The organism is Anabaenopsis sp. FSS-46, assembly GCF_029891665.1.
In the GTDB taxonomy this organism is placed as follows: Bacteria; Cyanobacteriota; Cyanobacteriia; order Cyanobacteriales; family Nostocaceae; genus Anabaenopsis; species Anabaenopsis arnoldii.
Map to the genome: position 1 here is coordinate 1 of NZ_JANQDG010000056.1, position 52,051 is coordinate 52,051.

At 42.4% G+C, this 52,051-nt stretch carries 47 protein-coding genes, 1 tRNA gene and 1 pseudogene; 18 read left to right on the forward strand and 31 right to left on the reverse strand.

The window, feature by feature from the left end:
* The 3 genes and pseudogenes from NWP21_RS05480 to NWP21_RS05490 all read right to left on the reverse strand — a co-directional run.
* Positions 1–385 (reverse strand): annotated as a pseudogene (locus tag NWP21_RS05480) (photosystem II q(b) protein); the annotation flags it as partial.
* Positions 386–556: 171 nt separating this feature from the next.
* Entirely contained in the window at positions 557–907 is a 351-nt protein-coding gene (locus tag NWP21_RS05485; protein WP_280791912.1) for a histidine triad nucleotide-binding protein, read from the reverse strand.
* A gap of 223 nt (positions 908–1,130) precedes the next feature.
* The gene (locus NWP21_RS05490; RefSeq protein WP_280791913.1) at positions 1,131–1,742 is read right to left on the reverse strand and encodes a Uma2 family endonuclease; all 612 of its coding nucleotides are present in this window, start codon (positions 1,740–1,742) and stop codon (positions 1,131–1,133) included.
* 466 nt (positions 1,743–2,208) lie between these two features.
* Between NWP21_RS05490 and NWP21_RS05495 the strand changes: the two genes are divergently transcribed.
* Both NWP21_RS05495 and NWP21_RS05500 read left to right on the forward strand, forming a co-directional pair.
* Positions 2,209–2,727, forward strand: coding sequence for a spore coat U domain-containing protein (locus tag NWP21_RS05495; RefSeq protein WP_280791914.1), 519 nt, complete (start codon positions 2,209–2,211; stop codon positions 2,725–2,727).
* 107 nt (positions 2,728–2,834) lie between these two features.
* Entirely contained in the window at positions 2,835–3,617 is a 783-nt protein-coding gene (locus NWP21_RS05500; protein WP_280791915.1) for a fimbria/pilus periplasmic chaperone, read from the forward strand.
* 86 nt (positions 3,618–3,703) lie between these two features.
* Here the strand turns inward: NWP21_RS05500 and NWP21_RS05505 are convergent, their stop codons facing one another.
* The gene (locus NWP21_RS05505; RefSeq protein ID WP_280791916.1) at positions 3,704–4,216 is read right to left on the reverse strand and encodes a spore coat U domain-containing protein; all 513 of its coding nucleotides are present in this window, start codon (positions 4,214–4,216) and stop codon (positions 3,704–3,706) included.
* Positions 4,217–4,222: 6 nt separating this feature from the next.
* Here NWP21_RS05505 and NWP21_RS05510 point away from each other — a divergent pair, with 6 nt between their 5' ends.
* The 3 genes from NWP21_RS05510 to purB all read left to right on the forward strand — a co-directional run bounded on the left by NWP21_RS05510 (position 4,223) and on the right by purB (position 9,555).
* Positions 4,223–6,565 carry a fimbria/pilus outer membrane usher protein gene (locus NWP21_RS05510; protein WP_280791917.1) on the forward strand — a complete coding sequence of 781 codons (2,343 nt, stop codon included), beginning with the start codon at positions 4,223–4,225 and terminating at the stop codon, positions 6,563–6,565.
* A gap of 108 nt (positions 6,566–6,673) precedes the next feature.
* Positions 6,674–8,206: a YifB family Mg chelatase-like AAA ATPase gene (locus tag NWP21_RS05515; RefSeq protein ID WP_280791918.1), complete on the forward strand. Its 1,533-nt coding sequence runs from the start codon at positions 6,674–6,676 to the stop codon at positions 8,204–8,206.
* A 53-nt stretch (positions 8,207–8,259) separates the two neighbouring features.
* Positions 8,260–9,555, forward strand: a complete 1,296-nt coding sequence (gene purB, locus NWP21_RS05520) for an adenylosuccinate lyase (protein WP_280791919.1) — start codon at positions 8,260–8,262, stop codon at positions 9,553–9,555.
* A 109-nt stretch (positions 9,556–9,664) separates the two neighbouring features.
* Here purB and NWP21_RS05525 read toward each other — a convergent pair whose 3' ends face one another.
* The 4 genes from NWP21_RS05525 to NWP21_RS05540 form a co-directional block, all read right to left on the reverse strand.
* Positions 9,665–10,126 carry a hypothetical protein gene (locus tag NWP21_RS05525; protein WP_271733186.1) on the reverse strand — a complete coding sequence of 154 codons (462 nt, stop codon included), beginning with the start codon at positions 10,124–10,126 and terminating at the stop codon, positions 9,665–9,667.
* A gap of 267 nt (positions 10,127–10,393) precedes the next feature.
* Positions 10,394–11,560 carry a ferrochelatase gene (hemH, locus tag NWP21_RS05530; protein ID WP_280791920.1) on the reverse strand — a complete coding sequence of 389 codons (1,167 nt, stop codon included), beginning with the start codon at positions 11,558–11,560 and terminating at the stop codon, positions 10,394–10,396.
* A gap of 257 nt (positions 11,561–11,817) precedes the next feature.
* On the reverse strand, positions 11,818–12,702 hold the full coding sequence (locus tag NWP21_RS05535) for an alpha/beta hydrolase (RefSeq protein WP_280791921.1): 885 nt from the start codon (positions 12,700–12,702) through the stop codon (positions 11,818–11,820).
* Positions 12,703–12,704: 2 nt separating this feature from the next.
* Positions 12,705–13,199, reverse strand: coding sequence for a pyridoxamine 5'-phosphate oxidase family protein (locus tag NWP21_RS05540; protein ID WP_271733189.1), 495 nt, complete (start codon positions 13,197–13,199; stop codon positions 12,705–12,707).
* A gap of 177 nt (positions 13,200–13,376) precedes the next feature.
* Between NWP21_RS05540 and NWP21_RS05545 the strand changes: the two genes are divergently transcribed.
* Entirely contained in the window at positions 13,377–14,858 is a 1,482-nt protein-coding gene (locus NWP21_RS05545; protein WP_280791922.1) for a CIA30 family protein, read from the forward strand.
* A gap of 172 nt (positions 14,859–15,030) precedes the next feature.
* On the opposite strand, the gene petE is transcribed toward NWP21_RS05545, so the two are convergent.
* From petE to NWP21_RS05570, 5 genes are all read right to left on the reverse strand, one after another.
* Positions 15,031–15,450 (reverse strand): plastocyanin, encoded by a 420-nt coding sequence (gene petE, locus NWP21_RS05550; RefSeq protein WP_271733192.1) that lies wholly within the window; start codon positions 15,448–15,450, stop codon positions 15,031–15,033.
* 339 nt (positions 15,451–15,789) lie between these two features.
* The gene (psbV, locus tag NWP21_RS05555) at positions 15,790–16,278 is read right to left on the reverse strand and encodes a photosystem II cytochrome c-550 (protein WP_271733193.1); all 489 of its coding nucleotides are present in this window, start codon (positions 16,276–16,278) and stop codon (positions 15,790–15,792) included.
* Between the two features lie 71 nt (positions 16,279–16,349).
* Complete coding sequence (locus tag NWP21_RS05560; RefSeq protein WP_271733194.1) at positions 16,350–16,580, reverse strand: hypothetical protein; 231 nt, start codon at positions 16,578–16,580, stop codon at positions 16,350–16,352.
* An 84-nt stretch (positions 16,581–16,664) separates the two neighbouring features.
* Positions 16,665–17,501, reverse strand: a complete 837-nt coding sequence (locus NWP21_RS05565) for a carbohydrate ABC transporter permease (protein ID WP_271733196.1) — start codon at positions 17,499–17,501, stop codon at positions 16,665–16,667.
* Positions 17,498–18,397 carry a sugar ABC transporter permease gene (locus tag NWP21_RS05570; protein ID WP_280791940.1) on the reverse strand — a complete coding sequence of 300 codons (900 nt, stop codon included), beginning with the start codon at positions 18,395–18,397 and terminating at the stop codon, positions 17,498–17,500. The genes NWP21_RS05565 and NWP21_RS05570 overlap by 4 nt, the downstream gene beginning before the upstream one ends.
* Before the next feature lie 215 nt (positions 18,398–18,612).
* Here NWP21_RS05570 and NWP21_RS05575 point away from each other — a divergent pair, with 215 nt between their 5' ends.
* On the forward strand, positions 18,613–20,781 hold the full coding sequence (locus NWP21_RS05575; protein ID WP_280791923.1) for a S8 family serine peptidase: 2,169 nt from the start codon (positions 18,613–18,615) through the stop codon (positions 20,779–20,781).
* A gap of 581 nt (positions 20,782–21,362) precedes the next feature.
* On the opposite strand, the gene NWP21_RS05580 is transcribed toward NWP21_RS05575, so the two are convergent.
* The 4 genes from NWP21_RS05580 to NWP21_RS05595 all read right to left on the reverse strand — a co-directional run bounded on the left by NWP21_RS05580 (position 21,363) and on the right by NWP21_RS05595 (position 26,577).
* A complete protein-coding gene (locus tag NWP21_RS05580; RefSeq protein ID WP_280791924.1) occupies positions 21,363–22,739 on the reverse strand; it encodes a hypothetical protein in 1,377 nt (458 codons plus the stop codon).
* Positions 22,733–23,227, reverse strand: a complete 495-nt coding sequence (locus tag NWP21_RS05585; protein ID WP_280791925.1) for a DUF427 domain-containing protein — start codon at positions 23,225–23,227, stop codon at positions 22,733–22,735. Before NWP21_RS05585 ends, NWP21_RS05580 begins: the two co-directional genes overlap by 7 nt.
* Before the next feature lie 54 nt (positions 23,228–23,281).
* Positions 23,282–24,808 (reverse strand): radical SAM protein, encoded by a 1,527-nt coding sequence (locus NWP21_RS05590; RefSeq protein ID WP_280791926.1) that lies wholly within the window; start codon positions 24,806–24,808, stop codon positions 23,282–23,284.
* Between the two features lie 515 nt (positions 24,809–25,323).
* The gene (locus NWP21_RS05595; protein WP_280791927.1) at positions 25,324–26,577 is read right to left on the reverse strand and encodes an ABC transporter substrate-binding protein; all 1,254 of its coding nucleotides are present in this window, start codon (positions 26,575–26,577) and stop codon (positions 25,324–25,326) included.
* 188 nt (positions 26,578–26,765) lie between these two features.
* On the opposite strand from NWP21_RS05595, the gene NWP21_RS05600 reads away from it, so the two are divergent.
* Positions 26,766–28,142 (forward strand): MFS transporter, encoded by a 1,377-nt coding sequence (locus NWP21_RS05600; protein WP_271734271.1) that lies wholly within the window; start codon positions 26,766–26,768, stop codon positions 28,140–28,142.
* A 62-nt stretch (positions 28,143–28,204) separates the two neighbouring features.
* Here NWP21_RS05600 and accD read toward each other — a convergent pair whose 3' ends face one another.
* The 4 genes from accD to NWP21_RS05620 form a co-directional block, all read right to left on the reverse strand.
* Positions 28,205–29,143 carry an acetyl-CoA carboxylase, carboxyltransferase subunit beta gene (accD, locus tag NWP21_RS05605; protein WP_271734270.1) on the reverse strand — a complete coding sequence of 313 codons (939 nt, stop codon included), beginning with the start codon at positions 29,141–29,143 and terminating at the stop codon, positions 28,205–28,207.
* A gap of 893 nt (positions 29,144–30,036) precedes the next feature.
* Complete coding sequence (locus NWP21_RS05610; RefSeq protein ID WP_271734269.1) at positions 30,037–30,297, reverse strand: hypothetical protein; 261 nt, start codon at positions 30,295–30,297, stop codon at positions 30,037–30,039.
* 89 nt (positions 30,298–30,386) lie between these two features.
* Positions 30,387–31,475, reverse strand: a complete 1,089-nt coding sequence (gene leuB, locus NWP21_RS05615; RefSeq protein ID WP_280791928.1) for a 3-isopropylmalate dehydrogenase — start codon at positions 31,473–31,475, stop codon at positions 30,387–30,389.
* A 114-nt stretch (positions 31,476–31,589) separates the two neighbouring features.
* The gene (locus NWP21_RS05620) at positions 31,590–32,549 is read right to left on the reverse strand and encodes an aldo/keto reductase (protein WP_280791929.1); all 960 of its coding nucleotides are present in this window, start codon (positions 32,547–32,549) and stop codon (positions 31,590–31,592) included.
* Between the two features lie 467 nt (positions 32,550–33,016).
* On the opposite strand from NWP21_RS05620, the gene NWP21_RS05625 reads away from it, so the two are divergent.
* Complete coding sequence (locus NWP21_RS05625; RefSeq protein WP_280791930.1) at positions 33,017–33,280, forward strand: hypothetical protein; 264 nt, start codon at positions 33,017–33,019, stop codon at positions 33,278–33,280.
* On the opposite strand, the gene ggt is transcribed toward NWP21_RS05625, so the two are convergent.
* The 4 genes from ggt to NWP21_RS05645 form a co-directional block, all read right to left on the reverse strand.
* Positions 33,277–35,022, reverse strand: a complete 1,746-nt coding sequence (gene ggt, locus NWP21_RS05630; RefSeq protein ID WP_280791931.1) for a gamma-glutamyltransferase — start codon at positions 35,020–35,022, stop codon at positions 33,277–33,279. The genes NWP21_RS05625 and ggt overlap by 4 nt on opposite strands.
* A 300-nt stretch (positions 35,023–35,322) precedes the next feature.
* A complete protein-coding gene (locus NWP21_RS05635; protein WP_280791932.1) occupies positions 35,323–36,222 on the reverse strand; it encodes a glycine betaine ABC transporter substrate-binding protein in 900 nt (299 codons plus the stop codon).
* Positions 36,223–36,261: 39 nt separating this feature from the next.
* Positions 36,262–36,894: an ABC transporter permease gene (locus NWP21_RS05640; RefSeq protein ID WP_280791933.1), complete on the reverse strand. Its 633-nt coding sequence runs from the start codon at positions 36,892–36,894 to the stop codon at positions 36,262–36,264.
* Entirely contained in the window at positions 36,891–37,646 is a 756-nt protein-coding gene (locus NWP21_RS05645) for an ATP-binding cassette domain-containing protein (protein WP_271734746.1), read from the reverse strand. Before NWP21_RS05645 ends, NWP21_RS05640 begins: the two co-directional genes overlap by 4 nt.
* 178 nt (positions 37,647–37,824) lie before the next feature.
* On the opposite strand from NWP21_RS05645, the gene NWP21_RS05650 reads away from it, so the two are divergent.
* The 3 genes from NWP21_RS05650 to moeB are packed head-to-tail and all read left to right on the forward strand — an operon-like array spanning position 37,825 to position 39,877.
* Complete coding sequence (locus NWP21_RS05650) at positions 37,825–38,184, forward strand: four helix bundle protein (RefSeq protein ID WP_271734744.1); 360 nt, start codon at positions 37,825–37,827, stop codon at positions 38,182–38,184.
* The gene (locus tag NWP21_RS05655) at positions 38,184–38,651 is read left to right on the forward strand and encodes a M67 family metallopeptidase (protein ID WP_280791934.1); all 468 of its coding nucleotides are present in this window, start codon (positions 38,184–38,186) and stop codon (positions 38,649–38,651) included. Before NWP21_RS05650 ends, NWP21_RS05655 begins: the two co-directional genes overlap by 1 nt.
* 53 nt (positions 38,652–38,704) lie before the next feature.
* On the forward strand, positions 38,705–39,877 hold the full coding sequence (gene moeB, locus NWP21_RS05660) for a molybdopterin-synthase adenylyltransferase MoeB (RefSeq protein ID WP_280791935.1): 1,173 nt from the start codon (positions 38,705–38,707) through the stop codon (positions 39,875–39,877).
* Between the two features lie 199 nt (positions 39,878–40,076).
* On the opposite strand, the gene NWP21_RS05665 is transcribed toward moeB, so the two are convergent.
* The 6 genes from NWP21_RS05665 to NWP21_RS05690 all read right to left on the reverse strand — a co-directional run bounded on the left by NWP21_RS05665 (position 40,077) and on the right by NWP21_RS05690 (position 44,406).
* Positions 40,077–40,805, reverse strand: a complete 729-nt coding sequence (locus tag NWP21_RS05665; protein ID WP_280791936.1) for an ABC transporter ATP-binding protein — start codon at positions 40,803–40,805, stop codon at positions 40,077–40,079.
* Positions 40,806–40,861: 56 nt separating this feature from the next.
* The gene (locus NWP21_RS05670; RefSeq protein ID WP_271734739.1) at positions 40,862–41,086 is read right to left on the reverse strand and encodes a ferredoxin family protein; all 225 of its coding nucleotides are present in this window, start codon (positions 41,084–41,086) and stop codon (positions 40,862–40,864) included.
* 138 nt (positions 41,087–41,224) lie between these two features.
* Positions 41,225–42,436, reverse strand: a complete 1,212-nt coding sequence (locus tag NWP21_RS05675) for an ATP phosphoribosyltransferase regulatory subunit (protein ID WP_271734750.1) — start codon at positions 42,434–42,436, stop codon at positions 41,225–41,227.
* Between the two features lie 187 nt (positions 42,437–42,623).
* The gene (locus NWP21_RS05680; RefSeq protein WP_280791937.1) at positions 42,624–43,436 is read right to left on the reverse strand and encodes an inositol monophosphatase family protein; all 813 of its coding nucleotides are present in this window, start codon (positions 43,434–43,436) and stop codon (positions 42,624–42,626) included.
* 42 nt (positions 43,437–43,478) lie between these two features.
* On the reverse strand, positions 43,479–44,048 hold the full coding sequence (locus NWP21_RS05685; protein WP_271734735.1) for a thermonuclease family protein: 570 nt from the start codon (positions 44,046–44,048) through the stop codon (positions 43,479–43,481).
* The gene (locus NWP21_RS05690; protein ID WP_271734733.1) at positions 44,038–44,406 is read right to left on the reverse strand and encodes a 2Fe-2S iron-sulfur cluster-binding protein; all 369 of its coding nucleotides are present in this window, start codon (positions 44,404–44,406) and stop codon (positions 44,038–44,040) included. Before NWP21_RS05690 ends, NWP21_RS05685 begins: the two co-directional genes overlap by 11 nt.
* A 105-nt stretch (positions 44,407–44,511) precedes the next feature.
* On the opposite strand from NWP21_RS05690, the gene NWP21_RS05695 reads away from it, so the two are divergent.
* From NWP21_RS05695 to NWP21_RS05720, 6 genes are all read left to right on the forward strand, one after another.
* Positions 44,512–44,598, forward strand: a tRNA-Ser gene (locus tag NWP21_RS05695).
* A gap of 78 nt (positions 44,599–44,676) precedes the next feature.
* Complete coding sequence (locus tag NWP21_RS05700) at positions 44,677–45,453, forward strand: ABC transporter ATP-binding protein (protein WP_271734749.1); 777 nt, start codon at positions 44,677–44,679, stop codon at positions 45,451–45,453.
* A gap of 85 nt (positions 45,454–45,538) precedes the next feature.
* Entirely contained in the window at positions 45,539–46,462 is a 924-nt protein-coding gene (locus tag NWP21_RS05705; protein WP_280791938.1) for a sugar ABC transporter permease, read from the forward strand.
* Positions 46,463–47,885: 1,423 nt separating this feature from the next.
* On the forward strand, positions 47,886–48,410 hold the full coding sequence (locus NWP21_RS05710) for an NYN domain-containing protein (RefSeq protein ID WP_200989987.1): 525 nt from the start codon (positions 47,886–47,888) through the stop codon (positions 48,408–48,410).
* Between the two features lie 90 nt (positions 48,411–48,500).
* The gene (locus tag NWP21_RS05715) at positions 48,501–50,105 is read left to right on the forward strand and encodes a 2-isopropylmalate synthase (protein ID WP_271734729.1); all 1,605 of its coding nucleotides are present in this window, start codon (positions 48,501–48,503) and stop codon (positions 50,103–50,105) included.
* 92 nt (positions 50,106–50,197) lie between these two features.
* Positions 50,198–51,655 (forward strand): ATP-dependent DNA helicase RecQ, encoded by a 1,458-nt coding sequence (locus NWP21_RS05720; protein ID WP_280791939.1) that lies wholly within the window; start codon positions 50,198–50,200, stop codon positions 51,653–51,655.
* The last annotated feature ends 396 nt before the right edge of the window (positions 51,656–52,051 follow it).

Sequence of the window (52,051 nt, forward strand, 5' to 3'; positions counted from 1 at the left end):
CGACCTAGGTAGCAAGCGCAACCAATCAGGAAGTGGAAAATTACCAACTGGTAAGGACCACCGTTGTACAACCACTCATCTAAGGAAGCTGCTTCCCAGATTGGGTAGAAGTGCAAGCCGATGGCGTTGGAGGAAGGAACACAGCACCAGAGATGATGTTGTTTCCGTAGATTAAGGAGCCAGCTACTGGTTCGCGGATCCCATCGATGTCTACTGGAGGAGCAGCGATGAACGCGATAATAAAGCAGGTGGTAGCAGCTAGGAGGGTGGGGATCATGAGTACGCCGAACCAACCGATGTAAATCCGGTTATCGGTGCTGGTGATCCACTCGCAGAAGCGATCCCATACGTTGGCGCTTTGGCGCTGTTGTAAGGTTGTGGTCATTTGTTTATGATTGCTTTTGTTTTTATGAGTTGAGTAGGTAAGCTTGCCTACTTGAATACTACCTTAGAGCAAAAGTTTTGATTTGTAAAGGGATTTTAATTAAAGTTTTCTGATGAACAAGATTTGTATTTCTAATGAATCGCATCCCAGACACGATTCAATCAGGTTTCATCAACCAGGGGGCCACTCCATGGGTCTTCCTCCCAGGATATGTAAATGTAAATGGTAGACAGTTTGACCACCATCAGCGCCGTTATTGATGACCACACGATAACCGTTGGTTAATCCAGCAGCTGCGGCCACTTGTTGGACGGTTAATAGAAGATGTCCTAATAGAGCTTGGTCTTGAGATTCGGCATCTGCTAATTTAACTATGGGTTTTTTGGGAATGACAAGGATGTGAACTGGTGCTTGAGGGTTAACATCTGTAAAAGCTAAAGCCAAATCATCCTCATAAACGATGTTTGCGGGGATTTCCCGACGGATGATTTTACCGAAAATGGTATCTTTGGTTTCACTCATGTGGTTTTACCTAATATATCTGTTAGAGGATGTTTGATAAGTCATGATTAGTGTATCAACTATTGTTTGACCCCACCCTCACCTTTCCCTTTATAAGGGAAAGGTGACTGGATTTTATTGTTTTTTGTGTGTTCCCCAATCCTTCCTGTGTTCCGGTGTTCCCTCAAACTAAAAAAAATGTACCTCACGAGCATGGGAAATGCTATAAATAGATAAATATTGCTCACATATTACCAGCTTGAAAAATCTGTTTAGCAGTCAAATTCAAATCTGGAAAAGTTGGTGATATTATCTTTTCATCATTTCTAAACTGCGTTACTTGATACTCACCATCAATCAATAAATGAATAGATATAGTAGGTTGTTTAGGACTACCTATATAACGAATACCTCCTAAACCTAAATAATCAATAATCCAATATTCAGGAATGCCAATCTCTTCATAATCTCGTAATTTAGTTAAGTAGTCATCACGCCAAGTACTGACAACCTCAACAATTAAGGGAATAGAAGCAGCTTGAGTTACAGTTGATTGTTTTTGCCATAGAGGTTCATTGACTAAATTAGTTTTGTTTAATAATAAAATATCTGGTAAATAACCTGATTCGCTTTCAGGTGGTTTGACTAATGCTTGTTTAGGAATGGAATAAGGAAGATTTAATCTATCAAATTCTACAGTTATTTTTCTAGCTGTAAAACCTATGATATCTTCATGTGGTCCTGTTGGTTGTGACATTTCCACAATTACTCCATTATGCAGTTCATAGCGTTCTCCATCTGGTTTCCAATCTGCAAATTCTGCAAAGGTTACTGGTTTTTGTAAAACTTGAACCATGATTTATATACCTTAACTTCATTGTTATTGATAACTTAATTATACTTGATAGAAAATGAATTGTCCCAACTATCAATTACTAGGGCATCACATCATCTAACCGCAGTTGCGGGGAGAGTAAAAGAGGCTTAACGGGTGACAAGGCGGTTAAACAGCTTGTTTCATAAAAGACAGAGCCTGAAAACCCCGTTGAAAAAAGAGGCATTTATGTATTAAGTAACTTTATTTACTTATTCTGGAATATGTGTAAATGTTTATTTGTAATCAATGCAGCTAAATAAAGTATTTTCAGCATCTTAATAGATATTAATAGCTTGTGTAAGAAAATTTATCAACTCCAAATTGAAGCAGTATTTATACTATTTTGCGGGGGGGGGTAGATGATAATATACACTGACAGAGAATCATCTACCAAAAGACATATTTTCTCAACCCAATATTTTTTGTAAACAGGGGAACTTACACCATGATTCGTCGTTTTGCCTTAGCTTCCGCCATTTTCATCGCTGCCGGTTCTGCCGCTCCAGCAATGGCAGGTACAGCAACAAGTAATGTAGAAGTCACAGCTACTGTGTCTCTTACCTGTACTATTTCTGCGAATACAATTGCATTTGGCAATTATGACCCAATTGGTACTAATGCTACTGCTCCCTTAGAAGGAACCGGAACTCTGACAACAACTTGCACTGATGGTTCTGCAACAATTGTTACTTTAAGTCAGGGTAATAATCCTGAGGCTTCGTCTACTGATGCTGAACCACGGCGTAGGCTTGAGAACAGTAACGGTAATAATGATTTTCTTTCTTATCAAATTTTCACAGGAGAGACCAGGGTGGCGAATTGGGGAAATACTCCCAATAGTAGTGTAATGGTTAGTGGAACTGGTCAGCAAGTAAATACTACTATTTACGCTAGAATCCCAGCAGCACAAAACGTTTCAAGTGGTAATTACACTGATACTGTAACAGCTACAATCGATTTCTAATACCTTAGATGGCGGACTTATTCAATAAGTCTGCCATCTGTTTCTTGAGAGGTTGTTTGAAAAGCTATCCATTACCCACATCTTTCTTAACAATCTTCAAACCCATAATGTTTTACCGCACCTACCAACCAAAACTGCTTTTTTTCCTCAGCCTGGTATTTGGCCTATCCCTAAAACCCTCAACAGCTTGGGGAAGTAATTATAGCGTTAATCCCATTAATGTTGTTCTTTCTCCCAGAGTTGCCACTGCTCTGCTGAAATTACGTAATCAGGATACCAGTGCTGCCAGTTTTCAATTCAAAGTATTCAAATGGGAACAAAATGCCCAAGGAGAAGACAAACTCACCCCTACTGAAGATATTATTCTGTTTCCATCTCTACTTACCGTAGAATCCCAGGGAGAGCGACAAATTAGACTCGGTTCTAAAGTTCCCATTAATACTGTCGAAAAAACTTACCGATTGATTGTGGAAGAACTACCGACAAAAACCAGTCAACCCACCCAGAATGCAGTCCAAATCTTAACTAATTTAAGTATTCCTATTTTTCTACAACCGAACCAAATCAACCAGTCAGGAAAAATGGGACAACTAGCAATCAAAAAAGGTAATTTATCTTTTGAGATTAATAATACTGGTAATGTGAATCTTCGGCCACAGCAGATAACAGTGCAAGGAGTAAGTGCCACAGGGGAAAAAATTATTGAAACTGCTGTTAATAGTTGGTATATTTTAGCGGGTAGTACTAAATCCTACAGTATAGAATTACCACCCAAGGAAAAATGTAATGGGGTCAAGAAACTGGTAGTGGAAGTCAAAACTGCAAAAACCACCCTGAAAGAAACCCTAGATACTCCCCAGGGCGCTTGTGCTGCTGCTTACCCCCCTTAGTCCCCCTTACCAAGGGGGGAAACTGGAGAATCTTGTCCCCTCCCTTTGGTAAGGGGAGGGTTAGGGTGGGGTTAATTTCAAAATGCTTACAAAGTCGCCCTTAGTTGCACTGTGTCCTGGTAATTTCCCGCCGGCACATTTTGCCCCGCCGGAATCTTAATATAAACATTGACATTACTGGCTGAACCCGTACCAGTCAATGACAAACCAGTGTCATCAGTATTGCCCCAAATTATTGTCTTAGATTCATCTTGATATAATTCATACAATAAGTAATTTCCCGCACCATCAGTCATGCGGCGCACGGGGTTATTGTCTGTGGAGACAGGAGAGGGATTTTGTCCTTGTCCCAGGGTAATTTTCCCAGTAGTATTACTCGATAAAGTCATAGCGATTGGTAATGTTACTGTTGCCGGAGTAGACGGATTAGTTATGTTCTCAACTGGTATTGGCACAGGAGCCGCAGGTGGGGTAATTATAATACTAGGAACTACTGAAGCAGAAACATTCAAATTAGCATTTGCGCTACCTGCCATTGCGGGAGCAGTGGAACTAGCCATGAGTAACAAAACAGTCAATAAGGAAGGGCGCAATTTCATGGTTTTATGTCTGGTTTGATGTCTGGTTTGATGTCTGTAAATAATGCCTGGTGGTTGCTGTTAGTTTCGGGTTGGAGTTTTGCAGTCTGTTCTGAGGTTGCTGCACAAGAACAAAATGCTATTTTGGAACTTACCGTTAATCAGGTGGCTAAAGAAGCAATTTTTGTGATTTTACGCCCCCAGGATATTCTTGTTAGTCTTCCTGATTTAGAAAAAGCCGGGTTAGAAAATTTCGCTGGTAGTCGAGAAACTATTAATAATGAAATTTATGTTTCTCTGGTTTCCTTAGCTCCCCAGTTAAGCTATTTTTTTGATGAAAAAGCCTTAACTCTAAGTATAACAGCCCAACCAGAATTATTAAAGAGTAATTCATTTAATTTAGGTCAGGAGTCACAAAAAAATATTACTTATAGTCAAAACACTAGTGTTTTCTTTAATTATGCTTTTAATTTACCTGTTGACGTTGAAAAATTGAACCTCAACAATTATACATTTTTTGGAGAATCAGGATTAAGCATTAATAAAAGTTTACTTTATAGCAGTTTTTCTCGTAAAACTGATGGTTCTTGGCTGCGAGGTTTAACAAATTTAACCTTAGACAATGCCCAAAAAATGACTAAATGGGTAGTTGGTGATTCCTTTGTCAGTGCCGGCGATTTAGGGGGAGGAATGTTTATGGCTGGTGTGAGTAAGTCACGGGATTTTGGACTAAATCCTAATGTCATTCAACAACCAACTTTTAGTTTATCTGGTGTAGCCTTAACACCTTCCAAAGTAGAGGTTTTTGTTAATGGACAAAGAGTAAATCAAACAGAAGTACCCCCCGGTCGCTTTCAATTTGATAATTTACTCCTACCTAGCGGTAGTGGTTATAAAAAAGTTATAATTCGTGATGCTTTGAATCGAGAACAGGTAATTACTTCACCTTTTTATTTTGCTCCAGGGTTACTAAAACCCGGTTTATCTGACTACAGTTTTAATTTCGGTTTACAGCGATTTAAACTAGACTCTGATAATTTTAATTATGGTTCTCCGGCTTTTCTCGGTCGCTATCGTCAGGGTATCACCAACTCCCTGACCCTGGGCGGGCGCTTGGAAGTTGCTAGTAACCTAATTAGTGGTGGTTCTACTCTAAGCACTACCCTACCCTTTGGGGCTTTAGGACTATCCCTAGCCGCCAGTAGTGAATCAGGAATTCCGGGGGCTGCGGCTGCCCTCACTTATAGCTATTCTGGTCGTAATATCGGTTTTGGTGGTTCGGTGCGGCTGTTGAGTGACCGATATGCTAATTTAAGTTTGACAGCATTAGATGACAGAGCCAAGTTAGAAAATAATGCTTTTATTTCTGTCTCTCCTACCCGTAATTTAAGCTTAGGTTTGCAGTATGCATCCTCAGATTTCCGTGATAAAGGACACAGTAACCGCCTAGCTCTCACCAGTAGTTTGCGTCTCAATTCCCGTGCAGATTTATCTATCAATCTCACCCAGTCTAACCAACCTACACAACCAACTACAAATGAACTATTTATCGGTTTCAATTATACTTTAGGTGATGCGAGGGCTAGTATTAATCGGCAAAATACCAATGGTAAAACTGCAATTAGCTCTACTGTATCCCTGCAAAAATCTCCACCGGCGGGTAATGGCTTGGGCTACCGTCTTCAGGTTAACCCCAACGGGGAAAAAATTCCCGCCAATGGTAGTATTAAGTATCGCGCTCCCTTTGGTGTTTATGAGTTAAACCTCAACCGCAATAATGGTAAAAATAGTGGCTCTGTTAATGTTTCTGGTAGTATTATCGGCATAGGAAATAGTGTTTTTCTTGCTCCTCCTGTCACCCAAAGCTTTGCACTTATACAAGTTCCAGGGGTGAGGGGTGTGCGTGGTTACAGTAATAATCAGGAAGTTGGACGCACTGATTCTCGCGGTAATTTAATAATTACTAATCTGCGCCCTTATAATGGGAATAATTTAAAAATCCAAGATGAGGATATTCCTTTAAACTACAAAATTGATGCTAATGAAAAAGTAATTACTCCACCTTTTCGAGGTGGGGCAGTTGTGCGTTTTCCTGTGCAACTAATTCAAAGTATTGTTGGTACTTTGTCGGTAGAAACATCAGGAAAAACTGTAATTCCGTCCTATGGTCAGTTAAATATCACTGTGAATAATCAAATTATTAACTCACCTATTGGTAAGGAAGGAGATTTTTATTTAGACAGTGTTGCTCCGGGAAAATATGCAGCTAATGTGGACTATGAAGGCGGTATTTGTAATTTTGAGCTAACTATTCCCCAGTCTCAGGAACAAATGGTTAATTTAGGTAATTTAAAGTGTATCCTTCCTTAAAGGGTGTTTTAAAAGTTTTTAATAACATTTGTATTCGGTGATTTCACTCATTGTTAATTTACCTGAAAATCTGGTTTGATATAATTAGGGTTTATTCATATATGAACAATGCTGGCTAGAGTCTGGAGTGCATCTATTGTTGGTATTGACGCTGTAAAAGTGGGTGTGGAAGTTGATGTTTCTGGTGGTTTACCGGGAATTGTAATTTTAGGTTTACCAGATTCGGCGATTCAAGAATCAAAAGAACGGGTAAAAGCAACTTTGAAAAATGCGGGTTTTGCTTTTCCCATGAGAAAGATTGTAATTAACCTCACTCCCGCAGATTTAAGGAAAGAAGGACCTGCTTTTGATTTACCTATTAGTGTGGGAATTTTAGCTGCTTCTGAACAAGTCAACCCTGATTTATTAGGGGATTTTTTATTTTTAGGTGAAGTTTCTTTAGATGGTAGTTTGCGTCCGGTTGCTGGTGTTTTACCTATTGCTGCAACTGCTGAGAAAATGGGAATTTCTGGTTTAGTTGTTCCTGCTGACAATGCTCAAGAAGCTGCCGTTGTTCAAGGATTAAATGTTTATGGTTGTCATCATATTTCTGATGTAGTTGATTTACTAAATAATCCGGGGAAATTCAAACCTGTTAAATTAAATGAAAACCCAAAGACATTAGCAGCAACATCTTTAAATTTAGCAGATTTACAAGATGTCAAAGGACAGGCTCATGCTCGTCGGGCTTTGGAAATTGCGGCGGCTGGAGGACATAATTTAATCTTTGTCGGACCGCCGGGGAGTGGTAAAACTATGTTAGCCAGACGGTTACCAGGAATTTTACCACCTTTGCAGTTTGCCGAGTCCCTAGAAGTGACTCGGATTCACTCTGTAGCGGGGTTATTAAAAAACCGCGGCTCCTTAGTGCGCGATCGCCCCTTCCGCAGTCCTCACCATTCAGCATCGGGACCTTCTCTAGTTGGAGGTGGGAGCTTTCCCCGTCCAGGAGAAATTTCTTTATCTCACCTAGGGATTCTGTTTCTGGATGAGTTAACGGAATTTAAACGGGATGTTTTAGAATTTCTGCGCCAACCCCTAGAGGATGGTTATGTGACAATTTCCCGCACCAGACAATCTGTAATGTTTCCGGCGCAGTTTACCTTAGTAGCTAGCACTAATCCCTGTCCTTGCGGTTTTTATGGCGATACCATTCAACCATGTACCTGTTCACCTAGACAACGGGAAAATTATTGGGCGAAGCTTTCGGGTCCGTTAATGGATCGCATTGACTTACAAGTGGCAGTGAATCGCTTAAAACCGGAAGAAATTACCCAAGAACCCACAGGAGAGGCTTCGGCTGCAGTTTTAGAAAGAGTCAAACAAGCGCGAGAAATCGCTAATACCCGTTTCCAAGCCGAAGCAAATCTGCGTTGTAATGCTCAAATGCAAAGTAAGCATCTGCAAAAATGGTGTAAGTTAGATGATTCTAGTCGCAGTTTATTAGAAGCAGCAATTAGAAAACTGGGGTTATCCGCCAGAGCCAGCGATCGCATCCTCAAAGTAGCGCGGACAATTGCAGATTTAGCCGCCGAAGATGAAATTAAAGCCAATCATATCGCCGAAGCAATTCAGTATCGGACTATCGACAGAATGCAGTGAAATTTTTTGCCTATTAAAGTGTAGAATATGACAGTTGTATTCTGCCGCGAACGTTGATTGAGCGTTATACTTTGCCCGAAATGGGCAACCTGTGGACTGAATCTTACAAATTAAAAACCTGGCTACAGGTAGAGATTGCAGTTTGTGAAGCCCAAGCTGAACTGGGTTATATCCCTGCTCAGGCAGTGGAGGAAATTAAAGCTAAGGCGAATTTTGACCCGAAGCGAGTGTTAGAAATTGAAGCTGAAGTCCGTCATGATGTCATTGCCTTTTTAACTAATGTCAATGAATATGTAGGTGATGCGGGACGCTATATTCATCTAGGGTTAACTAGCTCCGATGTCTTAGACACAGCTTTAGGACTGCAATTAGTTGCTAGCCTGGATGTAATATCCCAACATCTGGAAAATTTGATTCAGGCAATTCGCCAAAAGGCGCGAGAACACCGTAATACAGTCATGATTGGCCGTTCCCACGGGATTCACGCCGAACCCATGACCTTTGGTTTTAAGTTAGCTGGATGGTTAGCAGAAGTGCTGCGCCATCAAGAAAGGCTCAAAGTCCTACGGGAAACCATCGCCGTGGGTAAAATTTCCGGTGCGGTGGGAACCTATGCTAATATTGAACCACGGGTGGAAGCTATCGCTTGTCAAAAACTGGGACTCAAAGCTGATACAGCCTCGACACAAGTTATTTCTCGCGATCGCCATGCCGACTACGTGCAACAATTGGCCTTAGTTGCTGCATCCATTGAACGCTTTGCCGTAGAAATTCGCAACCTCCAAAAAACAGACGTTTTAGAAGTTGAAGAATTTTTCGCCAAAGGTCAAAAAGGCTCCTCAGCAATGCCTCACAAACGCAACCCCATCCGTTCCGAAAGGCTAACAGGAATGGCGCGCCTAGTCAGAAGTCATGCGGGAGCAGCCCTAGAAAACGTCGCCTTGTGGCATGAACGGGACATTTCCCATAGTTCGGTAGAACGGGTGATTTTACCAGATGCTTGCATTTTAACACACTTTATGCTAGTTGAAATCACAGAACTGGTAAAAAACCTGCTAGTCTATCCAGAAAACATGGCGCGGAACCTCAACTGTTACGGCGGTGTGGTGTTTAGCCAAAAAGTCCTACTAGCCTTGATAGACAAAGGACTAAAACGAGAAGAAGCCTATGGGATTGTCCAAGAAAGCGCCCATGCTGCTTGGAACAAACCAGAAGGAAACTTCCACGACCTCATCACTCAAGACCCCCGTGTAACTCAAAAGTTATCACCCGCAGAAATTGCTACCTGTTTTGACCCACAACAACACCTGCGGCATTTAGATCAAGTTTACCAAAGACTAGACATTTAGAAACAAGTAGGCACAGACCACCACCAGAGCAAAGAGAAAGGGACAATCAAAAGTTTTCCTTCTCTTTGTTCCCTGGTGCGGTTCCCAAAAAAAAAGATAAAATCCAGAATCAATACACCTCAACTCTAGCCAAACCATAGGGAACCTCGCGAGCAAAGCCCACATGGTCACCAGAAACTTGATAGTGGAACACTCCCTGGGGTGTCGGTACAAATCCTAAATCCCTGATAGCAATTTCTATGTTAGTTCCCGAAGCCACAGGTTGAGCAAAATTGATTTTCAAGCTGTCCTCTTCCCTAGAAACCTCTGCATCAATAGTTGCACCCGACTCATCAGTGACCTGAATATTATCACCAATATCCATAAGTTCCGACGGACGAATAGTAACGCTAGATAAAGGTTGTTCACCAGTATACAGACTAATGTAATGCCTATCAGTTAAACCAGTAGTACCGCTAATCCGAGGAGCATTCTGATCATACTCGATTTCTTGACCCTGAGCTATAGCCGGAACACCCATAGATGCGATCGCTAAACTTAAAGTCCATAAGCAAATCAATTTTTTCATCATCCAACTCCAATAAATAGAATTGTTCAGAATCAATCAACCTCACAGAAGACAGATCCCAAAAACATTCATCTGTGGTTAATTAATTCCGACAATTTGTGGAGACAAAAGAACTCAGTCATCTGAGAACCTGTTAAATTTCAAGTTACAAAACTTAAAAATAGATTACGTCTTACCAACGGGATATTTAGTGCGCAGTTATCATCTGAAAGTATGATTTTAATAGAAGCGGGGGCGTAAAGTGCTACGTCCCCATAGAGAGAATTACTATCACTGCAAAAGGCCAATCAGATGTAGCAAACCATGGCCAGTAACTAGCTCAATCATTAAAGCAATAAAACCAAGCATAGCAATACGACCATTCCAGACCTCGGCGCTGGTAGTCATACCCCATTCCCAGTTCTCCTGGGGATACATTTTCACCTTTTTCTTCATTTGTGCAGCTTGGGAAAGCTTGAAACTGGGCTTTTCCACGGACTCAATTACCAGTTCCGCCAGTGCTTGAATAAATACCGGATGAGTATTAGGAGCTGCAGCACGACGGAAGTTATGGATTCCTACATCTTCGGCTATTTCCCGATATTCAATATCAATTTCTTGGAGAGTCTCAATGTGTTCTGAGACAAAACTGATCGGTACAACAACCAAATCTTTTACACCTTGTGCGCCAAGTTGTTGCAGCGCATCTTCAGTATAAGGCTGGAGCCATTCTACCGGACCGACACGACTTTGGTAAGCTAATGTATAAAGATTGGGTCGATTGAGAGTCTGCATAATTAGAGCAGTACATTCCTCGATTTCTTGCTCATAGGGGTCTCCTGCTTCTTCAACATAGCTTTTCGGCACACCATGAGCGCTGAAAAAGATATGAGCCTCATCGGGGTTGGGACATTGGTCTAGTTCTTGGGCGATGAGTTCGGCCATCACCCGGAGATAGCTGGGTTGTTTGTACCAAGAGGGAATGACAGTATAGTCCCTGGGCTGAAGTTCTGGCTGTTCTCGCCAAAGTTTTTCTAACAGCCGAAAACTAGAACCACTCGTACTAATAGAAAATTGTGGGTAAAGTGGTAGAATTACTAGCTGTTCAATTTTATCTTGAGCAATTTGGGCGATCGCCTCCTCTGTGTAAGGATGCCAATAACGCATTCCTACATAGATATTCACTTCTTGTCCCAAATCACCCAACTTTTGTTTGAGAGCTTCTCCTTGAGCCTCCGTGATTCGCCGCAGTGGGGAACCGCCACCAATTTGCTTATAATTAGCTTGAGATGTTTTGGTGCGCCGTGAGGCAATAAACCAAGCTAGGGGTTTTTGCAGCCAGCGAAACGGTAGGCGAATAATTTCTGGGTCGGAAAACAGGTTATACAAAAACGGCCCGACATCCTCTAACTTATCAGGTCCACCGAGATTGAGTAATAAAACGCCTACACGACTCATAGCAGTTATTTTCCCCCAATCCTTTCAGATTTTGTACTAATGTTAACAATTATATCTTTATTAAATATAAAGCTTTCTAGTCAACAAAGATAGAATATCAACAATCTTAAAACATTGGTGTCAACTATATCAACGGTTTGACAATGCCATGCCTCAAACAGCTTGCAGTGCGCCGTCATTAGTGGAGACTACCCTAATGGTTAAAAAGTGCAGTTTTTGATAATTAGTTTACATAACTTCACATATTGCCATGTAGGTTAAAAATAACGCTGTAATAGACCAATTAACACTTCTGGGGTTTCTAGATGGGGTAATACTCCTGTGTCGGCGATCGCATAAAAATCACCAATTGCGGCTGTATTGAGACTAGCTAAACGTCGCCCTAACTTAATGCTAGTAAATTGTGCCGCCTCTCCCCAAAACATCACCGTGGGAATTTGCAGTTGCTGGATGTACAAACTCAAATCAAAATAGAGGTCTCCCCGTAAAAACGCCAAAGCCGAAAACTGAGCATTAGGCTGTTGTGCTGAAGTTAAATAAGCGGCCACAATTTCTCGAGAAACCCGCTGTGGTTTAGCAAACAGAAAATTTTGCAAAAAATTTCTCACAGCAATTTCATTTTCAGCCCCCAGAGTATAAATGAAATTATCCAATAAGGGGGCATTAATAATTGCTAATGGTAACCTACGTCCACTCCCCTGGCCAAAGTCATCAAACCCAGATGGACACACCAAAAACAAGCTTTGAAATAAATCAGGATGGCTAATAGCCAGACGAATAGTCAAAGCCGCCGTCAAAGAAGAAGCCACCACCGTTACTGGTTGGCGACAAGTTTGGCGGATAAACTCGTTAATAGTAGTCAAATAATCCCTAATTTGATAATTCCGCACTGGATGAGCAGAAGCACCCCAACCAATTAAATCAGGTGCCAAGACTCGGTGGGTAGCTGCAAAAGCCGGGTAAACCTTAGACCACTCATAAGCAGAAGCGCCACCGCCAAAATTATGCAGAAACAGTAAAGGTGGTAAATCTTCACTATCAGCATTTAACCAGGGTGCATTGGTCTGAGTATAGTAAACCATAGCCCCGAGGGATGTATTAATCACTTTCTCCCCAAAGCCGGGAGGTTGAAACTGTAGCATGATCAATTTTTTCCAGTCAAATGAACCAGTGTATCGAGTTGCTCACCACGAATTTGATAAGCTGTACCAAAACCAATCACAAAACGACCAGCACTAGGAGTTAAGCGAAAAATCCGAAAATCAGGTAAACTGCGGAAAACTGCAATTAATTCTCCAAAACGTGCTTGAAATTCAGCCACAACCTGGTTCCAAGCCTCAGTTTCACGCTCCATCAAAGTAGCAGTACAATCAAAACTCAAACGGCGACGGGCAAAAATTTGGTCACATTTAGATTCATCTTCAATAAATAACACACTCACATGAGGATTCACATGGAGATTTTGGGTGTGGGTGGATAGACCACTCACATAGATATAAATATTTTTAGCTTCATCCATCACAAAAGGCGCATAACTGGCGTTAGGTATTCCTTCGGCGCTAACAGTACCAATGATTATACTTTCGACTGTTTGGGGAAAAGTTTCATACTCAGCTTGAGCTTTTTCAATTTGGCTCATAAATTAACGTTTAACCTAAGTTCCAGAGCGATCGCATTTATTGTACTGGCTATCTAGCCATGTGAGCTGAATACACGGTGATAACTGTTTTCACCTCACCCGCAGCTAAGGGTGGGGGCTGGTGATGGTTCGGTTATTATATATGTATGTAACAGTAAAAATTATGAGGACGCGATTGTGGCTGACAAAAATCGTTCTCAATGGGACTTAGGGAGGTTTATTGACACCCTAACCTATTTCGAGGTGTTTCCTTTGCTTAACTGGGTACAGCAGTTAATTAAGGGTCGTCCTAGTGATCATGGAAATCTACCCAATGGAGGAACAAATGTGGGTGTAATACTGGTAGCAGGTGCCACAGGTGGAGTGGGTAAACGAGTGGTGTCGCGACTCTTAGCAGCAGGTCATCAAGTCCGCGCCCTTGTACGGGATATTGACAGAGCCAGGTCAATACTTGGTAATGATGTTGACTTAGTAGCTGCGGACATCACTAAACCGGAAACTTTAAACCCTATGGTGATGGCTAACGTCAAAGCCCTAATTTGTTGTACTGCAGTCCGTGTGCAACCAGTGGAAGGGGACACACCCGATAGAGCCAAATATAATCAGGGTATAAAATTTTATATGCCTGAGATTGTGGGTGATACTCCCGAAAATGTGGAATATCAAGGCGTGAAAAACCTGGTAACAGCTGCGGCTCAATATCTCCCCCCAGGTAATGAAAGACTCATCTTTGATTTTACTCACCCCTCGGCTGAATTAAAGACTATTTGGGGGGCAGTGGATGATGTGGTTATGGGTGGTGTGAGTGCCAGTAATATGCAACTGTTGGAAAATACAGCGGTGTTTGCTGGGAATGTTTCCACGGCTAACTCTGGGGGGTTTGCTTCGGTGAGAACCAAGAATTTTCAACCTCCCTTTGATTTATCTGGTTACGAAGGTGTAGAATTACGTGTCAAGGGTGACGGTCAACGTTATAAACTCTTTTTAAGAACAGATACTAAATGGGATGGTGTTGGTTACAGTTATTCCTTTGATACTGTAGATAATACTTGGATAAATATTCGTGTTGCTTTTAAAGATTTAGTTCCCGTCTTTCGCGCTAAGGTGCTGCAAGACTGTCCGCCTATTGATACTGGTAGAGTCGCCTCATTTCAACTGATGTTGAGTAAGTTTGAATATGATGGCGCTTTAAATCCCAAGTTCTCCGCTGGTGGTTTTGCTTTACACATTGAATATATCAAAGCATACGGCGCGGAGACTTTACCCCAGTTTGTCCTGGTTAGTTCCGCTGGTGTGACTCGTCCAGGAAGACCGGGAATTAATTTAGATGAAGAACCCCCAGCAGTCAGATTAAATGACCAGTTGGGAGGAATTTTAACATGGAAGCTGAAGGGGGAAGATAGTTTAAGAGCTAGTGGTATTCCCTATACGATTATTAGACCTTGCGCTTTAACTGAGGAAGTGGGGGGTAAGGAGTTAATCTTGGAGCAGGGTGATAATATTAGAGGTAAAATTAGCCGCGATGATGTGGCGGAGCTTTGTGTGCGATCGCTAGAGCAATCAAAGGCGCGTAATATCACCTTAGAGGTGAAATCAGGAGAAAATACTGCTAATGATATGAATTGGCAACAGCTATTTTCTCATTTACAGCCGGATTGATCAATGCACCGAGGAGACACAGACAAAGGAGGTTAGTTATAACAATTAGCGGTAACAAGTCCATTTATCTATCGCCCAGAACTCTCAATATTCTCGGCACAAATAAGACTCATTACCGCGCTGCTTTGGTTAGCTATCCTAGCAAACTTGAGAAAGCAAGACCAATTAGGCTTTAACCTTCAACAGTCAACTTGCCAACCATACCAGCACCACGGTGAGGTTCGCAATAGAAGGTGTACACCCCAGCAGGTGCGTCTGCGGGAATTGTGGTGGTTTGGCGTTGACCAGGACTCATCAGTAATTGCTTGTGAGACAACCCTTTAGCCAAGTCAGCACTCTTAGCAGGGTTTTGGGCTGGGTCGAAGACAACGTTATGGGGAGGAACTTTGTTGTTTACCCACTCAATAGTGTCGCCTGCTTTAACTTTCAGTTCTTTAGGTTCAAAGGCGAGCATTCCTTTGTCGCTACCTAGTTTGACCTGGAAGGTTTCAGCTGAAGCGCTGGGTGTGAAAATGACGAAGCTGCTAACAACTAAAAGAACTGTCAACACCGATAAAGTCAAACGTCGCCAGCTTGCAGCAAATAATTTCATGGCTTTCTCCTAACTATAGTTTTTATTTCCCTTTCCCATTTTAAATAAAATTAACGCCAAAATATGACAATCTGTCGTAGATAAAATTTTTTTTTTACAATTGGCGCTAAATCATGAGCATATCTTGTGTAATTACAGAGAATTACCCGGAGTCTTTACACTCAATAGTTTATGCCTAGATTGACGATTTTCACAGCAGGTTTTGCCAATTTTGATGTAGGGACAAAATAAATTAATTGTCCCTACATAAACTCCATCCGAAAGGTTTGACCAAGAAATTAGACAGGCTTTTGACTTGATGTGTACTCAGTACCCGGCTAAAAGTTATCTCTTGGGAATTTAGTAATAAATCTTACCGCCTCCCCACTTATCACCAACTATCTTTGGTTGTAGCAGAATATGACCAGCGATCGCCACTAAGTCATCTTCGGTGAGATTTCTCATTTCTGTGAAAATATCCGCACTCTTGAGGCTGGGGTGTAACTCAGAAATTTCCTCTTCTCCATCATAGGTAGTGGGATTTTTCATATAGTCCACCAATCCCTCAATATTATCCCGCTTTGGTGTTGCCAGTGCCAGAGCTTCAGGTTCTAGTCCCACATTTTGGTTAGTCTTGGTAACACCCCCAGCATGACATTGGGCGCAAGCGTATTGAAATAAGCGTTTACCTTCTTTTACTTGTTTAAGGCTCAGTACAACCTGGTCACCCTGGTCATTTAATTTCACTGTTCTAATAGCTTCGTCCAGTTCCAATGCTGTGGCGCCACCGACCGCCAACTGAAACGTCAGCAAAATGGTAACAACAACACCAATTAGTCTTTTAAACATGTTTCCCCTCAAAGATGATAACGCTCAACACAGCTAATAAAGCGATGCTCAATCTCCATCTTGCCATTAGCTCAAGCCCGAAATAGCCCTTGACGTGACCACCCTTCGTGATGTGGGAAGTAATTCCCCTTTTGGCTTTTCTCGGCAATTTCCAGGTTATACAGAGAAAACACTCTTGCTACAGGACGACTGTAGTCTGTTGCTATCTCTGCGGTCAGTAGGTTTGCAAAACCCATAATAGTGATTAGCACAACAGATAGAGATTGAGTCGCTCTAATACCAATATCATGTTCAGAGTCCAATTTGTTGCCTAAAATCTGGTTATAGTTGACTTGGGATCAAAGGCTCATAAGTCAATATCAACTTCATATTATTTAATATTCCCATCAACCTTTTCCCCCGGTAAATGTCGCACCTTGAATAAAGTAGCGGTTAAAAAAACCATAAATCCCCAAAGCCGGTAAAGTGAAGACCATAGAAGCAGCCATAATGTAATTCCAATAGCTGATATATTGACCTTTGAAGCTGTTGAGTCCCAACGGGAGAGTAAACATTTCTGGGTCAAACAAGATGACAATGGGGAGTAAAAAATTATTCCAACTACTCATAAACACAAAAACCGCCTGTGCTGCTAATGCAGGCTTTGCGAGGGGTAAGACAATGTGGCGAAAAATTCCCCAGGTATTTAAACCATCTAATTGACCTGCTTCTTCTAATTCTTGAGGAAAATTTCCAAAAAACTGCCGCATCATAAAAATGAATGTAGCGTTGACCATGGCGGGAACAATCATACCCTGGTACGAATTTAACCAGCCAATAGCTTTCAAAATTAAGAATGTGGGAATCAAGGTAATTTGTGTCGGTACTGCTAACAGTGCCAAAATTAAGAAGAACCAGAAGCGGTTACCCGCAAAACTTAGCCTGGCTAAAGCATACCCCGCCATGGAGTTGAAGAGCAAATTTAAGCCCGTGACACTCACAGCAATAAACACACTATTAAAAAACCAACGCCAAAACAGCGGTTCTTGCACAAATATCTGTCGGTAATTATCGAAAGTAAAATTTCTGGGCAAAAAATTTAACTCACCACTGATAATCTCTGATAGCGGTTTAAATGATGCTGACAGCGCCCACAGGAAAGGAACCAAGGTAATTACTGCATAGAGGGTCAGCACCAGGTATAACAGTACTTTCAGCCCAGGTAAGCGCCTAATATTACTCATGTCCTTTCCCCTCCAAAAATCCGTTGCTGCATCAAAGTCACAGCAATAATGATCACTGCCAGCAGAAAAGCCATGGCCGCAGCATAACCCATCTGTAGATTGCGGAAGACAGCCTGGTAAATTAGTAGTACCATAGTCAAAGTGGCATTATTAGGGCCACCACTACCAGCAGAAAAAATATAAGACTGGTCAAAAAGCTGAAAAGTCCCAATGATGCCAATAGCCACCACAAAAAAAGTTACAGGTTTGAGCAAAGGAATGGTAATATAAATAAACTGTTGCCATAAATTGGCTCCATCGAGTTCTGCCGCTTCATAGAGTTTTTGGGGTATATCCTGCAAAGCAGCCAAATAAATCACCATATAAAATGGTGCAGTTGACCAAATATTCATGATCATAATCCCTTTGAGGGCTACATCTGGGTCACCCAACCAGTTATAAGTAGGTAACCCCGCGAAAGCCAGAACATGATTTAATAGCCCATCGGTGTTATAAATCCACATGAATATCAGAGTTAGCACCGCAGAGGATGTGACAGTGGGTAAAAAGAATAAGATACGCCAAGAGTTTTGACCCCGAATACCAGAATTGAGGGTTACCGCCAGCAATAAAGCTAAAATGGTTTGAGATGGTACCACAATGGCCACATATTCTGCGGTATTTCTCAAAGCAATTCCTACCCGGTCATCTGCAACTAAGCGGGTGAAATTGCGAAAGCCAATGAAATCGTACTCAATACCCCCTAGCAGTTGCACTTTGTGCAGGGAAAGAAACACCGCGTAAAAGATGGGGAGGATGACAAAACACCCTAAAACCAATATAGTGGGCATCATAAAGATGTAGCCAGTTAGGGTTTCGGTAAGATTCCATCTGCGATTGATTCGCCGCCAATTCATTTCAAACACAATTAAACCTCCGCCTCTAGTAGTCACCCGGTTGTAGGGATGGGGCGCATGCTGTTGATCCTAGCGCTGGGAAGTTAAACAAAGGATATACAGCTACAACAGAAATTGAGAGCGTAGGGGAATGTGATCAATAGTCTCTTAATCAGTTCAACATATAACCATGGTATGATTTATTTCAAAAGAGCTTGAAAGGATGAGTACTTGCCATGAGTGACGATTATGCAAATAATACCAGTACCACAGGCTACTTAGCAGTTGGGGGGTCTACTACGGGAAGACTGGAAGTTAGAGGCGATCGCGACTGGTTTGCCATTGATCTGGAGGCCGGGGCAGAGTACCGATTTAATCTCAATGGTAACACCCTGAGTGATACCTATTTACGTCTGTTGGACAGCAACGGTAACCTCATCGCCGAAAATGACGATGCCAACTCTACCCTGAATTCTGCCATTGTTTTCACTGCCGATAGCTCAGGCAGATTCTATCTCTCGGCTGGTGCTTATGGAGACTCCGGTAGAGGCACTTATACCCTCTTTTCTACGCTCCTATCTGCTGCTCCCGTTGACGATTATGCAGATAATACCGGTACCACTGGCTACTTAGCAGTGGGGGGGTCTACTACGGGTAACCTGGAAGTCAGAGGCGATCGCGACTGGTTTGCCATTGATCTGGAGGCCGGGGCAGAGTACCGATTTAATCTCAATGGTAACACCCTGAGTGATACCTATTTACGTCTGTTGGACAGCAACGGTAACCTCATCGCCCAAAATGACGATGCCAACAACTCTACCCTGAATTCTGCCATTGTTTTGACGGCGAATAGCTCAGGAAGATTCTATCTCTCGGCTGGTGCTTACAATGATAGCTACTCAGGCACCTACATCCTCTCTTCCACCCTCCTATCTCTGGTTCCACAACCCGAGCCTCAACCCGAGCCTCAACCCGAACCACAACCAGAGCCAGAACCCGAACCTCAACCCGAACCTCAACCCGAACCTCAAGATCCCGGTGAAACCATCGATTCTGCGTTAGATTTAGGCAATCTTAACGCAGATGGTATCTTGCAAACTAGTGATAGTGTTGGCAATGGTGACCCTCGTGACTTCTATCGCTTTCAGGTTGACACATCACTGTATGTAGTAATTCGCCTGACAGACCTCAGCAGTGACATTGATATTGTTCTCCGTAATAGCAGTGGTACTGCAATGATCCGTTCCGAAAACGGACGGACGAGTGATGAGGTGATTTCGTCTACCCTCAATCCTGGTACTTACTACTTAGAGGTATATCCTTATAGTGGTAGCAGCAGCTACAACCTGGAACTTACAGCCAGCATTCCTCCCCAATTACCAGATAATTACAGTGCTATCACTGGTTACGGTGAAACCAGAGTTGATTTGGCTTTAGGGGAATTACTGGGTATCAATTTACCAAGCGTCCCTTCATTGGGAGGTAACAGTTGGGGTCTTGATCGGATTGGTGCGCCTGAAGCATGGGCTATGGGCTACACAGGAGAAGGTAGAGTTGTAGCTGTCTTAGATACTGGTGTGGACTGGAGTCACCCATCCCTGAGAAATAACATCTGGAGTAATACAAGAGAAATTTCCGGGAATGGTATTGATGATGACGGTAACGGCTATATCGATGATGTCCGGGGTTGGGACTTTGCTTATAACGACAACAACCCCAATGATGTAGATGGTCACGGCACTCATGTAGCTGGTATCGTTGCTAGTGTAGCCCCGGATGTCTTAATTATGCCTGTGAAGGTACTTGGTGACGATGGATCGGGTTCTACTACAAATATTGCGGCTGGCATTCGCTATGCCGCAGATAACGGTGCTAATGTGATTAATATGTCCCTCGGTGGTGGTGGGGTGAGTACAGAAATCAATAATGCCATTGATTATGCCACTGCTAGAGGTACATTAGTTGTTATGGCTGCTGGCAATGCAGGCGGGGCTAGCCCGGAGCAGCCCGGGGCTTACGCAGCAGAACATGGATTAGTAGTAGGTGCAATAGATAGCAACGGTAACATCGCCAGTTTCTCTAACCGTGCTGGCAGTGCGCCCCAGGATTATAACGGTGATGGACTGGCATTTCCCAGCTATGTTACAGCAGCAGGGGTGAATGTTTATTCTACAATTCCTGGTGGTCGCTTCGCCAGGTACAGCGGGACTTCTATGGCAGCGCCCCATGTTGCTGGTGCTGCAGCAATTGTCATGGGAGCCGCACCTAGTCTATCTCCTAGAGGGGTAGCCGATATCATTACCGGAACTGCGGTGCCTGGAGGTAGTAATTTCGCATCCCTCCAACAAGAACCTACAAGTCTCCAGACTGCGGGGAAAGAAGAGACCTTTTACGCCTGGGTTTGACCAGAAAACGAGACCTGAGCCAATGGCTTTTAGACATGGGGATCAGTCGATAGCGACTTTAGTCGCATTAGAACGATTGACTGGCTTTAGCCACAGTGGTATAATGGTCTAAGCGAGTAAGAATAACCATCTACGTGATGATTCATCCTAGTGCGGAGAAATCCCGGCAACAGACATATCCAACTTGATTTGGAATAGTTAAAGGGCAAATAATGGCAGGATGTTGAGCGTACCTAACTGGCATTGCGATGGACTCACCAAAGCAAAAAAAATAAAACTAAGCGCAATTGCATTACCTTTTGTACTGGTAGTTGTTTTGAGCGTGTAGGGTGTTTTTGCCAGCACCATTGAAGGTCAGTTTGGTGAATCTTCAAGAATCCCCCGGCTTTAGACCTGGGGAGTGTCAAGCGTTTTCAGACATCCTCTAAGAAGGGGATCATTAATTCAACTACTAGGGGCGGGTGTACTAATATGCTGGTTAATAATCAATGATACCTGTCATATAGGTGGCGTAGCCATACCCGCTTCTACCTAGCAGAACTGGAGGTTATTTATAATTGTCAGAAAATGATATAATCAAATTATAATTGTTCTTTAATTGCCTCAAATATCCAATTAGGAATATAGTGTTCTGTTGTGTAAATGTAATTATATTTCTGCTCTATTTCTTCCCAGTTAATTGTGGTATTAGATAATATTTCCTCAGTGAAAATATCTAAAGCTCTACCAGATAAACCTCTTTCTAAGCATTTTTTCATCAATAACCAACTTTCCTCAATTTCTCCAATACATTCAAAGGGTGTATGTTCTGTTAAGCCTAGCATTGCTCGGAAAGTAGGAGTTAACTCTACATCATCAAATAAATTTCCTTGAAAAACCTGGTTAACAACATCTAGGCGAGAAAATGCCATCAAACCCAACCAGACATAAGCACATTTAGGACATTTCTTACACCAAGGCTTTTTGACGTTACAGGAATGAATTTTGGAGACAAATTCTGGGTATTTACTAAAGTTACGAAAAATGCGAAAGTCATAAATGGGTTGTAGAATACTGAAATATTTAAAGTTGCTTAATAAGTTATCCCTGATATATTTATCTAATATGTATTCGGCTTCTACACCTTTGCCCCACTGATGATTAACTTCCCTGTTTATTTCATGCCAAAATAAGTTACCATGATTGGCGCTTTTTTCATGGGCTAAACATAGATAATTATATCCTTGATCTAACATGAGAATCAAAGATAAAAAAATAGAGATGGGTGTTTCTGGAGCAATAATACCGGAGTTTCCCGGTAAATATAATTTTAAAAAGGGAAATTCAGTAAAATCATCGTAAATAGATATTTGATGCTTTTGGGTTGGATGAACACATTCTAATACTTGGGAAATCAGTTCATGCTGAACATCTGCTTTGCCATAAGTGCTATGGGAATATTGCATAGAAGCAAAAGGAATACCTCCCACTTCTAACATTTTCATAGCTAAAATACTGTCTTTACCACCTCCGCAACCAGTGAGGACAGTTTGATCATTACCTAAAATTCGAGCAGGTTGATGTACTCCTAAGTCTTGGGAATAAATAATATCTGGTTGTTGATAATCGGTGACCTTATTCTCATACCAATGTTGTGCAAATACACCTTGATATATCTTCACAAACAAATCTAAGGCATTAGGTTCTAGATATTCAGCAACGACAGAAATATCATAGTATTGAGGAAATAATGAGCATAACTTCATTCCCTCAAACAGAGCAATATGAGCAACTACCCGCTTTATAAAAAATTGAGAGTATGTTTCTATCAGTTTAGAGAAATATACTTCATGATAGAAAATTTTAGTAGAAAATTGAAACTGATCTACAGTATAGGTAAGGTTTAAATGGTGTTCATGTATAGTAAAGTCAGCAATTTTAACTGTGTTAATGATGTGATCTGATTGATGAACTACCATCCCCATGTACCTGCACCACCTTTAAATGGTCCAACAATATCTGCAGTGATCCATCCTCCGTAGAAATCACCAGATTGGGGCACTACTAGCTCGTCATTCACATAACAAGCATCCATTAAAGCTGCTATAAAGCCATAGTATTCCCGGATAGGAATAAAATTAGGAGTGGGGTCAAAGTACCTCCAAGCTGCATAGTGAATATATTGATTACCAATGCTGATATCGTAGTATTGATATGCCCCTTTCCATTCGCACAAATTCTTTTTGGGTGTTTCAATTAAATGTTCTAGCTTAATGTCTTCAGGGGGAAAGTAATAAGTGGGAGGATGACTAGTTTCTAATACTCTTTTCCCTCTGCGGGTATCTGCTAAGATAATACCACCACAAATGACTTTGAGGTGTTTATCAGTATCTTGTAAAACTGCGGGACGTGGATAGTCCCAAACTGATTCTTGTCCAGGTTTTGGGGGAGTGGGCTGTGGTCTCATTGGGATTGTTCTCCTAGGTTGGTTGAGTTTGTGGCAATTGTGCTAATGACTTCACTATTTAGCAGTGGCCATTTTTGTCAGTCCTCCATGATAGTTGATCAATTTAGATTCTGCCTTACCAATTTGAGCTAATCGGAATTGCCAGTCCGATATATCTTCATAGCCAATTTGGTGTGTATCACAACTGGGAGTCCAAAAACCACCAATTATAGATGGATCATCAAAGCGCAACAGTCCTGATGTCCGGATATTTTCTCCTTGGGGTGTTCCTGGTATGGGAGAGATGGCGTAGGAAGCAACTTGAAATTCTAGCTCTGGGTTAATCTCCCTGAGTTGTTGATGGAGTTCTAAAACAGCCTCTTCTAAGCGCAGTAAACTATCATGGGTATCATCGGGAAAGCCAATAATCAAACCATAAACAATTACCGGAAGTCCGCATCTGACGATCGCTCGCATCATCTCACAATGTTGTTGCCAGGGTAGCAGTTTGCTGTAAGATTCTCTGCCAAATACTGGGCGTTCTGCAGGAATATAACCGAGAAAACCGCCAACTTTCCCATCCCATCCCCACAGTGCTTCTATCAGTTCTTCATCGGGTGTCAGGTCTGTGTGATCATAGTTGCGTCCTTTTCCCAATGTGGCTTTTCTTAGTTCTAAACCATTAGGCCACAGAAGTGGCATACCCATTTCTCTGGCTCCTGTGGTAATTTCCAGAATCTCCTCTCGTCCCCCCGGAAACAAAATGCGACCCAAAAATTGATCAGAACCCATAACTGTACATTTTGCTCCTGCTTCTTTTTGTCGAGCAATCCATTTCAGGGTAGTTTGGGGTGACATTCGCCGATATCCTGTCCCATAGGTAGGGGTTTGGCAAAAGTCACATTTGCGATCGCAGCCAATATCAGGAAAGACTGAACCTATAGGTACCAGTTCTTCCACAAAGGGTTCTTCTGAGTATTCTTGTCCTAAGCATTGCCTAGCTACTTCTACCGATGGTAAAGCCCAGTCGTCAGGACTCATGGCTTGGGGTCGGGGGGGACAATAACTACCATCAGCTAAAATTACACCGGTCAGTTTTTCCCGGGGGGTTTTACCCAGTACATAGTCAAAAATCGGCCAGTTAGCAGCACCCGACTTATCGATTACTATGGCACTTGCACCCGCTTTGAGATAGTAATGGGGTTCAGCAATAGCATCCGAACCGCCTACTACCACTGGTTTTCCTTGACTGGCAAAATGAGCGATCGCCATACAGGTGACTTGACGCTCTTGAGTATAATTAACAGTTACCCCCCAAGCATCATAAGCTGAGGGATCTATATCATAAATCCTCTGACCTACGTAGGCTTTTGTTAAGTTCATATCCTTCCAAGTCACTTCTCCAAAGGGTTCTCTGCGATCGCCATCTTTGAGGTTGACAAGTTGAGCATCAAAACCACCGGCTTGTAGGTCTGCCATTAATACCTGTTTACTCAGCAAGGTATTACGTCTATATAATGCTGTCCAATTATTGCCATCCGGATCATATAATCCTAATGCGGGTACTTCTACTAACCCGATAGTGGGAATTCTTAATGCCATATAAATCTCCTTAAATAGACACAATACTAAGGTTTTGATTTAGATTTAAGAGATCGTAGCTGCCAAGAGATTCTCAAATGTATCTGATCGATTTAAATGCCTTTGCAGATTATCATGATCTCTGACATGGGCAGGAATTTCCAAAACAAATCTTAATTTAAAGCAGTTTAAAGGAGTATTTCCTACAACCTATCCGACTCATGAAAAATCTGGTATTCTCTCCTTGATGTTGAGTTATTGCAACAGCCAAGGATGTGAGGATCAAAACAGATAATACAACCAATATAAATGGATAGTTTCAACCCTTTTCCCTGTTTCCTGCTTCCTCCCATAATTCATCAATCAAAAAACACGAAAGTTCCCCAGCCTCAAGGGTGGATTACATAAGTTTGAGTTATATAGCAATCCTAAATGATTCATGAACAATTTCTGTTCCCTGTTCCCTGTTCGGTGTGTTCCCTTTCCTCACTCATAATTTCTCAAGTCAAATAGGATGACTATATTTGAGTTATCAATTATTGGCTGGTACGAATTTGTGCATTAGCGGCATTTTGTGCGCGGAGCATAGCTGAACTTAAAGGTTGTTGACCAAGTAAAGCACTAATAAACTGATTATCAAAATTATTAGATATAGCAGCCGGATATTGACCTAACTGCCAAGTCGTTGCATAATCTATACCAGCCACCAAAGGCGATCGCAAAGGGTCTTGATCATAACCCAACCTTGCTGCTACTGATGTGCGCGTAGGCAATGCAAACCCCGTCCCCGTCCATTGTGCCATTCCTTCCTTCCCGGTGAGAAAAGAAATCAACTCCCAAGCGGCGGCTTTATGCTGTGACTGCTTATTCATCACATAGGCCACAGTAAACACCATCGTACCCTTTTTATCATTAATAGTAGGTATTTCCGCAGTGGCAAACTCCAACTGAGGAAAAGTCGTTTCTAAATAAGGAATAGCCCAATTACCTTCAATGACCATTGCGACCCGGTTTTGACCAAACATTTCCGTACCTGAGTTAGTACCCACATCAGTAGCTTGGGCTGAAGTACCATCTTTTTGATACTGGTCTACCACCAACTGCAATCCCCGCACAGCTTCAGGACTAGCAAAAGCAGCATAACCATTCTCATCAACAACCCTTCCCCCAAAAGCAGCAATTTTGTAAGCTTGATAACTCAACTGTGGGGTAACACCAAAACCGTATCTGTTCAACTTACCCGTCAACTGCTCGGAGTAGGTGCGTAATTCATCCCAAGTAGTGGGGGGACTGCTCAAACCTGCGGCTGCAAAGGCTTTTTTATTATAAAAAAGTGCCAGGGTAGAATAATCCTTGGGAAGACCATAAATATCATCTTTATACTTAAAATTATCCAGCAAGCTCTCTTCAAAGTCCTCTAGGTCAAATTCGGGGGTAATGTAAGAATTTAACGGTTCTAGGACATTTTGGCTCATAAAGAAAGGAGCTTCTAGGGATTCCAGATAGAAGACATCCGGCGCTGCTTCCCCAATTAAGCGAGTAGTGATGACATCCATGTATTGGTCAGAAATCACTTCATATCTCACCTTAATGTCTGGATGTTGTCGCTCAAATTCTTTTAGTAACTGTTTTAATAATTGTTGTTCGAGGGGATTACCCGCCCAACCGCTCAGTTTGATAGTGACAGCGGTAGTTGGTGGCTTTAGTAGTGGTAAATTTGGGTAAGTAATCACAACCAAAGCGATCGCCAGCACTAGCGCCAAAAATTTCACCCAGCTTTTTCTACTCACAAACAAATACCAGCTCTTTCATCTAACTTATCTCTTCTAGCTGAGTTAATCTATCTTTAAGGAATCTGTATTTTTGTGAAAAAATAGAATATAAAGTAACAAATAATTATTCAGAAAAGTTAACTAGGGGATGTAATTTCCTCAATACATGAACTCATGCTAGGGTGTCCTACGGGTAAAAGTAAGCTATGACTTCTGCTAATTTTGAAACAGTTGCATCAGTAACTCTAGAAATCCCCCAGATTAGCTCACCGCCAACAGTAGTTTCTCCGTGTCCTCGAATTGGTAAAAATCAGATTCGCACTAGTTTAAAAGCCTCAACCCTGGATGGAGTGTTTGCAGCGATTTTTTCCCTCAGTACCGGGGGCATTTTACTGAGTAATTTTCTGGTAGAATTGGATGCCAGTCCAGTAGTGTTTGGGATGTTATCCTCAATCCCCATGCTGGTGAATCTCATACAACCCTTGGGCGCTTACTTATCGGAACGTACTACTAGCCGCTTTCAATATTCCCTACGCACCCATGGAATTGGGCGGATAATGTGGCTGATTTTATTCATAGGTATTGCGTGTTTCCACTTTGGAGGTTTAAACTCCCATCAGCTGGTAGTTTTGACCTTATCAATTGTCCTGATCAGCCATCTTTTTGGGGGACTAGGAAGCGCATCGTGGCTGAGTTGGTTAGGGATGATAGTACCGCGACAACTACGAGGTAGGTATTTTAGTATACGCAACAGCGCTGCCAGTTTGACCAATTTGCTTTGTTTACCTTTGGCCGGTTTAGCTGTATCACATTGGCGAGGGGGGACTTTACAAGGTTATGGAATAGTGCTGCTCATTGGTATTGTATTTGGGATGATTAGTTTGGGATGCCAGTACTTTAAAGTTGATGTCAATCCCAAATTACAAAATACCATCTGTAATTACCGTCAAGAAAAATTAATTAATTCAACTGTAATCACTCCCGCAGCAAACCAGCCGAACATCTGGCAAAACTCTCGCTTTTTCATATTTGTGCTTTATTTCAGCTTTTGGATGTTTGCAGTTAATCTCAGCGCTCCTTTTTTTAGCCTCTATATGCTAGACACGCTGAATTTAGATATCAGTTTAGTATCACTCTACACCAGTTTACAGGCAGGAGCGAACTTATTGATGCTGATTATATGGGGGAAATTGGCAGACAAAATTGGGAGTCGGCGGATTTTGATATTTGTGGGAATTTCGGTGGCGGTAACACCAATTTTGTGGGTAGGAATTAATACTAACTACGTTGACTTTTGGCTATGGCTGCCACTGTTACATATTTTAACCGGAGGTACTTGGGCAGGGGTTGACTTATGTAATAACAATATACAGCTAGAGATTGCACCAGTTAAAAACCAGTCTATCTATTTTGCGATCGCGGCTGCTATGGCTGGAGCCGGGGGGGCTTTAGGTACAACCATTGGCAGCTTGATCGTACAATTTACTAATTGTGGCGGCTTACTGGGATTATTTACCCTTTCTGGTGTGTTGCGCTTAATAGCACTTGTACCACTGATATTTTTGGAAGATGGAGGGAAATAGGGATTGGAGATGGATCTGGTGCATCCCCAATTCCCAATGTTCTCTTATTTAGCAGCTTAGGACTAGCTCAAGGTCATGGTTTCCCATCGCATCATCGAGTGTGTAGTAGTTGGTATGGGTTGGTGCAAAGCAATTAACTGGGCTAGGGTGTTCTTTAATTGCGTACGGGGTACGATATCATCAACAAAACCATGCTTTAACAAATCTTCTGCGGTTTGAAAATCTTCTGGTAGTTTTTCCCGCAGGGTTTGCTCAATCACTCGCCGACCTGCAAAACCAATGGTTGCTTTCGGTTCTGCAATAATAATATCTCCCAACATGGCAAAACTAGCAGTAACCCCTCCCGTGGTAGGATTCGCCAAGACGGGAATATACAGTAATTTACATTGACGGTGACGTTCCAAAGCGCCGGAGATTTTAGCCATTTGCATTAAGGAAAGCATTCCTTCTTGCATTCTGGCTCCGCCGGAGGTACAGACAATGACTACAGGGTAACGTCGCTGGGTGGCTTGCTCAATCAAGCGGGTCAGTTTTTCTCCCACCACTGAACCCATACTACCGCCCATAAAGCGGAAGTCCATCACGCCCAGGGCTATGGGTAAACCGTTGATTTGACCTAAACCGGTTTTAACTGCGTCTACTAAACCTAGTTTATCTTCCATTTCCCGCAGGCGATCACTATAGGGTTTGCGATCGCGAAATTGCAGGGGGTCTGTGGGGCGCAGATGCTCATTAATTGCTTCCCAGGTGTTGTTATCTATCAACTGGCGGATACGCTCATCGCTATCCACCCGATTATGATGTCCACATTCAACGCAGACCATCTGGTTAGCCTTCAGGTCTTTTGTATAGGTCAATACGCCACATTTGGGACACTTGTGCCACAGCCCATCAGCAATTTCCCGTTCTTGGGGTTCTAAATGGGTAGATCCTGATTTCCGTCGATTTGCAAACCAATCTAACAGAGACTTTAAACCACGTGATTCTTCGTTGTTTGCCATTTTTATCTTTTTTTTAAGTGGGTATGAGGTTGAAAACATATCAAGCCACTATGGGATATCTAGATCAAGAAGTTTCAAGTCTAGAGCGACACAATGGTGGCTCTTGTGACCTACGCTTTCAAAGTCTCCAGATTTGCTCTTGTACAAACGCAAATAACACCCCATTTTAGCTTTTGACTTTTGACTACATCTCAAATTACGCTTATAAGCAGTTCAGGCCTGATCAAAACATCTTTGGTTGTCAGCTTAACGAAAATGCTGATGCTAACACAAGCCTTATGCTCACGGGAATTTTGTAAATTGATTGCCGTAGTCACAGTCATATAAAAATCAACCCCTCAATTAGATGCCGTTTCCTCAACCCAATACTGAACCACTCGCCTTAAATAAATCATTTCCATTGCTAAGTTAACGGTGAGCATCCATAGGGTCTGGTCATCTGCTCAGTACTGAGTCTTATCCGCAGGGGAGAGACTATGGCCTAACTACTTAGACTAGAAATGCTATATAGACAAACTTATCCTAGCTAATGGTTCTGCTTGATCATAGAGAGTGATACAATTCACAATCTGATCTTAACAAAAGGTAAAAGCTGCATGGGGTAATCACCGTTACAAACAGGAGACAGAAGGGGACTGTTGACAATCCCCCTTTAGTGAAGCGGATTCGGGGGATTCTTGGTTCATACAGCCACCTCTGTCTAAACTTGTTTCCAAGTTTAGACAAGTCGGCTTTGCGCAGCTTCAGACGCACCCAGCGCCGAGACAATGATACTGGTGGCGAAGAGCATCAAAACGTCTATATATTCCTTGTCACTTTGCACACAGTACAGAAATGTTAAGACATTTTGATCGGTTATATTGGCGGGTAAAGAGTTAATCAATGAGCAATGACTAATACATATGTGATTCAATTTGACTTAATGGGACAAAACATTCTTGCGGTAAAAGTACTGGCTGCTGAGTAAAAATTACTTTACCCCGATGAGTAACGTAATTAATTGCTACTCCTGAAGGTTGTCCAGCTATTTCAGGATGTACCTCACAGTGCGTGTAGTAAATCTGCCCTGCTGCTCTGATTAAGGCTGGATCAATCAAAGGAGACTTGTTTTTGGGGGCAGTATATTTTTCTTTTTCTTGTCGTAATGCGTGCACTATCGACTATTTTATATTTACTAAATTTGTCTTTAGTCTATCTAATGGCTTGGGCAAAGGTTGCCAAAATGCCAAACTTCAACAGAAAATTATGATTTTTCCATGGCTCTCATTAATGATTCTCCCATAGCGCGGCAACCTAAAAGATTCATATTAGGAGACATAATATCACCTGTGCGATCGCCTTGGGCTAAAACTTGCAATACGGCTGCTTCTATTTTGTCTGCGGCTTGGGGCTGGTTTAAACCGTAGCGTAACATCATGGCGGCACTCAAAACCTGAGCCAGAGGGTTGGCTTTATCCTCCCCGGCGATATCGGGAGCCGAACCGTGGACTGGTTCAAATACACCAGGTCCAGAAGCACCTAAACTCGCAGATGGTAACATCCCAATACTACCGGTAAGCATGGCAGCAGCATCAGAGAGAATGTCGCCAAATAAATTCCCGGTCACAATAGTATCGAACTGCTTAGGAGCGCGTACCAGTTGCATGGCGGCGTTATCGACGTAGAGGTGAGACAACTCCACATCAGGATATTCTGTAGCCAATTTAGTCATGCGATCGCGCCACAACTGTGATACTTCTAATACATTGGCTTTATCTACTGAACAGAGTTTACCCCCTCGTTTTCGCGCTGTTTCAAAAGCTACCCGCCCAATGCGGTCAATTTCTGACTCAGTGTAGACCATGGTATTCACACCGCGTTTCTCACCGCTATCAGTAGTAAAAATCCCCTTGGGTTTACCAAAGTAAATACCACCGGTGAGCTCTCGCACCACCATAATATCTACACCTTCCACAACTTCCCGTTTTAAAGTAGAAGCGTCAACTAACTGGGGTAAAATTTGGGCCGGGCGGAGATTGGCAAATAATCCTAGTCCGGCACGCAACCCTAACAAACCTGCTTCTGGGCGTAAATTCGATGGTAGGGAATCCCACTTGTAACCACCAATCGCCGCCAGTAATACCGCATCACTGTTACGGCAAATATCTAGGGTAGCAGATGGCAGGGGTTCACCGGTAGCATCAATTGCCGCACCACCGATGAGGGCTTCGCAGAATTCAAATTGCAGATCAAATTGCTTACCGACGACTTTCAGCACGTCTACCGCTACGGCCATAATTTCGGGGCCAATGCCATCGCCGGGGAGTAGAGTAATGCGGTAGTTCTGGGACATAGTTATTTTTTCAAAGGGTAAATGCTTGCCGATTCCATATCATACTAAATTAGGTTCTCGATGGGAACTCAAAATATACAAACCTCACCCCCGCCAGGAAACAATAGTTTTTGATTACCACTTCCACATCACAGGATTGTCATCGAGATGGTCAGTAACAATGCGCCCGATGACATCGATTTGTGCTATTTCTTCCCCAGAAACTTGAATTTGTGCAGCGCCGGCGTTGTCTTGTGCTTGTTCAGGATAACGCGCCCCGGCGATCGCACTGGTTTGAGGTTGGGCAATTAACCAAGCTAATGCTAACTGCGCCAGGGTACAATCATGAAGCGCCGCTATGGGGCGCAGTTTTTCTAAGGCTTGTTGGGCGCGTTGAAAGTTTTCACCTTGAAATAAGCGATTTTTAGCACGGTTATCTGCTGGGTCAAACTGATGACCAGGGGCAAATTTTCCCGTTAACAGTCCTTGGGCCAAGGGTGAATAAGCCAAGATAGAAATATTATTTTCTATACAATAAGCCATGGCATCCTTTTCTACCTGCCGCCAAAATAAAGAATAAGGCGGTTGTAAACTATCAATCCGTCCATACTCTGAAGCTGCTGCTAATTGGTCGCGGTTAAAATTAGACACACCTATTGACCGGATTTTACCCTGTTGTTTGAGTTGGTTGAGAGCCAGCATGGTCTCCTCAATGGGGACTATCTCACTATTGAAAGAACCGGAAGGCCAGTGTATTTGATACAGGTCAATGTAATCAGTCTGGAGATTTTTTAATGAGCGATCGCAAGCTTCAATCACTAAATCATACTTGAGATGGTTGGCGAAAACTTTCGAGGCATACTCAACCCTGTGGCGGACATCAGATAAAGCTGCGGCTACAATTTGCTCAGAATGTCCTTGACCATAGACCTCAGCAGTATCAACTGTAGTGATACCAGCTTCAAAGGCGGCTCGGATGGTTTTAATGGAATCAACATCCTCAATTCCCGTCCACATGGCTTTACCGGCTTGCCAAGCCCCCATGAGGATGGGTGTAATGTAGATGTCGGATGTTCCTAGTCTGCGCTTTTCCATAATGCTTAATTGATCAATATTTCCCAATAGTTGATAATCTAAAGGTTTTTGGGGTCAATTGAATCAGAATAACGGTAGATTATTTAATTGGCAGTGACCAGAAAATTTTGCATCTGTGGAAATCCTGCAAATGCAGGTAATGTCAGCAATTCGCCCCCCTGTAGCTATGAAAACAACTGGAATATCTGCCTAAATCGTAGTTATTGCTACATACATTTACAAAAACCGTAGATAACATAGGAAAAATCTCAACCTCATAATCAGGTAAAAAAAATATTGGTTTTTCCTTACCTCCTACAGGAAGCCATTGATGACAACCCATTAGTAATAGTAGTTAAACAAGTTTGCTCTTCTAAGTAAATAAAATCGCGAATACTACCGGGATAAGTAATTATCCCACAAGACTGAGGCAGGTATTGACAAAAGCCTGCGAATATGCAAACAAGCAAAACTTAAAGGAGTTTGCTATGCAAGGTAAAATGTGCTGGTTATCTAAGTCTGGCAGCGATGGAGAGAAAATATTACATCTGCAAGCCTCACCCAATCAACCTTGGCGACCCTACACAGCTTTTCCCCAAGCAGTCCCAGATTATCAGATTCCTGGTGGTTCTAAAGGTTGGGCAACTTATCAAAAACTTCTCAAAGCCGGCTGGACTTTAGTACATACCGCCAGAGCCAATGAGTTTGTCAGTCGGGATCTAGAATTAATATCCCCAGGACAAGGAAATTAGAAAGCACTGGGAAAGCCTTGACCACGGGGGTCCGCCGCTGCTTCTAAAACTCCCTCTGGGGTGATAGTAATTGCATTAGCATTACCCCAGGAGTTACTTTCCCTAATCTTGTGTCCGCGCCGGCGTAACTCTTGCAGGGTGAGAGCATTTAAACCCCAACGTTCCACACGTAACTCATCGGGTAACCACTGGTGATGTATGCGTGGAACGGAAACAGCAGCACCTACATCCATCTGGTATTCCAACACATTGAGGATAATTTGCAGTACCTGAGTAATGATGGTGCTACCACCAGGAGTACCCACGGCCATCCTCAGACGGCCATTCTCGGTGACTATGGTGGGGGTCATGCTAGATAAGGGGGTTTTGCGTGGTGCGATCGCATTAGCTCGGTTACCCACCAAACCAAAAGCATTAGGTATTCCTGGTGCGGCCGCAAAATCATCCATCTCATTGTTGAGTAAGATCCCCGTTCCCGGTGTCACCACACCTGCACCAAAACCTAGATTAATAGTGAAGGTGAGACTAACGGCGTTATGTTGCTGATCCACAACTGTCAGATGGCTGGTTTCGGTCCATTCATTTCTAGCTAACAGGGGAGAAGGAACAAGACCTAAATTAACTGGTTTCACCTCACTTGCAGGTTTTGCCCATTCCATATCAATTTCTTGACGGCGTTTGCGGGCGTACTCTGGGCTAATCAGTTGTTCTACAGGGACTTTGATAAAATCTGGATCGCCTAAATGTTGCGACCGGTCAGCATAAGCGATTTTCATGGCTTCAACCATCAAATGCAATGCATCCGGGTGATGCCATCCTAAAGATTGTAAATCAGTGTCACCAATAATATTTAACATCTGTAATAAATGTACACCTCCTGATGAAGGTGGTGGCATGGAACAGATTTGAGCTTGACGGAAATTCCCACAAACGGGAGTCCGCCAAATTGGTTTGTAGGCTTTCAGGTCTTCTAGAGTAATTAAACCGCCATTTTCTGCCATGTCGGAGGCGATCGCCCAGGCAATATTTCCGGTGTAAAAACTGTGGGGATTACGGGCAATATCTGTTAAAGTTTTTGCCAAATCTCGCTGTACTAGCCTTTCCCCCGGTTGATAGAAATCACCATCACGGGTGAAAATTGCCCGCGCTGCTGGATGATCAAAAATCCGGTGTCTGGGTCGGTCATTAACTAGGAGATAACCAGGGGATAGGCTACGTCTGATGATAAAGCCATCTCGGGCTAGGGCGATGGCGGGTTTGACTACCTGCGCCCACGGTAATTTACCATAACGACTATGCACCTCATACATCCCGGCTACAGTTCCAGGTGTGGCTACGGCTAAGTACCCAGCTACACTTGCAGAGGGGCGTACTTTACCTTCTGCATCTAAGTACATATCTTGTGTGGCTTTCAGGGGGGCGCGTTCCCGAAAATCTAAGGCTTTGATTTGACCAGTTTCTCCGGAGTGCATTAATAAAAATCCGCCGCCACCAATTCCTGCTGAATAAGGTTCAACTACAGAAATTGCCAAGGTTGTGGCTACCGCTGCATCAATGGCGTTACCACCTTGGCGTAACATGGTAATTCCCGCGTCACTGGCTAAGGGATGGCTAGAAACTACCATTCCTTGTTTACTGCGTAGGGTTGATGCAATGGTGGCGATCGCAGCTTGGCTGTGGATGATGAGGGTACAGGAGAACAGGGCGATAGCAATAGGTTTGTATGCAGTAAAAATACTCATGGGATGAATTATTAATTAGTATCTTCGGTGTCACACATATCCCCGACTTGTGGACAAATTATATGAGATTATGCCAATTATGGAAGAAGTCGGGGATCTTACTCATGCAGGTGCGATCTGGTTGCAGCTGCGATCGCGCTATCGCATCCGGTTAAGATCATCAAATACATGATCTTCGGTGTCACACAGATCCCCGACTTCTCACATCATCAGAGATAATCTAGGATAATTTAGCTAGAAGTCGGGGATCTTACTCATGCAGTAAAAATACCCATGGGATGAGTTATTAATCAGTTATATCTAGAGTTGTTTTGATTTGCGAAACTCGCCCACCACAGTTTTAATATCTTGTAATTCCCCTTCCACGAGGTTATTTAATTGTCGTATTTCTTGCTCCGTAATTTTCCCGGTCAGTTGATTGATAGCTGCTCTTAATTGGGGATATTTCTGTAAGGTTTCTTTACGGACAATGGGCACTGCTTCATAATGTGGAAAATACTGTTTATCATCTTTAAGGACTACTAAACCTAGTCGGGATATTTGCCCATCCGTAGAATTACCCGCCACCATATCCACTTGTTTTTGAGTCAAGGATCGATAGATTAAACCTAAGTCCATAATTTGGGGAGGTCTAGCAAACTCCATACCATAGGTTTTAGCGAATCCGGGGAAACCGTCTTCCCGTTCTAAAAATTCGTAACCGAACCCACCGCGCCATTTAGGTGTATATTTAACTGCATCTGAGATGGTTTGAAGATTGTACCGTTGAGCATCTTCACCACGCACAATTATGGCATAATTATTTTCAAAACCTAGGCTGGGCATGACTTCTAAGTTAAACTTTTCTGCATAGGCCTGTGTTAACTTTTCGCTAACTAGCTTGGGGTCATGTACTACTTTCTCTTTTAAAATGGCATTAAAAGCTGTACCTGTATACTCAATATAAGCATCAATTTGTCCAGCCAGAAGCGCATTATGACAAACAAAAGTCCCACCTAAACGAGGGCGGCGAGTAACTGTTAAATCAGTGTGATCCTCAATTTGCTGGGCTAAAAGTTCCCCTAAAATATCTTGTTCAGTAAAATTCTTAGAACCAACAACAATATCACTAGTATCGCTAGAAGTAGAATTGAAATTACAACCAGCGATCGCTACCAACATCAAACAAGTTAAAACAGACAACAACAACAATCTTTTCATTTGTTCCCAAAGCCATAACCACCATAAACCATCAAAAATTTAAGTTTTAACTGTTAATTTTCTTTCTAACCAACCAATACCCCCATCAGCCAGCAGAGCAAGAATTGCCGCCGGGACAGCCCCAGCTAAAATTAATTGATTATTTACCACGGCAATTCCGCGAAAAATAAACACCCCCAAACCACCAGCACCAATAGCGGCGGCGATCGTCGCAGTACCGATAGAAATTACTGTTGCTACCCGCACACCTGCCAAAATCACCCCCATAGCCAAAGGAATTTCTACCTGTGACAATAATTGTCTATCTGTCATTCCCATACCTCTACCAGCTTCCCGAATTGCGGCATCTACTCCGGTGATACCAGTGTAAGTATTACGGATAATGGGCAAAAAGGAGTATAAAGTTAGGGCAACTATGGCGGGAATCATACCAATACCCCCAATAATCGGCACTGGAATCAGTAAACCAAATAATGCTAGGCTGGGGACGGTTTGCAAAATATTGGCAATACCGAGAACCCCCTGGCGCAGGTGAGTTTTGCGGGTGATGAGAATACCTAAGGGGATACCAATGACTGTCGCCGTGGCCATGGCAATGCTGACCATAAATAAGTGTTCTAGGGTATGTTGGAGGATTTCCGGAGCATACTTAAACAAGAAAAAGTCATTCATAAATTTTCCAGAGATTGCAGACATTTGAGAAAAGCTAGACTTTCAGGATGTACAGATCCCTTAAATTCATCCTTTGTTCCTAATAGTACTAGTTCTCCCTCAGACATTAACCCAACTCGGGAAGCCAAAACAAAGGCTTCTTGAATATCATGGGTAATAAACACCACAGTCTTGTTTAATTCTTGTTGTAACCGGTGAAATTCTTGTTGTAGTTCTAAGCGCGTCATGGGATCAAGGGCGCCAAAGGGTTCATCCATCAATAATACTGGCGGGTCGGCAGCTAATGCCCTAGCTACACCTACCCGTTGCTTTTGTCCCCCCGAAAGTTCATGAGGATAACGCCCAGCAAATTGTTGAGGCTCTAACCCTACCATTTGCAACAATTCATACACCCGGATTTTAATTTGTTTAGATTGCCAACCCAGTAAAGTCGGCACTAAAGCTACATTACGTTCTACGGTGAAATGGGGAAATAACCCAGTTTCTTGAATGACATAACCAATATTGCGCCGTAATTTAATTTCATCCCATTCAGTGGTGGGAATGCCATTAAATAATACTTCACCTTGTGTAGGCATCAAGAGGCCATTGATTAACTTCATAGTAGTGGTTTTGCCGCTCCCACTACGTCCGAGTAATACTAGGGCTTCTCCCTGAATAATAGAAAAATTGAGATGAGATACCAAAAAGCGATGGTTGCGTCTAAGGGTAACATCGCGGAATTCCACTACAGTAGGTTGATGGGGTTGCATTATCAAGTTGATTTTTACTATGATTATTTTATACTAAAAAATACAGTTAACGATATTCGGTTTTTTCCAGGAATTGGATGATATTTAATTGGGTAGCATAGTGCTAGTAGCTCAATAGTGGCATATGATAATGAGGTAGGCATTGGTCACCCCATAAATCCTCAAGGATACCAATACAATGACAGATTTTAGAGAACTGCAAGAATGGGAAAAAGCGCATGAACTGACAATTGCAGTTTATGAAATTACTAAAACCTTTCCAGAGGAGGAATTGCTCGGACTAACACAACAAATCCGTTTAGCTTGTGCTTCCATCGCCATTAAGATCGCTCAGGGATGCGATCGCGATGACTATGAAATCCAACTGGATTGTCTGGAAATGGCGAGGGATGGAGTAATTGAAGTGGAATATTACCTGCTGCTTTGCCATGACTTGCATATACTGAAAACTTCTGATTATGATCGACTCATCAGTGATGTCGTGGAAGTTAAGGAACTGCTAGCATCTTACATTGATCAGCAAAGTCGCAATTTTTGATGAATAGTCGGGTACTCAAACTCCTTCCCCACCACCAGCAAATGATTTGTAACCATGGTGAAAGCACCTACCCTCAAGAATGCTGTGGACTAGTTATTGGTGTTCTGGGGAGGGGGGGTAAAACTGTCATAGACATCATACCCACAGAAAACACCTGGAATAGCCAATCGGGTGATTTTTCAGGTGAACCCATAGTACACACTAGCAGCAAAAGATATGCGATCGCCCCCCAAGTGATGTTACAAGCACAAAAAACAGCACGCGATCGCGGTCTGAATATTATCGGTATTTACCACTCACACCCTGATCATCCTGCTATACCTTCAGAATGCGATCGCCTATATGCTTGGGCGGAATACTCGTATATAATAGTTTCTGTTAACAATGGCAAAGCTGGTACGGTCACAAGCTGGAGTCTGGATGAACATGATCAGTTTCAACCAGAGTCCATTAACAAGATAATTTAAACATACCCTTTTTTCGGTAGTATAAGTATTCCTCGCTGATCTACTTAATTTCTATGCTCAATCCCAATCTGGATGAAATCCAGTTGACCAAAGACGATTATGAACGCTATTCCCGCCATCTGATTTTGCCAGAAATTGGGCTGGAAGGGCAGAAGCGTTTAAAAGTGGCTAGTGTATTGTGTATTGGTACTGGTGGACTAGGTTCGCCATTACTGTTATATCTTGCTGCGGCAGGTATTGGCCGCATTGGTATTGTTGATTTCGATGTCGTCGATACTTCCAATCTGCAACGCCAAGTTATTCACGGTACATCCTGGGTAGGTAAACCCAAAATTGAATCGGCAAAAAATCGCATTCACGAAATTAACCCCTATTGTCAGGTTGACTTGTACGAAACTCGCCTGAGTTCAGAAAACGCCATAGATATCATGCAGCCCTATGATATTGTGGTTGATGGTACTGATAACTTCCCCACCAGATACCTGGTTAATGACGCTTGCGTGTTATTAAACAAGCCCAACGTCTACGGTTCTATTTTCCGGTTTGAAGGACAAGCTACAGTATTTAACTACGAAGGCGGCCCTAACTATCGTGACTTATACCCAGAACCACCACCGCCAGGAATGGTTCCCTCTTGTGCAGAAGGTGGCGTACTGGGTATTTTACCAGGAATGATTGGGATTATTCAGGCTACGGAGACAGTAAAAATCATCACCGGACAAGGTAACACCCTCAGTGGAAGATTACTGTTGTACAACGCCTTAGATATGAAATTTCGGGAGTTGAAATTGCGCCCTAATCCTATTCGCCCCGTAATTGAAAAGCTGATAGACTATGAACAATTCTGCGGAATTCCGCAAGCTAAGGCGCAGGAGGCTAAACAGCAGATGGAAATGTCAGAAATGACCGTTCAAGAATTGCAGGAATTAATAGATAGCGGTGCTAAGGATTTTGTTCTCTTAGATGTCCGTAACCCCCATGAGTACGAAATTGCTAAAATTCCCGGTTCTGTATTGATACCCTTACCAGATATTGAAAATGGCGACGGTGTAGCCAAGGTAAAGGAAATACTGAATGGTCATCGCTTAATTGCTCATTGTAAACTGGGGGGACGTTCTGCCAAAGCTTTAGCTATCCTCAAGGAAGCCGGAATTGAGGGAACTAATGTTAAAGGTGGAATTAACGCTTGGAGTAAGGAAATCGATCCTTCGGTTCCAGAGTATTAAAATGTTTTGGGCGAGTAACGCAGATTCTCTGCGTTACTAAAGCCTTTTTCAGGCTCATGAAGTACACACAAATTCCCTATTCCCTGTTCGGTGTGTTCCCTGTTCCCTCAAACTAAAAAAAATTGTACCTCACGAGCATGGGAAATGCTATAAGTTTGATGATCATTAACCTGAGGTGATGGCTATTTTTAACAGAAGTTTAATGGGCTTTACCAGCACCCAAATATAATTCAGCTACTTTAGGATCATGTAGTAATTCTTGACCAGATCCAGAAATAGCATCACGTCCCGACTCTAGGACATAGCCACGGTCAGACATTTCTAAGGCTTTACGGGCGTTTTGTTCCACTAAGACAATTGCTGTACCTGTGTGATTAATTTGTTTAATCTGCTCAAATACTTGGGTAACTAGAATGGGGGATAAGGCCGCAGAAGGTTCATCTAATAACAATAAACTCGGTTCCAACATCAATGCTTTCCCCATGGCCAGCATTTGGCGTTCTCCTCCTGAGAGTGTACCAGCACGTTGGCGACGGCGATCGCTCAGTCTAGGAAACATAGTAAAAATTTTGTCTTTTAAGGGTTTGATGGGGACATTCCGCACAAAAGCCCCCATTTCTAAGTTTTCCTCTACACTCAGGGAAGGAAAAACATTAGAGATTTGTGGTACATAACACATTCCCCTAGTGACGATTTGATTGGACTTTAGCCCAGCAATATTTTCACCTTTAAAGGTAATAGTACCCGTGTGAGGAGTCAGCAGCCCAAAGATGGTTTTGGCTAAGGTGGATTTACCCGCACCGTTGGGGCCAATCACTGCGACCAGTTCACCGGGTTTGAGACAAAAATTTACGCCCTGGAGGATATCTATATCTTTAATGTATCCAGCGTGGACATTTTTAACTTCTAATAAATATTCATTAGTCATTGGTCATTAGTCATTGGTCAACGGTGTTATAAATATAAAACGTTGACCGAAAAATTTTAAGGTGTTTTTTGTAAATCAGGTCTTTCTTCGGCAAGGATGGCATCTGCTACTGGGCAAACTTGGATACATATACCACAATCGATACAGGTGGCAAAATCAATCCAATACCAATCGGTCCCCTTGACATTTTTACCTGGGCCTTCATGAATACAAGCTACTGGACAAGCATCTACGCAGTCAGCAACACCTTCACAAACATCAGTAACAATGGTGTGCGGCATTTTTTCAATTCCCTTTCTTTCGGATCAGCTATATCTAGCCTAGCAGGATTATTTACCAACCTCCACCTCACCCCCAACTCATCTTCTGACCAAGCAGAGGTGAGTTAAAGATAGGGCGAGGTTTTGTGCTAGAATGAACTACAGCAATGGTTCATTAATAATGGAACCATCTGATTTAACCCAAGCAATTTGGGCAATACCGCGATCGCTGGCGTATTGTCTAATAGCTGCTTCATCTGTGCCGCCTAAATCCATTTCTACTCTCAGCAAATCAGGACAATCACGCAGTTTTTGGGCGTGGGCAAAGGCTGCAGCTGTAGCATTTGGTGTCTGGGCTACTACTAACCAGTGACTGACTGGGGTTGATTGTGGTAATTGCTGAGTAGATAAAATAACTTGGTATAAATCTTCAATATTTAAGACAAAACCAATCCCAGGAATATCTTCACCTTGGGGATGATATAAACCTAAAAGCTTGTCGTAGCGACCACCCCGCCCTAAAACTCTGGCTTGTGAACCAGTATCGCTAACAATTTCAAAGACTATGCCAGTATAGTAGTCTATAGTTTGGATTAAGCTGAGGTCAAGAATTAAAGGAAAATTGCCTTCTGATTGTAATAACTCTACCACAGATTTGAGATGATTAACCATCTCTTGCTGCTCTGGAGCTAAACCAAGAGCACTAACTTTTTGTAAGACATCCCCACTATCACCGCGCAGATCCATCATAATTCTGGCGCGATCGCGTAATTCATCGCTCAGGGGTAAAGTATCTATGGCGATGCGGTCAAGATGGGCGATCGCACTGCGAACTTGAGCTTGGAGATTTCGGGGGAAAGCATCCAGGAGCGATCGCGTAATTCCCGCTTCCCCCAAAATTAAATGCCAATTCGGCAACCCCAGTACCGCCAGACAATTGCTTGCCAACAGCAGCACTTCTGCATTAGCTAACAATCCCCCCACACCTAACAACTCCACCCCAGCTTGATAAAACTCTTGCTGGCGATTGTGCCTGTTTTCCCAGGTACGGCGAAAGACATTGGCATTGTAGTAGAGGCGTTGGGGATAGGTAACATCCGCCATCCGCGTAGCCACTGCACGAGCAATAGAAGCGGTCAATTCTGGACGCAGACCTAATTCTTCATCTTCACCATTTTGTAGTTGAATCACCATCTGGCGCTGAATTGCTTCTCCCGCCATCAGAGTATCCATGCGTTCCAAAGTTGAAGTAATAATCCTGTGATATCCCCAACGATGAAACACCTGCTGTAATCTATCTTCAATCCAGCGTTTTTGTGCCACATCTAAAGGTAATAAATCCCTGGCTCCCGCTGCTGGTTGATACACCATTATTTTTTCTTCCCACCAAACAAACCACCAAACAAACTCCCACCTCCAGATTTATCTGCTTGCTTAGAGCCATGATCAGGAGGTGAAGTTGCTGTCGGGCGACTAACTAGTTAATTGCCTTCAAGCCTTTTCTATTTTAGGTTTGGTTGTCAACCCTATTTCGTCAGTGGGATTTAATTTTCCACTATTATTTCCACATCGACAAAGGCGGGACTTCCACCAACTGATGACTAAGCTGGTCGTGAATCTTGCCATTAGTAGCCAAAATTCTACCGGATGCTATGTTGAAAGGAGTGCCGTCATAGGCAGTAACTCTACCCCCAGCTTCCCGCAATAATACTACACCGGCCACCACGTCCCAGGGAGAAATTCCCCTTTCCCAGTAACCATCTACACGGCCGCAAGCAACATAAGCCAAATCCAGGGCGGCGGAACCACTACGCCTCACACCTTGGGTAAGATGAGTCAGGTGGCAAAATTCTGCATAATTATTATCTGATGTTTCGCGGCGATCATAGGCAAATCCCGTTACCAAAATGCTTTTACTCAAGTCAGATATTTCTGAAACCTTGATAGAATGGCGGTTGCGCGTCGCCCCTAAGCCAGTGGCTGCCCGAAATAGTTCATCATGGAAAGGGTTATAAATTACACCTACTTGCGGCACACCATCAACCAATAAACCAATAGAAACAGCAAAAGCAGGGTATTGGTGGGCGTAATTAGTTGTACCATCTAAGGGGTCAACTGCCCAGAGATACTGATGATCTTGATTACCCAACTTCCCTGATTCCTCCGCCAGGATGGAATGTTGGGGAAAATGGCGACGCAAAATTGACAAAATCTCAGCTTCCGAGGCTTTATCCGCGACGGTGACTAAATCACCAGAGCGGCCTTTTTCGGTAATAGCACCTTCTAACTTACCCAAATACCCCTGCAAAACTGCACCTGCAGCCAAGGCCGCTTCCGTAGCAATGTCTAGAAAAATTTGTAAATTAGTCATTAGTGATTAATCATTGGGAAGTTATAATCTTTCCCTCAGTCCCTAAAAATTTCGGCGGCGAAACTCAGCAGGAGGGACACGCAGAGGTTTTTCTGGGTTCCAAATCCCTTTTTCCATGAGTCTAGCCCATTGTTGGGCCCGTTCCAAACGCTGGTCATATTTATGATTAGGCGATCGCGACACAAACAAAGCATACCCTTGTTTAAGCAATTCTTCATTTAATAACTGCTGGTCTTTCCACACATAGGCCAAAATCCGACCAAAATTATCCTTGGCTTGGACATCAAACTCCAAGATCACGGATTTTTCTTGCTCACCAATCAACTGCGCTAAAACTGCTTTAGACTCATCTCCCCAGGGACTTTGTCGCAAATCTGGCGCATCAAGACCAAGTAATCGCACCGAAGAAATCAAATTTGGTTGTTCAGCCATACCTAGAACTTCCAAAGTTTGACCACTGACTACCCGGGACACTCTCACCTGAGTGCGATTGCTTGCAGTTTGGTCATGATCGCCCTGACAACCCACGAAAAACAGCAAGGAACCCAAAAGGATCCCAAGAAAAACCTTTGCGTTTTTGCGCCTGGGCGCGAAACAAATCTTAATCCTCATCTAAGGGTAAACCCGCTTTAACCTTACCTCTAGCAAAATACCGACCAAACTGGAGTTCATAAACCTCATCCTCGTCTTGAGTTTCCACTTCTAAATCAGAATGAGCATAACTAACGCATAACAAAGCATACCCTTTCTGGCGCAAAGCTGGGGATAGTCCAATAGCCTCCGGTTGGTAAATTTCTCCAGACACCACCCGCACAGCGCAAGTTGTGCAAGCCCCATTGCGACAGGAAAAGGGTAGTTCCTCCCCTTGTTGTTCAATACTGTGGAGGATGTAGCGGTCTGCGGGAACTTTTAGACTGTATTCCTTGCCAGAGGCGCGATCGCGAACTTTAATCGTATATGTGTGGGACATGGTGATTTCGGATTTCCAAACTAGACTTGAGCTTTAATTTAATTTATCTGCTTTTATGGTTGCATTTTCTCAAATTTCATAGTAGGATTATAAATCGTTGACCCTGGAGAGGTGGCCGAGTGGTTGAAGGCGCAGACCTGGAAAGTCTGTTATGCGGAAACGTATACGAGGGTTCGAATCCCTCCCTCTCCGTTAAAAAAAATGCAAATATCCTCAAAAAACTTTGGCGATGGAGTAGACTGTCAGGAGTAATTTTTGATCACCCAAATAATGCCCTTAGAACTGCAAAACCTCACTGGTGGTTACACAGCATTACCCATTATCCAAGATATTAACCTATCTCTACAAACAGGAGAATGGTTAAGTTTAGTGGGTGCAAATGGTTCTGGTAAATCTACCATCCTAAAATTACTCAGTCGCATTCTCTCCCCACAGCAAGGCACAGTCCTACTGGATGGCAAAGCGATTCATTCTCAGCCTCCCCATTTAGTGGCGCAGAAGTTAGCATTATTACCGCAACAACAAACAATTCCCGCCGGGTTAACAGTGCGCCAACTAGTCAGTTTAGGACGCACCCCCCATCAACCTTGGTGGCAATGGGAACTAAGCAGTGAAGACCGGGAAAAAGTTACAGCAGCTATTGCAGAAACGCAACTAGATCAATTGAGCGATCGCCTAGTGGAACAACTTTCCGGTGGTGAAAGACAACGGGCATTTTTAGCCTTAGCACTAGCCCAAGAACCGAAAGTATTATTATTAGACGAACCCACAACTTATTTAGATGTCAAGTATCAATTACAACTTTTAGAACTACTGGAAAAACTCAATCAACAGCAGAATTTAACCATTGTCACCGTTCTACACGAACTCAATTTAGCAGCTCGCTATAGTTCCCGCATCGCCTTATTAAAACAAGGTCATCTGTGGGAGGTGGGTACACCGGAAGCAGTCCTCACACCCCATGCGATCGCCCAAGTCTTTGGTGTAGACTCTGTAATTATCAATACACCTGTTGGCTTACAAGTTTGTGCCATATCCGCCATGTAAAAGCTACCTAAAAAACCATTTCTCCAACAACTAAATACAGACCTATCTGTGTTTATCTGTGGTCAATTATCAATAAAATCCCACCATGAATCAACCCAAGCTGCAAAACTGGCAATTTATCAAACAGAAACTAACACCCTACATATTTTTACTCCCAGCACTAATTCTGTTATTTGCAACAGTGTTCTGGCCAGCAATACAAGCATTTTACCTGAGCTTTACCAGCTACGAAGACCTTTACCAACCACCGCAATGGATAGGCTTTGACAACTTCCGGCGTTTGTGGAAAGATGCAGTTTTTTGGCAAACCTTAGAAAACACCTTTCTCTACCTTGTAGGTGTCGTGCCAATTTTAGTCATAGCTCCCTTAGGACTGGCAATTTTGGTAAATCAGAAGCTGCGAGGCATGAATTGGTTTAGAGCCGCTTACTACACGCCGGTAGTAATATCAATGGTAGTTGCTGGTATAGCTTGGAAATGGCTATATGCAGAAAACGGCTTACTTAATCAGTTACTTAAAACCGTGAATATTTTTCCCGCAGGAATTCCCTGGTTAACCAGTCCAGAAAAACTATTAGGCATTGTACCCATTTCCTTAGCCAGTGTCATGGCTGTTACCATCTGGAAGGGACTCGGCTATTACATGGTAATTTATTTAGCCGGGTTGCAATCAATTCCGGCGGATGTTTACGAAGCCGCAGCCATTGATGGTTCCGATGGGATCAGCAAACACTGGGATATTACCTTACCCTTAATGAGTCCGTATTTAGCCCTGGTAGCGGTGATTTCAGCTATTTCCGCGACTAAAGTATTTGAAGAGGTATTTATTATGACCCAGGGTGGTCCACTAAATAGCTCTAAAACCATTGTTTATTATTTATATGAAGAAGCCTTTAGCCACTTAGAAATTAGCTATGCCTGTACAATTGGATTAGTCTTATTTTTGATTATTTTGGGTTTATCAGTTTTGCGGTTAGCTGTTAATCAACAAGAAGATGTGACACTTTAATATTTTGTCGCTGGGACTTTAGTCCTCTTTGCAGTCGGTACTAGGAATAAATCTTCTTTTATTGATAAATAATATAGTCATCCTATTTGACTTGAGAAATTATGAGTGAGGAAAGGGAACAGGGAACAGGGAACAGGGAACAGAAATTGTTCATGAATCATTTAGGATTGCTATACATGGTTTTTTGTGTTATGGGAGATTTTCGCACAAGATAGGTAAATTATCACAGTTTTATCTACCCAAAGCCACTAGATAAAATAGTCAATAAATAATTATAAGAAATGCAATAGCTGCTTTTCAAGCAGTTAGGAAGATATTTTTATCCTTGGATTAAGTGAAAATATCGGATAGCTACTTTTGCAGTAGGATTTTTTACTCTATTTTTGTGTAAGTGTGAAATTGGATTAATAGAAGAAGTATTATATTTAACTCAATCGCTAGTATATTTGTGTAGGATTGAGCCTATTTACAGGGATAACATCGAAAGGACTGTAGTGGTTTTAATTACCCACATTCTTGTCAATCTGTTTTATAGTATTCTTCAGGCATTGATTCAATTGAGGAGCAGTTGCCAAAATTCAGATGTTTTCTGGAGGTAGTATGAACCCATGCAACTGACCCCCCCCATGACCGGAGTCTCTTTTGGTAGGTTACCTGACTTGATCTTGGCAGGACGGGCATATTTTTGGTTAAGCTAGATATAGGTTATTTTGCTATATCGTGTTAATAGTTGATTTATGTTCTACTAGTTTACTTATTTATTCAGGGCTAGGTTTACTACAAATACATTGAAATCATAGTTAAATGAGAATCATATACTTTTGTAATGTATTTTCTATTTTTGCCCCAAGTTGGGTTAATAGATATTCACCAGGTAGGGACTTAACCGCGATCCTACCCAACTTATTCCTTGATTAACTTCAAGGCTGTGGTTGTTACACGCAATGGAGTGGTAAATACACTGCTTCAGGAATTAGTCATGGGAAGATTTTATTTTCTCAAGCTCAGGGGTATCTGCTTGTGATACCAGTGTTAAGTCTTTGACAAGAGCGAGAATTTACCATCCAGTGGATAATGTTACTAAATCGAAAAGTAGATGGTCATTAGCCTATATCCTACGCCAAGACCTATACCTTAGATGAGAACTAAACTTGGCAGCTATATAGTCAAGTTTACTATTAATCAATAACTTTTATTTATGGATTTTGCCTAGGAGGTGTCTTTAAAAGTGTCAAAAATGAAAATGTTTAAGTCCCAGTATATTAAGTTTCAGATTTTAACTGATTTTATCCAGTGCAAGAGGTAAGATAAAAGCTATCGATAAAAACTGATTCTAGGTATTTGAGGAAATTTATCATTTCCGAATTGCTATAATCTATTGTCCAATCTAGTTAATTTTTTTATTTGTTAGGTGTATTTTTCTATGGGTTCCCCAATGAATCGTCTATCTATTTTTGTAGATGGAAATAATATGTTCTATGCTCAACAGAAAAATGGCTGGTTTTTTGACCCAAGACGAGTCTTAGACTATTTCAAACACGAGCAATCAGACACAACACTAATCAATGCTTTCTGGTACACTGGTTTAAAAGATCCACAAGATCAGAGAGGTTTCAGAGATGCTCTCATCAGCTTAGGCTATACAGTCCGCACTAAAATTCTCAAAGAATATTATGACGACTCATCGGGTCGCTACTCCCAAAAAGCTAATTTAGATATTGAAATTGTCGTGGATATGTTTAATACAGTAGATCAATATGATCGAGTGGTTTTATTCAGCGGAGATGGTGATTTTGAAAGGGCTATCGAATTGTTACGCTCAAAAAATACGCATATTACAGTGGTATCAACAGAAGGGATGATAGCCAGGGAGTTGCGCAATGCTACTGACAGATATATTGATTTAAACGATATCAGAGATACTATAGAAAAAGTAGACGGTCAGTAATCTTAGCAAATATTTACAAATCTTTAGAGTAAAAAAACTAAGGTTTTAAGATATTTTAAGCAAACAGTAAAAAATCCACAAGGAGGAAACATGAGCAGCAAAGGCGATCAAATTATCATTTTTGATACCACACTCAGAGACGGAGAACAATGTCCCGGAGCCACTCTAAATATAGATGAAAAGCTAGCGATCGCCAAGCAACTATCGAAGTTAGGGGTAGATGTGATTGAGGCGGGATTTGCTTTTGCGAGTCCGGGGGACTTTGAAGCTGTGAACAAAATTGCCCAAATTGTGGGGACAGAAGATGGTCCAGTAATTTGTAGTTTGGCTAGAGCCATTAAAGCAGATATTGAAGCCGCAGCAGCAGCCCTAAAACCAGCAGTTCACGGTAGGATTCACACCTTTATTTCTACATCCGATATTCACTTAGAATATCAGCTGCGCAAATCACGGGCGGAAGTATTAGCGATCGCCGAGGAAATGGTAGCTTATGCTAAGTCATTTATGACAGATGTAGAATTTTCCCCCATGGATGCAGCACGCTCTGATCCAGAATTTCTTTACCAAGTATTAGAGCGAGCGATCGCAGCTGGTGCTACAACAATTAACATACCTGACACGGTTGGTTACTTGACACCTAGTGAATTTGGGGCAATGATTAAAGGGATTAAAGATCATGTCCCCAATATAGATCAAGCCATTATTTCCGTACACGGACATAACGACTTAGGTTTAGCCGTTGCCAACTTCCTAGAAGCCATAAAAAATGGTGCCACCCAATTAGAATGTACCATTAACGGCATTGGCGAGCGAGCCGGGAACGCCTCCCTAGAGGAATTGGTGATGGCTTTACACGTGCGGCGACAATATTTTAACCCCTTTTTAGGAAGACCAGTAGACTCAGAAGAACCACTAACCAATATTGACACCCGTCAAATTTATAAAACCTCTCGCCTAGTTTCCAACTTAACGGGAATGCTAGTACAACCAAATAAAGCCATAGTCGGAGCTAACGCCTTCGCCCATGAATCTGGTATTCACCAAGACGGGGTACTGAAAAACAAGCTCACCTACGAAATTATGGATGCTCAATTGATTGGCTTAACAGACAATCAAATAGTATTGGGTAAACATTCCGGTAGAAACGCCTTCCGTACCCGGTTGGGAGAATTAGGCTTTGAACTCTCAGAAACAGAATTAAACAAAGCATTCGTCAGATTTAAAGAAGTAGCTGACAAAAAGAAAGAAATTTCCGACTGGGACCTAGAAGCGATCGTCAACGATGAAATTCAACAAGCACCGGACTTGTTCCGAGTCGAACTAGTGCAAATTGCTTGCGGTAGTAACGCTAAACCCACAGCTACAGTCACCCTGCGCACCCCAGAAGGTAAAGAATTAACTGATGCAGCCATTGGTACAGGACCCGTAGACGCGGTTTACAAAGCAATTAACCGGGTAGTAAATGTGCCTAACGAATTGATAGAATTTTCTGTACAATCGGTCACAGCCGGAATTGATGCTATAGGTGAAGTCACCATCCGTCTGAGACATGACTCAAGAGTATTTTCCGGTCATGCGGCTAACACCGATATTATTGTCGCCTCCGCCCAAGCTTATGTAAATGCCCTAAATCGGCTTTATGCAGCTCTGCAAACCAAAGAGAAACAAGAACAAGTAACTGCACAGAAAATTTAGAGACATATGTGGTTTCAGGGTGGGTTTTTCCCGCCCTATTTTTTGTCTAACCTCATCCATCAATCCTCACCTTACTAAGGATGAATTAATAGATGAATACACCTCTAAAAACCCATTGGCACACAGTTAGAGCAACATTTCAACGAATTTGGGGTTACGAAGATTTCAGACCACCCCAAGGCGAAATAGTCAGGACTTTGCTAGGCAAAAAAGATGCCTTAATTATTATGCCCACAGGTGGGGGGAAATCAATTTGCTTTCAACTTCCCGCACTGCTACAAACAGGAATAACTCTAGTAATTTCCCCCTTGGTAGCACTCATGGAAAACCAAGTACAAGAACTACTAGAGCGCCAACAAAAAGCAGCACTATTGCATAGTCAATTACCCACCCATCAACGCCGCAAGACACTACAAGCTTTAGAAAACCAACAACTCAGATTACTGTATTTATCCCCAGAAACCTTATTAAGTCCCCTAGTCTGGGAAAAATTATCTCATCCCCAATTACAAATTAACGCTTTGATATTAGATGAAGCCCATTGTTTAGTACAGTGGGGGGATACATTCCGCCCAGATTATCGCAGGTTAGGCGCAGTCAGACCCGCATTACTCAAAACCAAACCACCGGGGACAAAAATTAGTATTGCTGCTTTTACCGCTACTGCTGACCCCACAGCCCAAAAGACTATTCAAAGGGTTTTACAATTACAGCAACCAGAAATTTTTAAATTAAATCCCTATCGGCCGAATTTGCATCTCACTGTCCGTATTGCTTGGACACCCAGGAGTCGCAAACACCAACTATTAGAATTTATTAAAAATCGCCCCCAAGAATCGGGATTAATTTATGTTAGGACTAGAAAAGATAGCGAAAATTTAGCTGTATGGTTAGCCGAGAAGGGTTACACTACAGCTAGTTATCATGGCGGACTGGATCCAGTAGAACGCCGGAATATAGAAAGTAAATGGTTAACTGGTAAAATCCCCTTTGTGATCTGTACCTGTGCTTTTGGTATGGGGATAAATAAATCAGATGTGCGTTGGGTGGTTCATTTTCACGCTCCTCACCTCATATCGGAATATGTACAGGAAATTGGCCGCGCGGGACGAGATGGGAACCCAGCAGATGTGCTGGTTTTGGTGAGTGAACCCACAGGGTGGTTAGACCCAGAAGATAAACAAAGACAGCAGTTTTTTGAGCAAAAAATGCGATCGCAGCAACGCAACGCCCAGCAATTAGTCAGACAATTACCCCCACACGGAGAGGTCAACGCAGTCACCCGCGAGTTTCGTGATGCTGATATAGCCTTAGCCTTACTCCACAGCAGCGGTCAATTAAATTGGCTTGACCCCTTTAATTATACCATTGACTCAGGGGTAAAAATGCAGCCACTGAACCAATTACCAGATGCTCAACAAATGTATGAATATTTGCATACTAAAAAATGTCGTTGGCAATTTTTATTAAATGCTTTTGGATTTGAACAAGAAGCTAGCAACTGGCGTTGTGGACATTGTGATCATTGCCGACATGAGGTTTTAGGTTGAGTAATTTTAGTGAATTCCATGTTAGTTATCAAACCCATATTAAAATTTAGATTTATAGCAACCGCCAAGGTGGTTAGGACACAAACAAAAGATAAAACCGTTGAAATTCAAGCGTTTCAAGGCTTCCCCCTGCCCCCTGCCCCCTGCTATATGATATAGATTTACCTTCTCGATAATATTTTTTTGTAGATGCAGAATTATCTATTTCGTTACGAAAGGTATCCATCATTCCTATAATCTCTGTATGTAATTCATCCACAAGTGTTGAATGTTAAGAAAGAGGTGATAAAAATAGCCCAAAATATGGTAAATTTTGGGCGAAGGATTAAAACCAATTAATTGATGATGATTATAAATTCATTTCCCAAGATTGTCAAAGACATCCTCAGACCGTTG

What these genes read in the sequence shown, in the direction of transcription:
- NWP21_RS05580 (WP_280791924.1), bottom strand. Translation starts at nt 22,739, where the DNA reads ATGGTAGTTCATCAATCAGATCACATCATTAACACAGTTAAAATTGCT.
- NWP21_RS05665 (WP_280791936.1), bottom strand. Translation starts at nt 40,805, where the DNA reads ATGACTAATGAATATTTATTAGAAGTTAAAAATGTCCACGCTGGATAC.
- NWP21_RS05500 (WP_280791915.1), top strand. Translation starts at nt 2,835, where the DNA reads ATGTTTTACCGCACCTACCAACCAAAACTGCTTTTTTTCCTCAGCCTG.
- ggt (WP_280791931.1), bottom strand. Translation starts at nt 35,022, where the DNA reads ATGAGTATTTTTACTGCATACAAACCTATTGCTATCGCCCTGTTCTCC.
- NWP21_RS05645 (WP_271734746.1), bottom strand. Translation starts at nt 37,646, where the DNA reads ATGCAACCCCATCAACCTACTGTAGTGGAATTCCGCGATGTTACCCTT.
- NWP21_RS05640 (WP_280791933.1), bottom strand. Translation starts at nt 36,894, where the DNA reads ATGAATGACTTTTTCTTGTTTAAGTATGCTCCGGAAATCCTCCAACAT.
- NWP21_RS05525 (WP_271733186.1), bottom strand. Translation starts at nt 10,126, where the DNA reads ATGATGAAAAAATTGATTTGCTTATGGACTTTAAGTTTAGCGATCGCA.
- NWP21_RS05620 (WP_280791929.1), bottom strand. Translation starts at nt 32,549, where the DNA reads ATGGAAAAGCGCAGACTAGGAACATCCGACATCTACATTACACCCATC.
- accD (WP_271734270.1), bottom strand. Translation starts at nt 29,143, where the DNA reads ATGGCAAACAACGAAGAATCACGTGGTTTAAAGTCTCTGTTAGATTGG.
- leuB (WP_280791928.1), bottom strand. Translation starts at nt 31,475, where the DNA reads ATGTCCCAGAACTACCGCATTACTCTACTCCCCGGCGATGGCATTGGC.
- psbV (WP_271733193.1), bottom strand. Translation starts at nt 16,278, where the DNA reads ATGTTTAAAAGACTAATTGGTGTTGTTGTTACCATTTTGCTGACGTTT.
- NWP21_RS05515 (WP_280791918.1), top strand. Translation starts at nt 6,674, where the DNA reads ATGCTGGCTAGAGTCTGGAGTGCATCTATTGTTGGTATTGACGCTGTA.
- NWP21_RS05625 (WP_280791930.1), top strand. Translation starts at nt 33,017, where the DNA reads ATGCAAGGTAAAATGTGCTGGTTATCTAAGTCTGGCAGCGATGGAGAG.
- NWP21_RS05575 (WP_280791923.1), top strand. Translation starts at nt 18,613, where the DNA reads ATGAGTGACGATTATGCAAATAATACCAGTACCACAGGCTACTTAGCA.
- NWP21_RS05715 (WP_271734729.1), top strand. Translation starts at nt 48,501, where the DNA reads ATGAGCAGCAAAGGCGATCAAATTATCATTTTTGATACCACACTCAGA.
- NWP21_RS05565 (WP_271733196.1), bottom strand. Translation starts at nt 17,501, where the DNA reads ATGAGTAATATTAGGCGCTTACCTGGGCTGAAAGTACTGTTATACCTG.
- NWP21_RS05490 (WP_280791913.1), bottom strand. Translation starts at nt 1,742, where the DNA reads ATGGTTCAAGTTTTACAAAAACCAGTAACCTTTGCAGAATTTGCAGAT.
- NWP21_RS05505 (WP_280791916.1), bottom strand. Translation starts at nt 4,216, where the DNA reads ATGAAATTGCGCCCTTCCTTATTGACTGTTTTGTTACTCATGGCTAGT.
- NWP21_RS05655 (WP_280791934.1), top strand. Translation starts at nt 38,184, where the DNA reads ATGAATAGTCGGGTACTCAAACTCCTTCCCCACCACCAGCAAATGATT.
- NWP21_RS05510 (WP_280791917.1), top strand. Translation starts at nt 4,223, where the DNA reads ATGTCTGGTTTGATGTCTGGTTTGATGTCTGTAAATAATGCCTGGTGG.
- NWP21_RS05585 (WP_280791925.1), bottom strand. Translation starts at nt 23,227, where the DNA reads ATGAGACCACAGCCCACTCCCCCAAAACCTGGACAAGAATCAGTTTGG.
- NWP21_RS05600 (WP_271734271.1), top strand. Translation starts at nt 26,766, where the DNA reads ATGACTTCTGCTAATTTTGAAACAGTTGCATCAGTAACTCTAGAAATC.
- NWP21_RS05670 (WP_271734739.1), bottom strand. Translation starts at nt 41,086, where the DNA reads ATGCCGCACACCATTGTTACTGATGTTTGTGAAGGTGTTGCTGACTGC.
- NWP21_RS05650 (WP_271734744.1), top strand. Translation starts at nt 37,825, where the DNA reads ATGACAGATTTTAGAGAACTGCAAGAATGGGAAAAAGCGCATGAACTG.
- NWP21_RS05680 (WP_280791937.1), bottom strand. Translation starts at nt 43,436, where the DNA reads ATGACTAATTTACAAATTTTTCTAGACATTGCTACGGAAGCGGCCTTG.
- NWP21_RS05700 (WP_271734749.1), top strand. Translation starts at nt 44,677, where the DNA reads ATGCCCTTAGAACTGCAAAACCTCACTGGTGGTTACACAGCATTACCC.
- NWP21_RS05685 (WP_271734735.1), bottom strand. Translation starts at nt 44,048, where the DNA reads ATGAGGATTAAGATTTGTTTCGCGCCCAGGCGCAAAAACGCAAAGGTT.
- NWP21_RS05570 (WP_280791940.1), bottom strand. Translation starts at nt 18,397, where the DNA reads ATGAATTGGCGGCGAATCAATCGCAGATGGAATCTTACCGAAACCCTA.
- NWP21_RS05590 (WP_280791926.1), bottom strand. Translation starts at nt 24,808, where the DNA reads ATGGCATTAAGAATTCCCACTATCGGGTTAGTAGAAGTACCCGCATTA.
- petE (WP_271733192.1), bottom strand. Translation starts at nt 15,450, where the DNA reads ATGAAATTATTTGCTGCAAGCTGGCGACGTTTGACTTTATCGGTGTTG.
- NWP21_RS05635 (WP_280791932.1), bottom strand. Translation starts at nt 36,222, where the DNA reads ATGAAAAGATTGTTGTTGTTGTCTGTTTTAACTTGTTTGATGTTGGTA.
- NWP21_RS05540 (WP_271733189.1), bottom strand. Translation starts at nt 13,199, where the DNA reads ATGAGCCAAATTGAAAAAGCTCAAGCTGAGTATGAAACTTTTCCCCAA.
- NWP21_RS05720 (WP_280791939.1), top strand. Translation starts at nt 50,198, where the DNA reads ATGAATACACCTCTAAAAACCCATTGGCACACAGTTAGAGCAACATTT.
- NWP21_RS05675 (WP_271734750.1), bottom strand. Translation starts at nt 42,436, where the DNA reads ATGGTGTATCAACCAGCAGCGGGAGCCAGGGATTTATTACCTTTAGAT.
- moeB (WP_280791935.1), top strand. Translation starts at nt 38,705, where the DNA reads ATGCTCAATCCCAATCTGGATGAAATCCAGTTGACCAAAGACGATTAT.
- NWP21_RS05710 (WP_200989987.1), top strand. Translation starts at nt 47,886, where the DNA reads ATGGGTTCCCCAATGAATCGTCTATCTATTTTTGTAGATGGAAATAAT.
- NWP21_RS05690 (WP_271734733.1), bottom strand. Translation starts at nt 44,406, where the DNA reads ATGTCCCACACATATACGATTAAAGTTCGCGATCGCGCCTCTGGCAAG.
- NWP21_RS05485 (WP_280791912.1), bottom strand. Translation starts at nt 907, where the DNA reads ATGAGTGAAACCAAAGATACCATTTTCGGTAAAATCATCCGTCGGGAA.
- NWP21_RS05495 (WP_280791914.1), top strand. Translation starts at nt 2,209, where the DNA reads ATGATTCGTCGTTTTGCCTTAGCTTCCGCCATTTTCATCGCTGCCGGT.
- NWP21_RS05535 (WP_280791921.1), bottom strand. Translation starts at nt 12,702, where the DNA reads ATGCTACAGTTTCAACCTCCCGGCTTTGGGGAGAAAGTGATTAATACA.
- NWP21_RS05705 (WP_280791938.1), top strand. Translation starts at nt 45,539, where the DNA reads ATGAATCAACCCAAGCTGCAAAACTGGCAATTTATCAAACAGAAACTA.
- hemH (WP_280791920.1), bottom strand. Translation starts at nt 11,560, where the DNA reads ATGAGTCGTGTAGGCGTTTTATTACTCAATCTCGGTGGACCTGATAAG.